The 42,190-nt window shown below is 36.3% G+C and carries 36 protein-coding genes, 3 tRNA genes and 1 pseudogene; 22 read left to right on the top strand and 18 right to left on the bottom strand.

From position 1 onward, the window contains the following. The first annotated feature begins 68 nt into the window (after window positions 1-68). Window positions 69-443, top strand: a complete 375-nt coding sequence (locus tag ACFIQE_RS05675) for a helix-turn-helix domain-containing protein (RefSeq protein WP_375707368.1) — start codon at window positions 69-71, stop codon at window positions 441-443. An 88-nt stretch (window positions 444-531) separates the two neighbouring features. Here ACFIQE_RS05675 and ACFIQE_RS05670 read toward each other — a convergent pair. From ACFIQE_RS05670 to ACFIQE_RS05660, 3 genes are all read right to left on the bottom strand, one after another. Further along, window positions 532-606: transfer RNA gene (locus ACFIQE_RS05670), tRNA-Val, on the bottom strand. A 97-nt stretch (window positions 607-703) separates the two neighbouring features. Further along, window positions 704-1,066, bottom strand: coding sequence for a cell cycle two-component system response regulator CpdR (cpdR, locus tag ACFIQE_RS05665; protein ID WP_005773448.1), 363 nt, complete (start codon window positions 1,064-1,066; stop codon window positions 704-706). An 839-nt stretch (window positions 1,067-1,905) separates the two neighbouring features. Further along, window positions 1,906-2,823 (bottom strand): serine aminopeptidase domain-containing protein, encoded by a 918-nt coding sequence (locus ACFIQE_RS05660; protein WP_375621311.1) that lies wholly within the window; start codon window positions 2,821-2,823, stop codon window positions 1,906-1,908. A 258-nt stretch (window positions 2,824-3,081) separates the two neighbouring features. Between ACFIQE_RS05660 and ACFIQE_RS05655 the strand changes: the two genes are divergently transcribed. Further along, complete coding sequence (locus ACFIQE_RS05655) at window positions 3,082-3,549, top strand: Hsp20 family protein (protein ID WP_375611558.1); 468 nt, start codon at window positions 3,082-3,084, stop codon at window positions 3,547-3,549. Window positions 3,550-3,801: 252 nt separating this feature from the next. On the opposite strand, the gene ACFIQE_RS05650 is transcribed toward ACFIQE_RS05655, so the two are convergent. Further along, window positions 3,802-3,878 (bottom strand) — tRNA-Pro (locus tag ACFIQE_RS05650). A 608-nt stretch (window positions 3,879-4,486) separates the two neighbouring features. On the opposite strand from ACFIQE_RS05650, the gene ACFIQE_RS05645 reads away from it, so the two are divergent. After that, window positions 4,487-4,852, top strand: a complete 366-nt coding sequence (locus ACFIQE_RS05645) for an iron-sulfur cluster assembly accessory protein (RefSeq protein WP_375618518.1) — start codon at window positions 4,487-4,489, stop codon at window positions 4,850-4,852. Between the two features lie 70 nt (window positions 4,853-4,922). Here ACFIQE_RS05645 and mazG read toward each other — a convergent pair whose 3' ends face one another. The 8 genes from mazG to ACFIQE_RS05605 form a co-directional block, all read right to left on the bottom strand. Beyond that, window positions 4,923-5,738 (bottom strand): nucleoside triphosphate pyrophosphohydrolase, encoded by an 816-nt coding sequence (gene mazG / locus ACFIQE_RS05640; protein ID WP_375621309.1) that lies wholly within the window; start codon window positions 5,736-5,738, stop codon window positions 4,923-4,925. Between the two features lie 33 nt (window positions 5,739-5,771). Continuing rightward, window positions 5,772-6,701 carry a lipid A biosynthesis lauroyl acyltransferase gene (locus ACFIQE_RS05635; RefSeq protein WP_273791402.1) on the bottom strand — a complete coding sequence of 310 codons (930 nt, stop codon included), beginning with the start codon at window positions 6,699-6,701 and terminating at the stop codon, window positions 5,772-5,774. A gap of 6 nt (window positions 6,702-6,707) precedes the next feature. Then, on the bottom strand, window positions 6,708-7,736 hold the full coding sequence (locus tag ACFIQE_RS05630) for a zinc-binding dehydrogenase (protein WP_375613072.1): 1,029 nt from the start codon (window positions 7,734-7,736) through the stop codon (window positions 6,708-6,710). A gap of 57 nt (window positions 7,737-7,793) precedes the next feature. After that, the gene (locus ACFIQE_RS05625; protein WP_375611561.1) at window positions 7,794-9,068 is read right to left on the bottom strand and encodes a beta-ketoacyl-ACP synthase; all 1,275 of its coding nucleotides are present in this window, start codon (window positions 9,066-9,068) and stop codon (window positions 7,794-7,796) included. A gap of 15 nt (window positions 9,069-9,083) precedes the next feature. Beyond that, window positions 9,084-10,259 carry a beta-ketoacyl-ACP synthase gene (locus ACFIQE_RS05620; protein WP_375640382.1) on the bottom strand — a complete coding sequence of 392 codons (1,176 nt, stop codon included), beginning with the start codon at window positions 10,257-10,259 and terminating at the stop codon, window positions 9,084-9,086. Between the two features lie 10 nt (window positions 10,260-10,269). Next, on the bottom strand, window positions 10,270-10,554 hold the full coding sequence (locus tag ACFIQE_RS05615; RefSeq protein ID WP_005773457.1) for an acyl carrier protein: 285 nt from the start codon (window positions 10,552-10,554) through the stop codon (window positions 10,270-10,272). A 189-nt stretch (window positions 10,555-10,743) separates the two neighbouring features. After that, a complete protein-coding gene (locus ACFIQE_RS05610; protein WP_375611563.1) occupies window positions 10,744-13,062 on the bottom strand; it encodes an NADP-dependent malic enzyme in 2,319 nt (772 codons plus the stop codon). Window positions 13,063-14,064: 1,002 nt separating this feature from the next. Continuing rightward, window positions 14,065-18,624, bottom strand: a complete 4,560-nt coding sequence (locus tag ACFIQE_RS05605) for a hypothetical protein (protein WP_375707367.1) — start codon at window positions 18,622-18,624, stop codon at window positions 14,065-14,067. 655 nt (window positions 18,625-19,279) lie between these two features. On the opposite strand from ACFIQE_RS05605, the gene hfq reads away from it, so the two are divergent. The 4 genes from hfq (at window position 19,280) to ACFIQE_RS05585 (ending at window position 24,110) form a co-directional block, all read left to right on the top strand. Continuing rightward, complete coding sequence (gene hfq / locus ACFIQE_RS05600) at window positions 19,280-19,519, top strand: RNA chaperone Hfq (protein WP_005773461.1); 240 nt, start codon at window positions 19,280-19,282, stop codon at window positions 19,517-19,519. A gap of 53 nt (window positions 19,520-19,572) precedes the next feature. Next, window positions 19,573-20,916: a GTPase HflX gene (gene hflX, locus ACFIQE_RS05595; RefSeq protein WP_375611565.1), complete on the top strand. Its 1,344-nt coding sequence runs from the start codon at window positions 19,573-19,575 to the stop codon at window positions 20,914-20,916. Between the two features lie 144 nt (window positions 20,917-21,060). Further along, the gene (locus ACFIQE_RS05590) at window positions 21,061-22,887 is read left to right on the top strand and encodes a hypothetical protein (protein ID WP_375707366.1); all 1,827 of its coding nucleotides are present in this window, start codon (window positions 21,061-21,063) and stop codon (window positions 22,885-22,887) included. A 146-nt stretch (window positions 22,888-23,033) separates the two neighbouring features. Continuing rightward, window positions 23,034-24,110 (top strand): COX15/CtaA family protein, encoded by a 1,077-nt coding sequence (locus ACFIQE_RS05585; protein WP_375707369.1) that lies wholly within the window; start codon window positions 23,034-23,036, stop codon window positions 24,108-24,110. Between the two features lie 20 nt (window positions 24,111-24,130). Here ACFIQE_RS05585 and argC read toward each other — a convergent pair whose 3' ends face one another. Then, a complete protein-coding gene (gene argC / locus ACFIQE_RS05580) occupies window positions 24,131-25,063 on the bottom strand; it encodes an N-acetyl-gamma-glutamyl-phosphate reductase (protein ID WP_375613064.1) in 933 nt (310 codons plus the stop codon). Between the two features lie 322 nt (window positions 25,064-25,385). Here argC and glyA point away from each other — a divergent pair, with 322 nt between their 5' ends. The 6 genes from glyA (at window position 25,386) to nusB (ending at window position 29,925) form a co-directional block, all read left to right on the top strand. Next, complete coding sequence (gene glyA / locus ACFIQE_RS05575; RefSeq protein ID WP_375611569.1) at window positions 25,386-26,699, top strand: serine hydroxymethyltransferase; 1,314 nt, start codon at window positions 25,386-25,388, stop codon at window positions 26,697-26,699. An 11-nt stretch (window positions 26,700-26,710) separates the two neighbouring features. Then, window positions 26,711-27,193 (top strand): transcriptional regulator NrdR, encoded by a 483-nt coding sequence (gene nrdR, locus ACFIQE_RS05570; RefSeq protein WP_375613063.1) that lies wholly within the window; start codon window positions 26,711-26,713, stop codon window positions 27,191-27,193. Next, a complete protein-coding gene (ribD, locus tag ACFIQE_RS05565) occupies window positions 27,186-28,316 on the top strand; it encodes a bifunctional diaminohydroxyphosphoribosylaminopyrimidine deaminase/5-amino-6-(5-phosphoribosylamino)uracil reductase RibD (protein WP_375613062.1) in 1,131 nt (376 codons plus the stop codon). Before nrdR ends, ribD begins: the two co-directional genes overlap by 8 nt. Further along, window positions 28,298-28,915, top strand: a complete 618-nt coding sequence (locus ACFIQE_RS05560) for a riboflavin synthase (RefSeq protein ID WP_375707365.1) — start codon at window positions 28,298-28,300, stop codon at window positions 28,913-28,915. Before ribD ends, ACFIQE_RS05560 begins: the two co-directional genes overlap by 19 nt. An 81-nt stretch (window positions 28,916-28,996) precedes the next feature. Then, complete coding sequence (locus tag ACFIQE_RS05555; protein ID WP_375621300.1) at window positions 28,997-29,452, top strand: 6,7-dimethyl-8-ribityllumazine synthase; 456 nt, start codon at window positions 28,997-28,999, stop codon at window positions 29,450-29,452. A 2-nt stretch (window positions 29,453-29,454) separates the two neighbouring features. After that, complete coding sequence (gene nusB / locus ACFIQE_RS05550; RefSeq protein ID WP_375621299.1) at window positions 29,455-29,925, top strand: transcription antitermination factor NusB; 471 nt, start codon at window positions 29,455-29,457, stop codon at window positions 29,923-29,925. Window positions 29,926-30,000: 75 nt separating this feature from the next. On the opposite strand, the gene ACFIQE_RS05545 is transcribed toward nusB, so the two are convergent. Further along, window positions 30,001-30,480: an outer membrane protein assembly factor BamE gene (locus tag ACFIQE_RS05545; protein ID WP_375607172.1), complete on the bottom strand. Its 480-nt coding sequence runs from the start codon at window positions 30,478-30,480 to the stop codon at window positions 30,001-30,003. A 221-nt stretch (window positions 30,481-30,701) separates the two neighbouring features. On the opposite strand from ACFIQE_RS05545, the gene ACFIQE_RS05540 reads away from it, so the two are divergent. From ACFIQE_RS05540 to ACFIQE_RS05520, 5 genes are all read left to right on the top strand, one after another. Next, on the top strand, window positions 30,702-31,259 hold the full coding sequence (locus tag ACFIQE_RS05540) for a DUF177 domain-containing protein (protein ID WP_375707364.1): 558 nt from the start codon (window positions 30,702-30,704) through the stop codon (window positions 31,257-31,259). A gap of 149 nt (window positions 31,260-31,408) precedes the next feature. Next, window positions 31,409-32,479, top strand: coding sequence for a phosphate acyltransferase PlsX (gene plsX / locus ACFIQE_RS05535; RefSeq protein ID WP_375707363.1), 1,071 nt, complete (start codon window positions 31,409-31,411; stop codon window positions 32,477-32,479). Window positions 32,480-32,528: 49 nt separating this feature from the next. Beyond that, window positions 32,529-33,503 (top strand): beta-ketoacyl-ACP synthase III, encoded by a 975-nt coding sequence (locus ACFIQE_RS05530; protein WP_375611575.1) that lies wholly within the window; start codon window positions 32,529-32,531, stop codon window positions 33,501-33,503. A gap of 77 nt (window positions 33,504-33,580) precedes the next feature. Next, window positions 33,581-33,895: an integration host factor subunit alpha gene (locus tag ACFIQE_RS05525; RefSeq protein WP_273791377.1), complete on the top strand. Its 315-nt coding sequence runs from the start codon at window positions 33,581-33,583 to the stop codon at window positions 33,893-33,895. A 196-nt stretch (window positions 33,896-34,091) separates the two neighbouring features. Beyond that, the gene (locus tag ACFIQE_RS05520) at window positions 34,092-34,595 is read left to right on the top strand and encodes a MerR family transcriptional regulator (RefSeq protein WP_375621298.1); all 504 of its coding nucleotides are present in this window, start codon (window positions 34,092-34,094) and stop codon (window positions 34,593-34,595) included. 1,048 nt (window positions 34,596-35,643) lie between these two features. Here the strand turns inward: ACFIQE_RS05520 and thrS are convergent. From thrS to ACFIQE_RS05505, 3 genes are all read right to left on the bottom strand, one after another. Further along, entirely contained in the window at window positions 35,644-37,620 is a 1,977-nt protein-coding gene (gene thrS, locus ACFIQE_RS05515; protein WP_375707362.1) for a threonine--tRNA ligase, read from the bottom strand. Window positions 37,621-37,731: 111 nt separating this feature from the next. After that, window positions 37,732-38,082, bottom strand: a complete 351-nt coding sequence (yidD, locus tag ACFIQE_RS05510) for a membrane protein insertion efficiency factor YidD (RefSeq protein ID WP_375607118.1) — start codon at window positions 38,080-38,082, stop codon at window positions 37,732-37,734. Continuing rightward, window positions 38,083-38,511 (bottom strand): iron-sulfur cluster assembly scaffold protein, encoded by a 429-nt coding sequence (locus ACFIQE_RS05505; RefSeq protein ID WP_375621296.1) that lies wholly within the window; start codon window positions 38,509-38,511, stop codon window positions 38,083-38,085. It lies immediately after the preceding gene. A 125-nt stretch (window positions 38,512-38,636) separates the two neighbouring features. Here ACFIQE_RS05505 and folE point away from each other — a divergent pair, with 125 nt between their 5' ends. The 4 genes from folE (at window position 38,637) to ACFIQE_RS05485 (ending at window position 41,479) form a co-directional block, all read left to right on the top strand. Then, window positions 38,637-39,248, top strand: a complete 612-nt coding sequence (gene folE / locus ACFIQE_RS05500; protein ID WP_375621295.1) for a GTP cyclohydrolase I FolE — start codon at window positions 38,637-38,639, stop codon at window positions 39,246-39,248. Between the two features lie 137 nt (window positions 39,249-39,385). Then, window positions 39,386-39,470 (top strand) — tRNA-Leu (locus ACFIQE_RS05495). A 192-nt stretch (window positions 39,471-39,662) separates the two neighbouring features. Then, the gene (locus tag ACFIQE_RS05490; RefSeq protein ID WP_375607121.1) at window positions 39,663-40,835 is read left to right on the top strand and encodes an alpha/beta hydrolase; all 1,173 of its coding nucleotides are present in this window, start codon (window positions 39,663-39,665) and stop codon (window positions 40,833-40,835) included. A gap of 137 nt (window positions 40,836-40,972) precedes the next feature. After that, window positions 40,973-41,479 carry a hypothetical protein gene (locus tag ACFIQE_RS05485; protein WP_015856440.1) on the top strand — a complete coding sequence of 169 codons (507 nt, stop codon included), beginning with the start codon at window positions 40,973-40,975 and terminating at the stop codon, window positions 41,477-41,479. Between the two features lie 352 nt (window positions 41,480-41,831). On the opposite strand, the pseudogene ACFIQE_RS05480 reads toward ACFIQE_RS05485, so the two are convergent. Beyond that, window positions 41,832-42,190: pseudogene (locus ACFIQE_RS05480) on the bottom strand (tyrosine-type recombinase/integrase); the annotation flags it as partial.

Raw genomic sequence — 42,190 nt, 5'->3', positions numbered from 1 at the left:
TGAAGAAAATCATAAAAAGATTTGTTAGAATCAGAAGAAAATATTTCTTCTCTAATAGGACTTTTTATATGGTTACATCTTTTGGTAAAATTTTACGGAAACTTCGCATTGATCACTCAGAACGCCTCTTAGATATGGCTAAGAAATTAGACATATCTGTAGCATTTTTATCTTCTGTCGAGATTGGCAAAAAATCTGTTCCTGTAGGACTGGAGGAAAAGATCATAGAGCTTTATGGTTTAGATAAAGCAATGGCTTCTCTCTTAAAAAAAGAAGCCTATTCTTATCGAAAAAGCATCATCATAAAGCCTTCTACTCCGTTGCAACGTGAAATTGTTGTTGCGTTTATGAGATTTTTAGATGGCTTACATCAAGAAGCGTTAGTAGACTTCAAAGAAATATTAGAAACATTGTGCGAAGCGTGCTTTATAGAGAAATGTTAAAAATCCTATTCCCTTAACTTTATTAAGGTATCCCTCACTTAAAAAAACATATGTAAAATCAATAAATTATTGTTGATATAAAATGCAATGGTGGGCGTGACAGGGATTGAACCTGTGACCCCTACGATGTCAACGTAGTGCTCTCCCGCTGAGCTACACGCCCATTCATTGATGTTGCATACACCATATAGAATGCCAAACGTCAATGCCTAATTTAATTTTCTCTTTCAACAGATGCAAATAACTTTAAAAAATACTTTTTAAGCAGCGATAAGGATCTTTTCAACTTCATTGACGAGTTCACGTAAGTGAAATGGCTTAGAGAGAACCTTTGCATCAGGAGGGGCATCACTATTTGAATTGAGTGCTACCGCTGCAAAACCTGTAATGAACATTACTCGTAAATCAGGGTCAATCTCAGTAGCACGTCGTGCGAGTTCGATTCCGTCCATCTCTGGCATCACAATATCAGTCAGGAGAAGGGAAAATGGTTCTTCTTGTAAACGTTCATATGCGCTAATACCATTATCGAAGTCGGCGACTTCGTAGCCTGCACGTTCTAGGGCTTTTACGAGAAAGCGACGCATATCGTTATCATCTTCTGCGAGCAGGATTCGTTTCATGATTATATTCCAATGGCTCCATTTGTCAGAGTTTTGCCGCATCAATTATACAATATAGAGTATTTATAAAAAAGATGGTAAAATGCTCATAATTGAAATGAATGGCAAAATGGTTAATTCTTACATTCTGATTCAAAATACAGCATATTCGTTGTGAGTTGGTTAAATTCGAAATATATGTGATTTTGAAAAAAGAAGGGGGTCTCTAAAACTACTAAGATGATTCTTTACTATCTTTTCTTTAAAGTTACTGATTATTATCAGAATTCCATTAAAAAACTTATGAAAACCGTTATTGTAGGGTTTTCATATATCGAGAAATTAGAAGAATATTATGTTAATTTATTGTTTTTAAAAAGTTCTCCTAAGAAATAGAAATTTTATAGTTATTTGTTTTTATAGAGATTTGTAATAAATATTATAAATGTGCTTTATTTCCAGTTTTTTCCTTAAATAGATGAAAAATATTTTTTTCTAGAATAATATTAAATTATCACTTAATAACAGATCAAAAATAGTATTTTGATGCTTTATTTGTAAATATGTATCATGTTATATTAAGATAGATTTATTATTTTTATTTATATAAATAGTTTTTTTATTAAGTTATTTTTTATGATGTAAAATAATATTGTTTAATGTAATGATATACTTTGTATATTAGTTTTTTAGTAGAATGCGTGGTGAATATTTAGGTTATGGCTTGCCTGTAAAGGCTAGAAAACAAATCATATGAGTGGTTGGAAAGAAAAATCTATTATATTTAAAAGTGTTTGTAGATCCAATGCTCGTAGAAACTTTCTTTTTTGATGGGGCGGAGCGGAAATTAAGGTTTAATGTTATTTTACAGATACATTATCGGGAATAAAGGCATCAAATGCAGCCCAAAATTGTTTTTTATAATCTTCGTTAATCATAATTGTATCCAGTTCAGCGCCTGTAATAGTAATACTTTCTGTTAGACGTGTGTGTTGGCATAATTGCCGCACTTCAATGTTGTTTGCAATATTGTTTTGATTGGCAAGAATAAAGAGTGTTGGGATTCGTAAATCTCCATGAAGTACATTTCTCTTCATAGAATCAATCGCATTAAATACTGAAGCCATCCATTGGGATGTTGGGGGCTTAATGGAAGGGAGCGGCACTTTATGTATGTGTCCCAATTGTATATTTTTTTGTTTTGTCTTGTTTAATTTTTTACTATCTTTCGCTGGTATAAAGCCAAGACCTATATCAGAAAGAAATTGTGTTAACTTATGTTGAAAACCATTCGTTTTATTGCCGAATGGAGCAAAAAGGGGAGAAACACAGAGCAATCTATTAAACTGATGATTAATGAGATCTAATCCGCTAAGTGCTATCAATCCACCTATGCCATAGGCGAGCATAGAGTAAGGCGGCGGACAATTAGGATAAACAATACTTTTAAGAAATTTATATAAGTCATTAATATCATTATTTATATCAAAACAATGATGTCGGCTTTGTTTTCTTATCTTGAAGGATGTTTTTTCTTGATCAAAGCAGTCAAATATTGCTGTATGAAAACCGCGTTTAGAAATTTCATTTATTAATAAAAAATATTTTTCTAAAGTATTTGCGTAGCTTTTGAGAATAACAATTGTTCCCTTAGATTTTTCCACCTCAGGATATGTTATAGCAAAACGAATTTCGTGATCTATTGCTATTTTAAGAGTATCATGATGGATATTAAGAGAAGTGGAACCCCAGTCTATGGGATAAAGAGGTGTTTCCAATTGAAATCCTTTACAGTGTATTTGCCACTTAGTACTTTGACATTTATGTAATAAAGAAAGAGGATTAAAAAAGGGGTATATTGCTTTTTAGATAGTTTTTATCAATTTAGGTCCCAAAGAGTTGAAATAAAGAAAAACGATTACTAGATAATATAGTGCGGTTGCCATGATGGGGCTGCAGGTTCGCAAGTAAGTTTGCCATATGGGAACTTTGTGAATTAGTTATAAATTATAGTCGCTCTAGAGGAGGGCAATATTATGCGTCAAGTAGATTTTTCACCATTTTATCGTTCCACAGTAGGTTTTGATCATCTTTTTAACTGGTTTGATTCTAGAACACAACCAGAGGAAGTTTCTTCTTATCCCCCTTATAATATCGAGCGTTTAACTGAAGATTCTTATAGAATTTCTATGGCTGTTGCTGGTTTTTCTCAAGATGAAATTGATATTGAAACGCATTGTAACCAGCTGATCGTTAAGGGAGACAGAAAGTCTAAAAATGATGATGAAGAGCGAGAATTCCTTTATCGAGGTATTGCTTCGCGTGCTTTTGAACGGCGTTTTCATTTGGCTGATCATGTTAAGGTTATTGGGGCAGAACTTGGAGATGGGCTTCTTCATATTCAGCTTAAAAGGGAAATGCCAGCTGAATTAAAACCCAAAAAGATAACCGTACAGATGTCACCATCCATTACAAAAAATGATAACAGCGACGTTATCGTGTAAAGAAAATTTAGAAAATATGAGATCGGATAATTATAAATTTTTCTGAAGAATAAAAAACGCGAGGCAAAAGGTCTCGCGTTTCGTATGTGTTTTCCTAAGAACGAAGCGCATTTTAATAAAACAGCTTATCTCGAATTTTTGATAAAATATCATTGCACATTATTCTACGTTGAAGAAGAAGTTCATGTGTGTGCAATTGAAATGCATAATAATTCACTTTTTAAGTAAGCTTATTTTATAGCATTTTAAAAATGGTCGGAGCGGCGGGATTTGAACCCACGACCCCTTGACCCCCAGTCAAGTGCGCTACCAAGCTGCGCTACGCTCCGAGTTCGTGTAAAACGATTAAATGACTGTTTCTTTAAAGGCAAGAGAAAAAATAAACAGAATAAAATCTAAAATGCTCTTGCACTTAGAGCTTTTGAAAGTAAAAATTTTGGACATCAATATTTTGTTGTTAATTCAAGATAAATAACGAATTTGTAAAATTCTTTGTGATCATTAAATTTTTAGCTCTATAGTTAATAGATGTATGCATTTAATTACTTTTGAGATTGTGAGGAGGGGGTAAGATTGGTGAATTTAGGGGTATGAATTGGAGCAAATGAGTGCTGAAGGTATATTTTTTTCTTACCTAATCGTTACTTTTCTAAAAAGATAAAGATTTTCAAAAGAAGAGGAGTGAATGTATGGTTTTGAAAAGTTTTCGTTTTTTAGAGTCTTATAGACGAGGTATTTTCATTTTATATGGATAAAAAATTGTAAGTTCTGGATTGTATAATCACAAATCTCATTTTACGGGTATGTATTTTTACCGAAATATGCAAGATCAGAATGCTTTAATTCATGTTTTGTTGTTTTTTTTCTAAAATATCAGATAAAATATTGTAGAGGAAAAACTTTCAAAGTGTCTATTGAACTAAGAAAAGAGTAAAGGATGAGCCGTTTTTCGGTAATAAATTTGACGCAAGCAGCAGTGGATCGTGTTAAAGCGATTATGGATGCAAAAGATGCACAGGGTATTCTTGTTGGTATCAAAAAAGGTGGTTGTGCAGGGATGGAGTATACAATTACTCTTGTCAAAGAAAAGGGGATAGATGCGGATGTTGTTGAAGTGAATGGTGCCCGTGTTTTTGTAGCACATGATGCGGTATTATTTTTATTAGGGACGCAGATGGATTATGAAGTGACAACGCTTCGGTCTGGTTTTGTCTTTAAAAATCCTAATCAAGTATCAGCATGCGGGTGTGGCGAATCGGTGGAACTTCGTCCTGCTACGCAGGATCAATATAAAACAAATTGAGCTGAGCTAAATTATAATTTAGTAATTTTAGAGGGGCTTGTTCTTTTAGGTAGAAGAAATCTACTATTTTTTATCGTTCATTTTTAGCTTGCTTCCAAAGTGCTTCCATTTCATTCAAGGATGCGTCAGTGAGCGTTTTAGATTGAGTGGATAGCTTTTCTTCAATATAGGCGAAACGATTTCGAAATTTTATATTCGTTTTTTTTAATGCTTTTTGTGAATCAATCGCTAAGTGGCGCGCGAGATTAAGAAGTATAAAGTAGAGATCTCCAAACTCTGCTTCTATCTCTGAGTTTTGTTTATTTTTGATGGCTTCTTTGAGCTCTTCCAGTTCTTCTTCTATTTTTTCAAAAACTTTATCACTTTTTTGCCAATCAAAACCTACTTTAGCTGCTGTTTCTTGTAAAGCAAGTGCCTCTTGGTTTGCTGGCTGGATTTGTTTTACTGTTGCGAGTATGCTTATGGAGGAATTGTTGTTTTTTTCTTCGCACATTCTTTTTTGTTCAACCTGTTCTCTTTTTTTTATATATTCCCACTCCTCTTTTATAAATCCTCGTTTTTTTTGCTCGGCATTTCCAAAAACATGAGGATGGCGTCGAATCATTTTTTCCGTGATTGCATAAACAACATCTTCAAAAGTAAAGCTGCCTTCTTCTTGTGCTATGGTAGCATGATAGGCAACTTGTAAAAGAAGATCCCCAAGTTCTTCACAGAGATCCTTTCGATTTTTTCGTTCAATGGCATCAATGACTTCGTAAACTTCTTCGAGCATATAGGGTATGAGGGATTCAAAAGTTTGTTTTTTATGCCAGATACAACCATTATCAGAGTTTCGTAATGCAGTGATAATTGCAGTGAGATCTTTGATATCTTTTGAGGCCAACATTTTGCACTTCCTTTGTAAGCAATAGAGCTTATGTTAGATGTCCCAACGTCTATGTAACCACATCCATTGTCCAGGATATTCACGGACCCAAGATTCAACAATATCATTTAATTTTTGTGTAGAAGCAGCTATATCGATATCATTTTTTTCATCACGTGGAAGTTCTACATGTTCATATAACTCTAAACGATGACGTCCACTAGGCAAACGAATACAACGTGCTGGATAAATATCACAGTCATATTGTCGAGCAAGTTTTATAATTAAGGGGTTTGTTTTAAGAGGTCTGTTAAAAAATGTTCCCATGATACCGCGGCGAAATTTTTGATCAACGAGCATACCAACATTTTCACCTTCTTCTAATTTGGCTGCTAATGCCCATGCTGCACCGGCCTTGGAGGGAACAAGATGTCCCATAGAAGTTTGTCGTGCTTTAAGGATTCGTTTGGCAACATAGGGATTATTGGGTGGTCTAAATAATACCGTAACATTAAGATCAAAACTTTGTGCACAAATAGGCAGAAGTTCAAAATTGCCAGTATGTGCGGTGAAAAAAATATGTGGTTTTTTTTCATTTTTTAATCGCTCAAATATTTCAATGCCTTTAACCTCAATGAAACCTGGCTCGTCTGCATGAGGATCAAAATCAAAAATTTTATCAAGAAAAATATATTCAGCTAGGAAACGTCCTATATTTTCCCACATTTCTATTGCAATCGCACGGAGTTCTTGCTCTGTTTTTTCTGGATATGCACTCCTAAGGTTTGCAAGTGTGATTTGATGACGATGTACAAGGGGACCAATTTTTTTTGCTAACCAAGCAAAAAAAGAAATTCCCATTTTGGCTGGAAAACATTTTAGAATAAATAAAGAACCAAAGAGTAGATATGCCCATAACAAGTAGGATATTTTTTTAGCTATAATTTTAATACGATATATGAGATTTTTAAGAGAAAGCTTCATCATGATTTAATCGATTTTAAGGATAATTTTACCAAAAACATCACGACTCTCCATTCGTTTTAAAGCTGTATCAATTTCATCCAGCCCAACAATTGTATCAATGACAGGGTGTACGGCTTTTTGTGCCATTTTTTGCATGGCATTTTTCATATTTTCCATACGGCAGCCAAATGAACCGAATATCTTAAGCTGTTGCTGGAATAATTGCATGAGATTTATTGGTGCTGAAACACCAGAGGTAGAACCGCAAGTCACTAAGCGTGCTCCTTTTTTCATACATAACAGAGAACCGTTCCATGTATCGACACCAACATGCTCAAAAACAACGTCAACACCTTTTTTTTGGGTTAATTTACGCACTACACCTTCAAAACGATCTTTACGATAATTAATCACATGATCTGCCCCAAGAGAGTGTGCTTTTGCAATTTTTTCATCTGAACCTACAGTTGTGATAACTGTACAGCCCATGTGTTTTGCAAGTTGAATGGCTGCAGAACCAATACCTGAGCCACCAGCCTGTACTAGGATTGTTTCTCCTGCTTGTAGTTTTGCGTTATCGAAAAGCATATGTTCTACGGTACCAAAAGTAATTGGAGCAACTGCTGCTTGCAATTCATCACATTGGGGAGGTGATGGAACTAATAAACGTGCTGGCAAATTGACAAGCTCACACGCAAATCCATCAAGGTGAAAACCATAGACTCCCTTTACATTACTGCAAAGATTATCCCGTCCTTCATGACAAGCTTGGCATACTCCGCAGGTTTGTGCACCATAAATTGAGACAATCTGTCCAAGTTGGAGATGTTCAACGCCATCTCCTATTTGTATAACCTCACCAGAGGCTTCTGCACCAATGATGAGTGGCATTTTTCTTTTCGCAAAAGCCATGCCACGCCATCCCCATACATCAATATGATTAAGAGCAACGGCTTTTATCCGCACAGTTACTTCACCTATACTAGGTGAAGATGGCGGGGAAATATTGGTGATTTCAAGCCGACGATCATCGAAGAGTTGCAGTGCACGCATTATCATCCCCCTTAAATATATTATTGGTTAGCGTTATAAAATTTTATTATTACAGGATTATCCTTTATATGCAGTGATAACAAGACTCATATTTTGACCACCAAATCCAAATGAGTTTGACAAAACCGCATTGACACAGGACTTACGGCTATGATGAGGAACAACATCTAAGGGGATAGTAGGGTCAGGATTATCATAATTTATTGTTGGTGGGAGTATTCCCGATTGAATGGTTAAAAGCGAAAAAACCGCTTCTATTGCACCAGCAGCAGTTAATGTATGCCCAATCATTGATTTATTAGAAGAGACAGGAATATGCTCTAAAAGATCACCGAATACTGTTGATAATGCAAGATATTCCATTTTCTCATTTTCAGGTGTTGAAGTTCCGTGGGCATTAATATAGTCAATTTCATTGATGGTTATTTTTGCATCGTTTAAAGCTTTGCGAACGGATTCAATTGCTGGTGATGCATCGGGTTTTGAACGTGTACGGTGAAAGTCATCGGCGGTTTCTCCACAGCCAGCTAAAATTCCTAAAACTGTAGCATTACGGTTTAATGCGCTTTGAAGAGATTCAAGAACAAGAGCGCCTGAGCCTTCTGCCATAACAAAACCATCTCGATCACGGCTAAAGGGTTTTGCTGCTTTTTCTGGAGGCTCATTCTGAGTTGAAAGAGCAGATAGTAACGAAAAACGGATGAGAGATTCTGCTGAAACTGATCCATCTGTCGCAATTATGAGAGCTCGATTTGTTTCTCCCCGTCTAATAGACTCAACACCTAATTGAATTGCTGTTGCACCAGATGCACAGGCAGTGGAAAGTGTAACAGGAAGTCCTTTTGTGCCAAATGTTTTTTGAAGTTTTTCTGCAATTGCACCAAATTGTGTGGCTTCAAAAAGCGTCTCATGGAGTTTATCCTTACAGACTTTAAGAAGATGTGCATAAGAAGGCTCATTATTGAATTCCTCCTCTTGATCAAGACTAAAACGTGCTTTCCATTCAAGTTCAACAGGAGGAGCAGCTAGAAAGAGTGGTCCATTAAATTTTTTTTTATCAATAGCAGCTTGTTCTAAAGCTTCTTCAGCAGAAAGATATGCAAGCTTCTCAGAGAGAGCTGAAGCACCAAGTGTACTTTCTTTAAGAAAATCAATTGTTCCAGCAATATATGTATTTAATCCCTCAACGGGAAAACGTGTTATTTTGTGGATACCACTTACACCACTTGTTAATTTTTGCCAATTTTCATGTTTCCCTTGTCCCAGTGATGTGACAATGCCTGCACCAGTTATTGCTACAAGTGGACGCCCAAAATGATCATGATATTTCACTATAGAAATTCCCCTTCAAACAGCTGTAAGACGCACAATACCTTCAGCTCTTTTTATACCAATAGTTGTAACAAATATTTCACGTACTTCTTTAGAAAAAGGTTTTTCATGAGGACTTAACGCTGGAAAACAATGTTTTTTTTCAATTGAAAGTGCTGCAAGAGCTAGAGCTAGAGGAAATTGTGCTTCCCGCATATAACCAAATAATGTTGTAATGCCACGGTAAGATAGATCAGCATTATCAAGAGCATTTTGTTCTGCTTTTGTTGCTTCGTGAGCTCCTGAGGCTGCTGAAATGGCTAAGGCAGATTTAGCGCCCGCAGTTTTTAATATTGTTGCAATTGAATCTCTAAGTGGAATTTTGGTTCTATCTGTTTGGTCTGTAATAATTTGGCTAATTTCAGCATAAGCACGTGCATTGCGTTTTTTGGCATGTTCTCCACTTTCAATAACTAGGAAGATCCCACCAGAACCTGCTATGACACCGCCGCCTGGATAGATTCCACGATCCCACACTGGGCTCCATCCATTATGGGTTAAAAGACCACCAAGCTCATGCGCCAACAACATATCATAACTTTGTGCATTATAGGAACTTCCTACAAGAGCATGGGTGCTTTGACCTGATTTAATACGAGCTACAGCAATTTGAAGTGCAGAAAGACCACTGCCTTCTTCTCCCATAAATGTACGAGATGATCCAGTGACTTTATGAACAATTGAAATGTTTCCTGCCAAAAGGTTTGAAAGTTGTGCCAAAAATAATGTTGGACGAAGTTCAGTTGAAAGAGCAACATTTAACATAGAAGCATGATCGGCAACAGCGCGCGCTTTAGAAAGAATCTGTGTATCAACAGTAATATCACGTTCTCCCCCACTTGCCGCTACGATCATATCCATTGTTGAAGTGAGTTGTTCATTATTTTTCATGCCGGCATCATCAAGAGCAAGACCAGCCGCATAGGTACCAAGACGCTGCCATGTTCCCATTTGCCGTTGATCACTTTTTTTAGGAATTTGTAAACTCCAATCAATTTCGGGCAATTTATGAACCGTGTAAGGTGAAAAAGTTGTATAATCTAGGTTTGGTGTACGGATTGGATCATTTAAGAGATTCCAATGTTGATCAGTTCCTTCCCCCAGAGAGCTTATGAGACCTATACCAGTGATGAATACAGATTGATCATGCATGGCGAAAAAACTACTCTGCCTGTTTTAAGGCAACGAGATCATCAATTTTTGCACAAAGGTTTTTAAGAACAAAGTATTCTTCTGTTGCAACGGTACCTTCGTTGACTTCTTGTGTCCATTGTTCTAGAGGGACTTTTATTCCGAAAGCTTTATCAATAGCGAAAACAATATCAAGAAAATCAAGACTGTCGATTCCTAAATCGTCAATTGTATGACTCTCAGGTGTAATTGTATTGCGATCAATTTCACTGATTTCTGCAATGATATCAGCAACTTTATCAAACGTGGAAGGCAATGTACGGATTCCTTATTATAGAGTTAGTAAATTCAAAATACATTTAATATTGTTCTTCTAGCCTTTTTTCTCTTTAAAAAAAAGACTTAATCCAGAATATAGCTGTCTTTATCTATAGAGAAAAGAGGTTTACAGTACATGAAATACTATATCTCAATATTTAAAAAACTTTGAAATTTTATTGCGCATTTATTTTACAAGACTATTTTTTCTATTGGCAGCAAGGACAGCAAGGGCTGTTATATTAACAACTCCCCGAGAAGTTACTGAAGGCGTTAAGATATGGGCGGGACGTGCTGCCCCGATTAGAATAGGACCAACATGGAGTGCATTTGTGAGGCTTTTAACAGTGTTGAGCGTGATATTGGCTGAATCAAGTGTTGGAAAGACAAGCAAATTAGCTTCACTTTTAAGACGAGAATTAGGAAAAACACGATCACGAAAAACTTTGGAAAGGGCAGCATCAGCATGCATTTCACCATCTGCTTCTAAATCAGGGTGTAATTTGGCAAGAATTTCTGTTGCACGTCGCATTTTACGCGCACTTTCTGTGTTTTTAGAACCAAAGTTTGAGTGTGATAATAAGGCTGCTTTTGGTGTTATTCCAAATGCTTCAACTTCTTGAGCTGCCAACACAGTCATTTCAGCGATTTCTTCTGCAGAAGGATTTTCATTGACGTAAGTATCTGTGAGGAAAAGAGTACGTTGTTGAGAGATAAGCAAACTCATAGCAGAAAAACGGTGAACATGAGGATCAAGACCGATAATTTGTTCAATCAATTCAAGTTGACGTTCAAAGCGTCCTTCTAAGCCGCAAATCATTGCATCTGCTTCTTCACGCATAACGGCAAGGGCAGCAATAGCCGTTGTTGATGTTCTCACTACTGTTTTTGCCATTTCAGGCGTAACACCACGCCTCCCTGTATAATGAAAAAATAAATTAACATAATCACGAAAACGTGGATCATCTTCAGGGTTTGTTAATTCAAAATCTATACCAGGACGAATTCTTAAACCAAAGCGTTTCAATCTTGCTTCTACGACATGTGGACGGCCGATAAGGAGGGGCGTTGCTGTTTGTTCTTCAATGACAACTTGTGCTGCACGAAGGACGCGTTCATCTTCACCATTGGCATAGATGACGCGTTTACGTTTTGCTGTTTTTGCTGCAGCAAAAACAGGTTTCATTGTTAAACCAGAAAGAAAGACAAATCGATTGAGGATATCGTAGTAGGCCTCCATATCTTCAATGGGACGAATGGCAACACCAGTTGTCATTGCTGCTTTAGCAACAGCGGGGGCAATACGCAGTATTAAACGCGGATCAAAAGGAGAGGGGATTAGATAGTCTGGTCCAAAATTGGGTGGTTCTTTTGAGTATGCACGTGCTACAACATCTGAAGTTTCTTCACGTGCAAGGGCAGCAATCGCATGAACAGCGGCCATTTTCATTTCTTCATTAATTGCACTAGCACCTACGTCTAATGCACCACGGAAGATATAGGGAAAACAAAGGACATTATTAACTTGATTGGGATAATCAGAGCGTCCTGTGCAGATCATTGCATCTGGTCGTATAGAGCGTGCTTCTTCAGGCATAATTTCTGGTACTGGATTAGCCAGTGCTAAAATGAGTGGATTTTGAGCCATTCTTTTAAGATATTCAGGCTTTAAAACACCACCTGCAGATAGGCCTAGAAAAATATCCGCATCATCAATAATATCAGATAAAGTTCGTGCGTCCGTTTTTTGTGCGTAATTGATTTTCCAACGATCCATAAGGGTCTTGCGACCTTCATAAACAACTCCCTCTAAGTCACTAAGCCAAATATTTTCAACTTTTGCCCCAAGACGAACCAAAAGATTAAGGCAAGCGAGGGCAGCAGCACCTGCACCTGAGGTAACTATTTTTGCATTTTCAATTTTTTTTCCTGAAAGATTTAAGGCATTTAATACAGCCGCAGAAACAATAATGGCAGTTCCATGTTGGTCATCATGAAAAACTGGAATTTTCATTTTAGCACGAAGCTTTTCTTCGATGTCAAAACATTCAGGAGCCTTAATGTCTTCAAGATTAATACCACCAAATGTAGGTTCTAAAGTCGATACCGTTTGTACCATTTGTTCTATATCGGATGCATCAATTTCAATATCAAAGACATCAATATTCGCAAATTTTTTGAATAAAACGGCTTTACCTTCCATAACTGGCTTTGAAGCAAGAGGACCAATATTTCCTAAACCAAGAACAGCAGTTCCATTGGATATAACAGCGACTAAATTAGAACGGGAGGTATATTGAGCAGCAAGATTAGGATCTTCATGAATTGCAAGACATGGTGCAGCAACACCTGGAGAATAAGCAAGAGCTAAATCACGTTGATTATCAAGAGGTTTTGTTGCTTGTATTTCCAATTTTCCAGGTTTAGGGTACTGGTGATAAAAAAGTGCGGCACTGTCAAGTTCAGCTTTTGGTGAACTGAAATCACTATTTCGTTCTCTAGACATTTTTATGATATCCAAGTTAGCGTATGTGTATATGAGATGTTCCATCTACGATAAGGTTTTGTCCACTAATAAATCCTCATTTCTCTGAATATCAAAATGCATGAGTATGAGAAAATTCTTCTGGATCGTAAAACCAGTTTGATGATTCTTTTTGTTTGTGTGCATGAATAATTTCATTAATAGCAGCACGATTAGTTTTTTCTTTCCTTAATAAAACCCGTAAAAATTGATTAGTCTACAAACGAATAAAATATTACTAATAATTACATTACCAAGCCATTATTTTTTTTGCAATGCTTACAACTTAAGGAAAGAAAAGAAGAGTGTTTTCTATTAACTTCATCTTCTTTATTTAAATTTCTATAGGGAGGTAGAAGAAATTTTAAATAACAATTTGCAATTTATAAATTATTTTTGCAGCTATTTAAAAGGAAATTGGAACTTTAAAAATGGGAGTTGTTTTGTTTATTATTCAATTGAACTCTTAATAATGCAAACTTTATAATTTATAATGAAACATCTCGTATGTTGAATGAGAAATTTGAATACAATAAGATTCTTTTAGCTCAAATTCATCTAATATAATAAAAAATATTTACTTACATAATTCAAACGAGAGTAATATGTGGATAAAAAACATTAAAAAAATAAATAGAAGTGTTTCTATGAGCTATTTTAATACAAAAGCATGAATTTTTTTCACAATTAATAAAAATAATTATTACCGATTTTGTACCTTTATGAAACTATGAAAAATAAAGGAGTTAAGAAAAAGATAAGGAAATAGAAAACATGCTTTATCATTCTTAGAATGATACGTTGTTTGATAAGCCATTACGCTTCTTTAGGGTTATTGCTTAGGATATCAAAGAAAACCGCATGCCAATTATCCCAACCTTTGAAGTACAAAGCTACAGTTGAAAAAAAAGCATTCTATGATGAGCCATTAAAACAACTGGAGAGAGAAAGTGGAAAAAATATCTTTTTCCACTTTCTTATTTGTTATTGGATTCGACCACTTGCATGAGCAAGCATAGTATAAACTTTTCCGGTATCTGATATCAAGTACTTGCGAACTGAGTTGGAAGAGCCAGAACTGCGCGATATATCACGTAAGAGCTTTTCGAAATCTGTAACATATTGATTCACTGAACGTTTAAACCCAAAATCGCTCATATATTTTTTCTTAATCATTTCAAATATTTTTTGTCCATTTAAGGTATAAAGGCGTTCTGTTACGATGTTTTTTTGTCCACGTTGATAATGATCCCATAGCTCAATAATGGCATTGTGATTAATAGCTTGCACTATACCAGAAGCTAATGAATTAAGAGAGCAGTTTGCAGGAGATGGTTTTGTTTGCACTGATGTTAAAACATCATCACTAGGGGGAGCATCATAAAATGTTTCTTCACGTGAAGCTCTTTCTAAGAGATTTGATACCCATTTATTTGGTCTTTTTTTGCTTTGATCTTGTTGCAAAATAGGCTTAGGTGGCACAATCTTTTTAACAGACTCAGTGGAACTGTCACTTTTTTGATTAAACATTGATGATGTAGGAAATGCTGATATTAGCTGTTTTTGTGCGCTCTTTTGATCATTTTGTATAACACTGACTAAATCTTGTAACGCTGTAATCTGTTCATTCAAAGCTGTGCGAATTGTTTGCGTTGTTTCTTTTGTTTTTTCTGGAAGTTTTTTTACATTTTCATTGATATCATTATTAATCTTTGAAAGCTCTAAACGAACTTCATCAGCGGAGCGACGTATATCTTCTGCTGCTTCTGAAAAACGCGTTGATGCTTCACTAACAAGCTTATTAAGTGATTGTTGGAATGAATTTGTGGAGTTACGCGCATTCTTATCAGAGCGTTCAAGTGCTAAGTTGAAGATTTTTTCATAATGCCCAATCATTTGATTAATTTCATGAGACTTTGAAACAAGAGCATCGCTTAATACAGAAAGCGTATTATGTTTTTCTTCAAGTGTTGCACTAAGTGAATTTTCAGACTGTTCAAGAACATGAATAGTTTGGGAAAGTGTCTTTGCATGTTCACCAAAACTGCTCGTTATATGATTAATTTGTTCAAAGGTACTCTTTGAAAGTCCTTGCAGAATTTCAACATTAGTATTGAGCGCTTGATTTGAAGCTGACAAACGCTCTGCTACTTGGTCCGTGTTGCGGAAAAAATTATTCGTACTCTCATTAAACTGCCCATCAATATTTTGAACAGCCGATAATAAAACATTACTATTTTCCTGAAAATTGTAAATTGATTGATTCAACTGTGTTAAGATGGATGAGACATTATTAACAAGCTCTTCCTTCATAATCGTTATTGTTTGAAGTGTTTCAGAGTTAGCTTTGGTTAAGCTATTCACTAAAGATTCATTATGCGCATAAATTCTTTGTTCAGCATCTTGTGTGGAAAGAGAGAGTTGTTCACCGATATGCTGTGTTAAAGAATCAATTGATTCTGTCGTATTTTGCGCTGCTTGATTTAAGTGATTTGTAAGCTCTGTTATTTTTCCAACATGTTGTGAAATTTGTGTTGTTGTTTGATTTCCAGCATCTTCCAGACGGCTCGTTACATCAGAGAGCTGATATCCTAAATTATTTTTAAGATTTTGCATAGAGTGATGAAGAACATCACAGCGTTCATTAAGAACTTGTTCTATTGCTGTTGTTGATGTGTGAATAGTTTCATTCAATAATGCTTGTGCATTATGGCTGGCTGTTGCGAAAGCTTCGACAGTATGCGCTGTTTGTTCAGACAGAACTGACAGAACTTTTTCACTGGTATCATAAACAGTTTTTTTGACATTTGATACAATGCGATTGCCTGATTCTGAGAGAATATTTTCTGCTTGTGCAGTAACATTTGTAACAGATGAAAGAATTTGTTCACTCGTAGAAGAAAGAATATCAGAAGCTTTTATAATCTTATTATGCAGGTTAGCTGTCACTGTATTAACAGAGTCTTCTAAGGTTATACGCATATTGTCAACACTGCTTTCCAGCGCTTGTTGAATTATCTGACTTTGCTCATTACTAATCATGAGAGACGTTTTTAATGTGTCAGAACGCTCCTCAATAACAGATGTTTGCATATCAATGGCTTCACAGATTTGGCTAAATTTTTCAGATAATGTTTCCTCTAGCGTTGTTGTCCGTTCAAAAATTTTGTGTGCACGATCTTCTAGATCTGTATCGAATGATTCCATACGTGTTTCAAGGGTTTCAAAGAAAACACCACTCGATTGAGAGAGCGTATTTTTTAAAATTTCGGCATGGCTTTCAAGGTTTTTGATATGATCTTGAACCGTTTCAGTAATGTTTTTATTATTGGCGACAATTGCACTCTCAACTAAATCTATTTGTTGTTTCAATGCAACATCGACACGTATATCACTTTTTGCAATGAGATTATGGATTGTTTCCATGCGTTGTTCAAGTGTGCGTGCTTGATCGGCAAGAACTTCATTGAGAGAAAAACTATTAATCGCTAAAGAATCGCGCAGAGCATCGGCACGGATATCAATATTTCTCGCTTGTGCTTCTAAAGCATCTTGGGTTGTATTACAACTTTGTACAATGACATCTTGTAACTTTTCAGTGCATTGGATGATGTTTGTAATATGATTTTCAGCTTGTTTATCAACGACTTGAACATTATCAGCCAAAACTTTTTCAATATGAGAAGTATTTTGGGACAAAACATCAATTTGATTTCTTAATGTATCCGCAATTTTATTTTTCTCGTTATCGAGCATGTCTGCCATAAGAGCTCGTTGATCAGAAAGTTGTACTTTAAAATCTTGTGAACGTTCTTGTATGATATCAACAATGGCATTGTCGACATATTGAATTTCTTCTCTCAGACTTTCTTTACTTTTATCAATTGCAGAAAGAATAGCTTCACGTCCATTTGTAAATGCATGGGTAATGTCTGCTGTTTTTTCTTGGAGGTTCTCATTTATTTTCAAGACATGAGCTTCCAAGAAGTTACCAAGTTTTTCAGCATTATCCTCTAAAGCCTGACTGCGTTCTATAAAGGAATCAATGATGGAATCACTATGTTCTTTAAGAGAAAGATCAACAGTTGCTAAACGTTGTTCAAAGGCTCCAATTGCTTGCGAGGTTACGTTATCAAATTTAGAAGAGAGTTTATGTGCTTGGTCGTCGAGCTTTAAGATCTTCTCATCAAAATTCTGTAGAGATTGATTATTACGATCAATAAGAGCTTTATCCAAGGCTTTAAACTTTTCATCAACAGCGTGCAAAGTTTGATCTGTTACTGCTTGTATATGTGTTGCAATTTTAGCAACATGTACTTCTGCTTTTTCAGCTGTTTCATTAAAAGTTTTTTCTATTTGTTTTTCATTATGATCAAATCGTTTTGCAAAGCCATCGAAGTTTTTTGCTAATTCATGAAAAAATTCCGTGTTTTTCTGCTGAATTTGTGTTGTTGTTTTGTTAAATTTTTCAACAAGCTGATTTGTTACGCCATCACCAGCATAGGAAAGTTTTTCAACGAGGTCTTCGCCTTGTTTTTGTAAAGTTTGAGAAAGGGTTTGTGCAAGCTTTTCAACATTGGTTACAATGTTAGAGGTAACCAAACCAAATTCATCACTCAGTTGTTCTTGGGTTCCTTTAATTGTTGATTGTACGCGATCTGCATGATTCAAAATGGCTATACGTTCGTTACTTAATTCTTTGATTAATGTGTGAATGCGTGATTCATTCTCAGCATAGGCTTGTTCTAGATTGTGAACTTCACCTTGTATGATTGCTTCAAGTTCAACAGCACGTCCGAGAGTACGTTCAATACCTTCGTTCATTGCCGCTACTTCTTCACGAATGGTTTGCCCTATAGCAATAGCTTGTTTTTCAGATAGATGTTGTGGTTCACTAAGGCGCTGTGCAGCATTGGTCATAAGAAGCGCAATATTATGCAAGTCGTTTGAACGTTTTGTTAATTGAGCAACGCCCCAAGATATAAGGATAGGAATTGCTGTTCCGGCTGCTACAGCAAGTCCTGTTGGGGAGGTAACAAAAGTGCTGATATTGGATAAGGAGCTGAGTCCGGTAGGTGCGAGCTTATGCGCAATAAAAGCTCCTCCCGTTGCCCATAAAGCACTAAGCGCTGTTGTGTACCAGTAGACTCGAGAGGAAGAACGCTGCTTGAATGGTCCAAAATTTACAGGGGTTGTTATATCATCATTTGCGGGAAGAAGTTTTGTAGGCAATAATGTATTATGAACAGTTCCACCTGAAATATCAGGTGAAGGTTTTGGAGCAAAAAGCTGTTCAACAACGGATTTATCAATAACAGCTTCATCATGAATATTAGAAACAAAAGTTGACGTACCGTTTTCAGCAAAAAATTCTTCTTCTGCCATTGCAATTTTTTGAATCAGATCATCGACATTAACAACATTTTCAGAATTATTGGATGATATCGTTTCAAATCCTGTGTCATCGAAATCAAAGTTCATAGCTTTTGTGAGGGCTTCTTCAACTTCAACTTCAAATGTTTGCAATTTTGTTCTGCGTGCCATACTCGCCTCGTACTCTTACAGCCGGAAAAGGGATACGTCCTCTTCCACATAATTTCTACATACTAGCTGTTAATTATTTAGAAAGGAATATGCTTAGGGAAAAATTTTAAAAACTTATCAAGATAAAGTTAACGCGGTTTCTTGTACCCTGTTTAAAAATATTATAAAATATAGTAAAAACAATTTATTATTTAAATCTAACTAAAACAAAAATACTGTTTACAACTTGTGTTTATAGAAAGCTTTATAAGCCGGCAGTCTTTGAAATAAGGACAATTTAATAGCGGTTATATATACAGTAAGGTGCGAATGCCTTTCTTTAATATCGATAATCGTTAATAAATGTTGTTGTCCGCTTACTTTTATTGATTCTAAACGAAGCAGATTCATCATCACATATAGTCCGTAATAGCTTAGGATGTATAAAAGTATGCCTTTGAATTGTAAGCTCATAAAAAAGTAAACGTAGAAAAATTTTTAATTTAATATAGCTTTTCGTAAGTTGTACTTTATTATTGTCTTAAAGAGCCGTTTTTTCTCTAATTTCAGTTGTTTGTTGCTGAATTTTTAAGCTTCTACGTTGACAATTGGATATTTTTCAGTCGATATGCATGCACGAATATTTTTATGCAATCTAGATAAAGGTGTAAGAATAATGGCAGAGCGATCACAACACCTGCAAGATGTGTTTTTAAATACGGTGCGTAAGCAAAAAATTTCCCTTACAATTTTTCTTGTCAATGGCGTTAAACTCACGGGTATTGTAACTTCATTTGATAATTTTTGTGTTCTTTTGCGCCGAGATGGACACGCGCAATTGGTTTATAAGCATGCTATTTCTACGATTATGCCTGGACAGCCTGTACAGATGTTTGAGGGTGAAAGTCCTGAGTAAACATATCATTTTAAGATAGACCTCTTATCCCATTTAAAAGTACTTAGATTGCTATGATAAATGAAAATGAGAGATTAGGAGGGGTATTTTCGCAGAATACAGAACAGGTGCGCGCACTTGTTCTGATACCGATTTTTCAAGAAAATAGAAGTGAAAGCTCTTTGAGAGAGTGTTCTATATCTTCTCGTGTTAAAGAATCATTGGGGTTAGCGCGTGCTATAAGGTTAGAAGTTGTTAATTATGAAACGATTAATATTGCAACGCCTCGCTCTGCGACTCTCTTTGGAAAAGGTAAAGTAGATGCGTTAACCTGTTATATAGATGAATATTCTATTGAGCTTGCGATTGTAGATCACTTTTTAACGCCAGTACAGCAGCGTAATTTAGAAAAATTATGGAATTGCAAAGTTATCGATAGAACGGCTTTGATTCTTGAAATTTTTGGGGATCGTGCACGAACAAAAGAAGGAGTTTTGCAAGTAGAGTTAGCGCGTTTGTCCTATCAAAAAGGGAGGCTTGTGCGGAGTTGGACGCACTTGGAAAGGCAACGGGGGGGGCGTGGCTTCCTAGGTGGACCTGGTGAGACGCAAATTGAAGCAGATAGGCGTCTTTTACAAGAGAAAATTATTCGTATTCGCCGCGAATTGCAAACGGTTATTAAAACACGTGCACTTCATAGAGCAAAAAGGAAAAAAACATCTTATCCTGTTGTAGCAATGGTAGGATATACGAATACAGGAAAGTCAACTCTTTTTAACCGTTTAAGCGGTGCAGATGTTTTAGCAAAGAATATGTTATTTGCAACGCTTGATCCGACTTTGCGCAAAGTTGTGCTTCCCCATGGAAAAACTGTTCTTTTGTCTGATACTGTAGGGTTTATTTCTAACTTGCCAACGAATTTGATTGCAGCTTTTAGAGCAACCCTTGAAGAAGTGGTTGAAGCAGATCTCATTCTTCATGTAAGAGATATGTCAGATCTTGATCATCGAGCACATGCCCAAGATGTTTTAGAAGTGCTTTCAAGTCTTGATATCGATATTGATGATATGGAGCATATCATAGAAGTTTGGAATAAGATTGATATGTTAGATGAGCAAGCATTGAATGTTTTACAAACAAGCGCAAAGACGCGATTAAATCCTGCTCTCATGGTATCAGCACTTAAGGGGGATGGACTCGATCAATTATTAAGAGCCATTGAAAAGCGAATTTTTGGAGAGGTGCAAAGCATTGAATATCTTTTACAACCTCATGAAATGTCGCTTATTGATTGGTTTTATGAAAACTCTGCGGAAATAGTGCAAGAAGGGCATGATGATGGGTCTATTACCATTAGAGCGGTTGTTACTTCTGAAGCAAAAAAACAACTAGAGAGCCTCAAAAAAAATATGAATTAAGTTCTTTAAAGCTATTGTTGAACATTTGTGCTTAAATTTTATATTTTTATTATCTCAAAATAATATGACAGCAAGTTAAGAGGATAGTTACTACTTTCTCTTAATAAAACAATATGAAGAAGTATTTTGCTGGTTAAAATAAAGATGAGTCTTACATGTAATAAAAGACTATTCGTACGTACCGTATGGCGAAGCATTTTGATTGTTTTGCTATTACAAATGCTATGTGTATCTTTGATTTGGTTGTATTATTTTGTCCAGCCCCGTGGTTACCAAGCAACTTTAACATTTTCATTATCTGATTCTGTAGGAAAGCCATTACCAATTAAAAAGCAAGACAATGTTATCGCCTTTTTGTTTTCACAGCCTATGTTCTTCAATGATTCGAATTTTTCTTTAAGTGCTTCTTATAAGAAAAAAAATCATGAAAATATCCGTTTATCGCGTCATGGTGATTTTATCGATCTTACTTTTGAAGCCGAGACACTTGAAGCAGCTCAACGTGGGTTGGAAACTTGGTTTTCCGCATTTTCACAAGCAATCATAAAACAGAAACAATTCTTGTTAAATGATAAATTAGAAGACAAACAATATGATAATATTGCAATCCTTAATATCGTGCAGGAATTTCGTAAATCTATTGATTCTTTTATTCAGCGTGGTGTAAAACAAACAGAGCTTCATGATCTTTCGATGCAATTAACGCAAGCAACTTTAAAGCGTATTCATTTAACAAGTTTGAATTCAACGATTAACATGATGCGTGAAAATGGGCAGTCTTTACTGTCTTTATCGTTTATTGCAGGCAATTCAGCAATTGCTGCTCTGGAATCTAAACGTGATCTCTTGGAAACACAAAGAGCACATATGGCTGTGCAATTAGGATGGACACATCCTCAAATTAAAGCGATGACTGCAGAATTAGAGACAGTTTCTCATCAATTAAAAAATAAAATTTTACAAATCGTTTATCAAGTTCATTCAGATGAGGTTATTGCAACGGAATTAGAAAAACAGCTCAAAAAAAGAATGAACTTTTTTGTAAAAGATCAATCCCAATCTTTGAATGAAATATTTAACGAGTTTGAAAATAAAATAAAAGTAGCAGTCGATGCCCAAAATGAAGCGATGAGCAAGTCTGCTCAACGAAGAGAAAAAATTATTGATTCATATCGGAGATTGAGTGATGATCCTCTTCTCTTACAAAATACAAATATCTACGTGGTCACGCCAACAACGTTAGCACCAATTTCTTTTATGGCTCTTTATGGAAAAAATATTCTTGTGAGTGCATTGGCCAGTTTCCTTACTCTTTTGCTAGGAATATTGTTATTCTATCCGTGCTTTAAAAGGAAAAAAGACCAAATCTCAGAAGAGGATTTGAGATCAAAAGAAAATGATCTTAAGAAGAATGAGAGTATTTTAGTCTCTCAAGAAATGAAAAATTTTGAAGCTTTTATTACGATAGAGGGATTATCTGATGTTTTGAAATGGCGTGCTTCAACCATTATTTCAATCATTGGACCAGAAGCTGCACGGACAGCGGCAAAGCTTTCACTTCATCTCACAAAAGAGAACAAAACAATTTTGTTGGTCGATATTTCTGGTCAACAAATAGAGAAAGTCATTGGCCCACATCGCGGACTGAGTGATATTTTAACGGGCAATGCCAAGTTGCATGATGTTATTTACCGTGATTATGATACGGGGGTTGATATTCTTCCTCAGGGGTTAACAAGTGCTATTTCTGCACAAGATTTTTCAAATGATATTTCTCATATATTACAAGAATTTAAAAAAGAATATGATTTTATCATCCTAGAGATGGCAAGTGAACCAAAATATGGATTTGAGCAATTTGCAGAGCTAACAGACTATTATATTTGTAATACTGTTCTTAATGAACAAGAATGGATGATGCGGATGGTAGACAGCTTTCCAAAGACTGTTTATCGCGTTGTAGCATCATAAGTTTCGTAAAAAAGAAATATGTATCGCATGTTATAGTGGTACGCTTGTTTTTTGCTAAAGTTGTAGTACATACTAAAATAGACAAAGAGTTAATGTTTAAATTTTAAAATGCATTTTAGTTGGAGAGAAGCGTGGGGCAATCAGAGATGGCAGTAAAGAGATTAAACAATAGCGTTTTAACGCCTGTGCAAAAGGAAAATAGAAAACATATACAGGTGTGGCTTTACTCTATTTTATTGCTTTGTTTGGCAATTGTCTTAGTGGGTGGTGCTACTCGTTTGACGGGATCAGGATTATCTATAACGGAATGGAAGCCAATACACGGCGTTATTCCACCGATTGGTGAGGATCAATGGCAAGAGGAATTTTTAAAATATCAACAAATAGCACAATATAAGCTGCTTAATCCTGATATGACCTTAAGTGCTTTTAAGATTATTTTTTGGTGGGAATGGGCGCATCGTGTTCTTGGGCGTCTTGTTGGTCTTGTCGCTTTATTGGGGCTCATTTGGTTTTGGGCGACTAAGCGTGTTGAAAAAAATATCTTACTCCCGCTTATTGTTGTACCTATTCTTATCGCCTTTCAAGGCTTTATTGGTTGGTGGATGGTTGCTTCAGGGATTGGGCAAAGTAATTTAACAAGTGTGAGCCAATATCGTTTGGCATTTCATCTTATAACGGCATGTTTTGTTATTGTTTTTGTTACTTATTTATCTCGAGGGCTTGCAGAATATTCAGAAAAACCAGCAAATAAAAAGGTGCAATATTTTGCGGCATGGCTTGTTATTCTCGTCTTGATAGAGATTTATTTCGGAGCTTTGGTTGCAGGGCTTCATGCTGGAAAAGTCTATAATACATGGCCCCTTATGGATGGGCAGATTATTCCTGATGGATTGTTGCAGCATCGTCCTGTTTGGCTCAATTTATTCGAAAATTCCTTAATGGTTCAATTTATTCATCGATTTTTTGCTTATTTTTTATTGATTGCCTCGGCTATTCATGCTTTCTATGTACAAAAAAATGCTCCACATTCAACTCATTCTCGTCGTGCATTTCTTATCTGTGTTATGATTATTATCCAAGCAGTCTTGGGTATCTTAACACTGTTACATGAGGTTCCGATAAGTTTGGGGCTCATTCATCAAAGTATGGCATTAGTCGTGTTGTGTTTTGTTGTTGCACATTGGCGAGCAACAAAAGGGGCTTATCGCGTTGTTGAATAAAAGTTTGTGGGTAGGGAGGTTTAGTCGCTTGAAAGCATTAAATCGAGGTTTTGGATAGCTGCAGCTGATGCGCCTTTTCCTAAATTATCGAATATGGCGCTGAGATTAAAAATACCTTCACGATCATTTCCAAATACGAACAGTTTCATACCATCTTTATTGGCTAAACACTCTGGATTAAGTCTTTGAAGTGAAGCAGTTTCTTCTTGTGATGCAACTAAAATGGTATTTTGTCCATCGTAATGGTTTGCGAGAATTTCGCGCAAATCAGAACAGTTTGCTGATTTTGTGAATAAATGGCGATGCAGAGGAAGATTCACAATCATTCCTTGGGGAAAACGACCCACACTTGGTATAAAAACTGGGGGTTGATTGATTTGTCCATAGATTTTAATTTCTGGCACATGTTTGTGTTCAAGATTAAGACCATAGATAAAATAATTGTCCTGAATATTTTGTTGAGATTGATTTTCCATTTGTAAAATCAACTGTTTTCCACCACCGGTATAGCCGGAGATTGCATTAATCGAGATGGGATAATCGGCGTCTAGCAGTCCTGCTTCACGGAGTGGGCGAATCAAACTAATGGCACCGGTAGGATAGCATCCGGGATTGGTTATATAATGTGCTGCTTGGATGCGCTTTCTTTGTCCTGCTGTCATTTCAGGAAAACCGTAAACCCAGTCTGGTGCAACACGGTGGGCTGTCGAGCTATCAATAATCCTAATGTTTTTATTTTTTTGAAGCCAATGAACCGTTTCGCGTGCAGCATCATCTGGAAGACACAAAATAGCAATATCGGCTTGATTAAGATAGTCTTGTCGCAGATGAACATTATGGCGATCTTTATGAGCAAGAGAGAGTAGTTTTAAATCTGTACGCCTTTCTAAGCGTTTTTGTATTTGTAGTCCGGTTGTGCCATGTTCACCATCAATAAAAACTTTGGTTAGCATTCTTATTTGCCTTCGTATTAACTTTGCCTATTATATTCAGCTTTTCACATTATAAATTATTTTTAATCATTAAATTATTGAATTTCTTTAGATTATAGATATTTTTTGTAAAAGGTGTAAACAAATAAGAGTGTAAAAAAAGAAATGTAATCTCATTTTTTACTATTCTCGAGAGGAAAGTTTTTCGCTGTTTTTATAACAAAGAATAAGATAAATATTTGCCTCATTATTTTTGAGTGTAAGTAGTTTAAAATGTTTGGTTTGCATGGTTTGCTGTGTTATCGTTCCTTGACTTTATTTTTTTATGTTAGGAATGTGTTTTATGACTCAGCAAGAAAATGACGCACAAAAGCGCTTTTTTAATGATAATTTACAAACTGTTGATGGTGCAATTTTTGACGCAATTAGAGGGGAGTTTGAGCGTCAACAACATGAAATTGAGCTTATTGCTTCAGAGAATATTGTTTCAAGAGCGGTCCTTGAAGCGCAGGGGTCTGTTTTAACCAATAAGTATGCAGAAGGTTATCCAAGAAAGCGCTACTATGGTGGGTGTCAATTTGTTGATGTCGTTGAAGATTTAGCTATTGAAAGGGCAAAACAGCTTTTCGGTGCTGCGTTTGCGAATGTACAGCCTAATTCTGGTAGCCAAATGAATCAAGCTGTCTTTTTAGCTTTACTTCAGCCTGGTGACACATTTATGGGGTTGGATTTAAATGCTGGAGGTCACCTTACGCATGGTTCACCTGTTAATATGTCAGGAAAATGGTTTGATGTTGTTTCCTATGGTGTGCGTCAAGAAGATCAGATTATTGATATGGATGAGGTTGAGCAGCTTGCAAAAGAACGTAAGCCAAAACTTATTATAGCAGGGGGCTCATCTTATCCACGGCTATGGGATTGGGAAAGATTCCGTGAAATTGCAGATGAAATCGGTGCTCATTTACTCGTTGATATGTCTCATATTGCTGGTCTTGTTGCTGGTGGCGTGCATCCTTCACCTGTTCCACATGCGCATATTGTAACAACAACAACACATAAATCGCTTCGAGGTCCCCGGGGTGGTTTAATATTGACAAATGATGAGGCTTTATCCAGAAAAATTAATTCTGCAATTTTTCCTGGTCTTCAAGGTGGTCCTTTAATGCATGTGATTGCCGCAAAGGCTGTTGCGTTTGAGGAGGCTTTGCGTCCCTCTTTCAAGAGTTACAGTGCCAATGTTGTCGCTAATGCGAAAACTTTAGCAAAAACATTACAGGGTAATGGTTTTAATATTGTTTCTGGTGGTACAGATAATCATTTGTTGTTGGTTGATTTACGTTCCAAAAATCTAACAGGTAAACGTGCTGAATTGGCTTTGGGACGCGCTCATATTACCTGCAATAAAAATGGCATTCCTTTTGATTCTGAAACGCCATCTATAACATCGGGAATTCGTTTGGGATCACCTGCTGCCACGACGCGTGGTTTTTTAGAAAAAGAGTTTATTCAAGTTGGTCATCTGATTTCAGAAGTTCTTGATGGTCTTCGGAGTGCAAAAAGTGATGAAGATAATCATGCCGTTGAAATGGCTGTTGAGAAAAAGGTAAAAGATATAACGAATCAATTTCCTCTTTACTCTTATCTTACCACTCGTTAAGGATACAAAGGATGCGCTGTCCTTACTGCCAATATGAGGATACACAGGTCAAAGACTCACGTCCAGCAGAAGAGGGGGCAGTGATTCGCCGCCGCCGTGTGTGTTCTGTTTGTGGTGGTCGTTTTACAACTTTTGAACGTGTTCAGTTGCGGGAGCTCTTGGTTGCTAAAAAAAGTGGACGATGTGAACCCTTCGATCGTGATAAGTTAATGCGATCAGTTGATGTGGCTGTACGTAAGCGCAATATTGATCCTGATCATATTGAACGAGCAATTTCTGGCATTGTACGCCAGCTTGAAAGTTTGGGAGAACCAGAGATTTCTTCAAAAAAAATTGGGCATCTTGTGATGGAAGCATTGAAAAGAATTGATGATATTGCTTATATTCGTTTTGCTTCTGTGTATCGAGATTTTCGTAATGCAAGCGATTTTCACGATGTTATAGATGAATTGTCAAAGGGTATCGCGGATACAGAATCTCGTTTTGATGAATAAAAAAGTGCAAGATGAACGGTTTATGGCTGCAGCTATTCGTTTAGCAGAACGTCATGTCGGTCTTACAGGTGAGAATCCTTCCGTTGGTACGTTAATTGTGCGAAACGATAATGGTGCTGTGGGGGCTTTTATTGTTGGCTATGGCGTAACAGCTATTCATGGGAGTCCTCATGCGGAAGTGCAAGCTTTACACATGGCAGGTTCTTTGGCTCAAGGAGCGACTGCTTATGTTACTTTAGAACCTTGTGCGCATTATGGAAAAACTTCGCCGTGTGTGAATGCGCTTATTGATTCAGGTGTTTCTCGAGTTGTTGTTGCGCTGACTGATTGTGACAAGCGTGTTGATGGTCATGGTATTGCTCTTTTGCGAGCGGCGGGTATTGAAGTGGTTGAGGGCATTTTAGCTGAAGAGGCTTTTGAATCCTTATGGACGCATTGGTGCATAAGGAAGATACAACGCTGTGCGGTCACTTTTAAAATGGCAATTTCTGCCGATAATGGTGTTGGAAAAAGAGAGAAGGGCAGCGTAAAAATTAGTGGAACACTTTCTCATGCCCATACGCATATTCTACGTGCTCAAAATAATGCTATCCTCGTTGGTATTGGTACTATATTAGCAGATGATCCACAACTCAATTGCCGCTTGCCAGGGATGGAGATGCGCTCACCAATTCGTATTATTTTGGATGCAGATTTATCTATCCCCCTTGATGCAAAAGTTGTCCAAACAGCCATAAAAATTCCTACATGGGTTATTTGTGATGTGGATATTTCAAAGAAAAGCAAAAAAAATGCATTGGAGCAATATGGTGTGTCTGTTTATTCGGTCGAGATGAATAATGGTTGTGTAGAACCCTTTGCTCTTTTACAGATGCTTTATAAACATGGGATTAATAGTGTTTTATTGGAAGGGGGTGTCAAGACAGGGGAAAAATTTTTGAATGCTGGTTGTGTTGATCATTTGATATGTTTTCATACCCCCATTGTTTTAGGCAAAAATCGTATTGAAGCCCCTCATTTTGGAAATTATCTCTCGCAGTTTCATGAGATTGAGACAAGAATGTTTGGAAATGACCGTTTTTATAAGTGGAGACGTAAGACATTATGTTCACAGGAATTATAACGGATATTGGTTGTGTTGAAGATGTTCAACCTTTAAAGCAGGGGATGCGTTTAAAGATTTCTACCCGCTATGCTATAGAAAGCTTAGCAATTGGGGCGTCAATTGCTTGTTCAGGAATTTGTCTGACAATTGTAGAGCGAGGATTAAAGCAAGAAGATTCCAATTGGTTTGTTGTCGAGGCGTGGGAAGAAACATTACGTTTAACGAATCTTGTACAATGGATAAAAGGAACTTTTGTTAATTTGGAACGTTCGCTTCGATTGGGTGATGAAATGGGAGGACATTTAGTTTCTGGTCATATTGATGGTTTGGCTGAAATCATTGATCAAAAAAATGAAGGGGATGCAATTCGCTTTTATTTAAAAGTTTCAAGACAATTTATGCCTTTCATTGTTAATAAGGGATCTATTGCTCTTAATGGGACATCTTTGACTGTTAATGGTGTTGAGGATTGTGTTTTTGATGTTCTTATTATTCGCCATACACTTGAAATGACAACGTGGGGACAAGCTAAAATTGGAGATCGGGTCAATTTGGAAATTGATCAACTTGCTCGTTATGCTGCAAAGCTTTTTACTTTAAAAAGAGAAGGTGAATAAGCCAACACTCTATTGATTGTTTTCAGAATTTTATGCTTTATAACCTTGATTTTTTTGATTCGTTTTTTGTGGAATTCCATTATGATGAAAGAGATACGTAAAAAGCCTCACGTATTGATTGTTGAAGCACGTTTTTATGAGGGGATTTCTGATGCGCTTTTGAGAGGTGCAGTGAATACTTTGCAAAAAGCTGAAGCAAGTTATGATGTTGTAACGGTTCCTGGAGCATTAGAAATACCAAGTGCAATAGCTTTTGCTGAACAAAACAAGATATCGTATGATGGTTATGTTGCTCTTGGTTGTGTTATTCGGGGTGAAACATATCACTTTGAAATTGTTGCTAATGATTCTTGTCGTGCATTGATGGATTTAACTGTTCATCAGCACTTGGCTATTGGAAATGGTATTTTGACTGTTGAAAATGAAGAACAAGCATGGGTGCGTGCAAAACTAGATGATAAAAATAAAGGTGGTTTTGCGGCTGAAGCTGCTTTATGTATGATCGCTCTAAAAAAGAGATTTGGAGATAATCGTTAAATATGGCTGATATAAAAAGCAGACATTTTTCGCGTTCAGCCAATAAACGTGGAGCAGCAAGACTCGCTGCAGTTCAAGCACTCTATCAAATGGATATCGTGGGTTCGGGGGTGATGGAAACGGCAGCTGAGTATGAGGCTTATCGTTTGGGAAAAGATATTGATGGAGACCAATATCTTGAAGCTGATTTTCAATGGTTTTTGGCTATTATAACGGGTGTTGTAAAAGATCAAAAGCAGCTTGATCCGCTGCTTCATCAACAGCTTTCTGCAGAGTGGTCTCTTTCACGTCTTGATTCTATATTGCGAGCAATTTTACGAGCAGGTTTATGGGAGTTGATCAACCGTAAAGATGTTCCCGTTGCAGTTGTCATGAATGAATATGTTGACATAGCAAAGGCGTTTTTTGAAGGTGATGAGCCAAAACTTGTTAATGCAGTTCTCGACAGTATGGCAAAAAAAGTCCGTCTCTAAGAGCTACAAATCCCCCTATTATAGATCTGATATTATCAGACCTATAATATTGAAACGGTATGCAGACTATATAATTTAGTTATGGGGTGGCAAATTCGCAGGGCCTTTTATAATTTGAATTAAGAAAGGATGTTCTTTCGTTACAGTTGGCGTTGTTTGTGTAATAAAATCAAACACTTGACCGTCTTGTAATCCGTAATTTGCAACTTTTGCAACCTGATTATTTTTATTGAAGTAAATGGCTAAAACTTTGCGATCAATAATCTTTGTTTTCATAAACTGCATCCCACGATAACGTGTCTGTGAGATGTAATAAAAAACTTCATTATCATATTTTGTTTTTAATGAAGGGGTCCCTAAAGTTAAAAGAACTTGCTCTTGACTTGAGCCAATAGAGATAGAACTTAGAGCATTTTTATCAAGAACATAGCCCTCTCTATAAATTTGGCTCGAACCTGAAGAATCAAGAAGGCTACACCCAGCAAGCATTCCTATGCTTGCTATTGATAGACCAATCAATAATTTACGTTTGATTAAGGCTATTATGTGAGGCATTTGAAACAATGGTATCTCCTTTTTATACTGAGATGTAGGACAAGAAGGCAACCTCAAGTTTTTTCTAATTTTAACTTAATCTACCGTAGCTTACACTGAGTTTCCCTGTTATAAAGTAAATTATGCCATATAGAATTTCTTTAGAAAAGAAAAAAATGCATAAATACTTGAGATAAATAAAAACATAGTGCTTTACGCGTTTTTATGTTTGGGAGTTGTCAATGAATGTTCAAAATGTTCCTCAAATGACATTTGCTTTGGCTTATCCAGTATCTGTACGTTCTCTACCTGCTAAAGGTATAAGGGTTCATTTTTGTGCAAACAAAAAAGAATGTACACATTTAGCCCAGAACCATGATTTAATTGAAGTAAAATCTTGTGAGGGAAAATTCCATATTTTCCCGTGGAAAAAACGCGGAGTGCGTATAAAAGGTCTGTTGCAAGCGCGTATACTACAGTTATGTGTTGTTACATTAGAACCATTAGAAAATATCCTTTGTGAAAATATTGAGGTTGTTTTTGTTCCTGAAGATTCAAATTTGATGAAGCCCCAAATATCAGAGGATACAGGGGAATTGTTTTTAGATGTGGAGGGGCTTGATACTCCTGAAGTGTTTTATGATGATAAAATTGATATTGGCGCAATCATGGAAGAGTTTTTTGAGTTGTCTATTAATCATTATCCACGTAAAGAAGGGATAAAGATGAATATGGTTGAAAATTTAGAAGAAGCAGAGCGAAAATTCTCTCCATTTTCTGTTTTGAAAAATTGGAAGTGATTGTAAAAACATACAAAAAATATCTATTGTATGCTAAACGGTATTTTCTGCGGAGCGATTTTCGCAAGATGTGCTGTGTGAGTATTCAGGAGCCAAAAATCATAATATGTATTTAAAGATGTAAATGAAAAGATGTGGGATATGCAAGCGTGATTAGAATTTCTGTGGATGTCATGGGCGGTGATTACGGTCCAGAAGCAGCTATTGCAGGAGCAGCAATTGTACAAAAATATTTATCAAATATTTATTTTCTATTTTATGGAGTAGAGGAGGCTGTTCGTCCGGTTTTAAGAAAATATCCCTGTTTGGATTCTGTATCGCGCTTTTGCCCTACAGAAAGTTATACACGCATGGATGAAAAGCCAAGCCAAGCACTTCGTAATGGACGTGGTAAATCATCAATGTGGTACGCCATTGAAGCGGTAAAAAATGGTGAAGCTGATGCTTGCATTTCTGCTGGTAATACGGGTGCACTCATGGCCATGTCTTATTTTTGTTTGAAAATGCTTGCAGAGGCTGAACGTCCTGGTATTGCGGGTATCTGGCCAACACTGCGCAGTGAGAGTATTGTTTTAGATATTGGAGCAACAATTGGTGCCTCTGCTAGTCAGTTGGTTGATTTGGCGGTTATGGGAGCAGGTATGTTTCGCGCTTTATATCACACTGAAAGACCAAGTGTTGGGCTTTTAAATGTGGGGGTGGAAGAGGTTAAAGGACTTTATGAAATAAAAAAAGCAGGAATGATATTGCGTGAAGTGCAATTAGAAGGATTGGAATATAAAGGATTTGTTGAGGGCAATGACATTGGAAAAGGAACAGTCGATGTTGTTGTGACAGAGGGGTTTTCTGGTAATATTGCTTTAAAAACCGCAGAAGGAACCGCGCGACAGATAGGAGAGATTTTAAACTCTGCAATGCGCAGTTCTTTTTTAACATCTCTTGGTTATTTTTTATCACGGGGTGCTTTTCGTATACTGAAACATAAAATGGATCCTGATAGGGTGAATGGAGGAGTGCTTTTAGGTTTGAATGGTGTTGTTATAAAAAGTCATGGCAGTGCTAACGCTAATGGCTTTGCTTCTGCTATCCGCGTTGGTTATAAAATGGTTAATAATGGACTTTTACAAAAAATAACGGCTGATTTACGGCGATTTCATGAAAATAAAGAAACACTTTTTGACCAAGAAGATGAAGTGGTGATGAATGGAGAGTCCTTATGATAAGCTCTTATAATAGAAATGAAAAATTTGAAGAAAAGGTAAGAGCTGAATGATTCGGTCAATTATACGTGGTGTAGGAAGTGCTTTGCCGAAAAGAAGTTTATCAAATGAAGAGATTGCAAAGTTTGTTGAAACGTCAGATTCATGGATTGTTCAGCGTACAGGAATACGCCAACGTTATATTGCCAGTGAAAATGAAACAACTGTTTCTTTAGGAGTTGAGGCTGCGCAAGCAGCACTTACAAATGCTGGTTTAACAATAAAAGACATCGATTGTATTATTTTAGCAACGTCCACCCCGAATCGTACTTTTCCTGCTTCTGCTGTTGAAATTCAACATGCTTTGGGAATGAGCCATGGATTTGCTTTTGATATTCAAGCTGTTTGCTCTGGTTTTATTTTTGCTTTAACAACAGGAGATTCTTATTTACGGTGTGGGGGAGCTAAAAGAATTTTAGTTATTGGATCCGATACATTTTCTCGAATTTTAGATTGGGAAGATCGTACGACATGTGTATTGTTTGGTGATGGTGCTGGTGCTGTTATTTTGGAAGCACTAGAAACTGAGGGGGGTATTGCTTTTGAGCGTGGTATATTGTCTGCGAAATTGCGTTCTAATGGTGCTTATATAGATAAGCTATATGTTGATGGTGGACCTTCAACAACACAAACGACAGGCTATTTGCGTATGGAAGGACGAGAAGTTTTTAAATATGCTGTTGGTATGATAACGGATGTGGTTGATGATTGTTTTGCAGCTGCAGGTATGGATTCTTCACAACTAGATTGGTTTGTACCTCATCAGGCTAATAAGCGCATTATTGAAGCATCTGCTAAAAAGCTGGGAATTTCACTAGATAAAGTTGTGATTACCGTTGATCAACATGGTAATACGTCTGCTGCATCAGTTCCGTTGGCTTTAACAACAGCTGTTTGCGATGGAAAAATAAAAGAAGGAGATCTTATCATGTTAGAAGCCATGGGAGGTGGATTTACATGGGGAGCAATTCTTATTCGTTGGTAAATTATGGCTACTTGACCATATTTCAAGAAAACGTATAAGTCATTTTGTAATTTTTAATATTTTAATAGGTGGTTATAATGACAAGTAAGACAGTAACGCGTGCAGATTTAGCGAGCGTAGTTTGTAAAAGAGTGGGCTTGTCACATACTGAATCAGCAGCTTTAGTCGAATTGGTTTTGGATGAGATTTGCAACTCACTTGTAAGAGGTGAAGCGGTTAAATTATCTTCTTTTGCAACTTTTCAGGTTCGCAGTAAAAATGAACGTGTTGGACGCAATCCAAAAACAGGTGTTGAAGCACCGATTCCGCCGCGACGTGTTGTGACGTTTAAGGCTGCCAATGTCCTTAAACAGAGAATTTTAGATTCGCATCGTGCAAAACAGAAAAAATGATATCTCATAAATAAATGCCATGGTATGTTTGGTATTTGTTAAAGAAATGTATAAAATAAGGGTCTTTATTTTTTAGAAAAAGACTGGTGAGTAAGGTATCAATGATGGTCTTATTTTTGACTAATCTTGTTGAGAAATTGAGACAGAATGAGTCAGTGTGAAGTAATTTATTTTGTTTTAAATAAGGTGTTACAAAATGGATAAAAGCTCTGATGCTTTTCGCACAATTAGCGAAGTAGCGGAGTTATTGGAGCTTCCGCAGCATGTCTTAAGATTTTGGGAAACACGTTTTAGGCAGATTAAACCAATGAAACGTGGGGGAGGAAGGCGCTATTATCGTCCGGTCGATGTTGATTTGCTCAATGGTATTAAGCAGTTACTATATGATCAGGGTTATACGATAAAAGGTGTGCAACGCCTTTTGAAAGAAAATGGTGTTGCTTTTGTGACTGCATTGGGTAATGGTGATCTTGATGCTATGAATGTGGTCATAGAGAAGAAACATGCAGTACAAACTTCTGAAAATGCTAGCAATAAGCCTAAGAAATCTTCTTTTGGGCTTTTGAGTTTCATGAGGAATGAGGGAGAAACATCTGTCGGTTCTGTGAATCTTTACAAAGATAAAACTGATAAAGCATTGTTACAAGAAATTCTGTTTGAACTCATTGAATGTAAGCGTGTTCTTGATAGAGCACGATAATAATATTTTTTTATTTTATATGTGTTTCGTAGATATTTAGATGTTTTATGGATGTGCCCAGAATTTTATATGTTCAACGAGTAGTCATATATCGTATGTGTATATTTAACGAGTTTTTTATAAGAGTTTTTCATTTGGTAAAATATGAAGAAGAGAAAGAATAAACGCTGAGTTTTGCCATTTTTTTTGATTTGGCTTTATAAAAATTAAGGTAATATCTCATCAGTGTAGATTGCGGGATGTAGAATGCCATTAGCTTACCAATTCATGTGCTTGTTTTAAAGAGATGTTTCTTCAGGCTTCTTAATCTTATTTTACCATAATGCCTCGTGAATGATTAATGGTAAATTCGTTGAGTACCGCTATTTTTATACTTATGAAGGTTCAAGTCGGCATCATCATTATAATTATAGCCTGTTCTCAATGACTGCAACAATTCTTAGCACTTTAGGCGGTTCATTGTAGGCATTTTAAAAGTCCTTTCTCAATAATTTTTATCCACACACTCATTCCGCTTGTTTCGTGCAAGCAAATGATTTTGATAGATTCAACATAAACATATTAAAAATAAGAGAAGCCTATGATATTCGAAACCTTATTTAATATGAATAACAATATATTATCATTATAAATCAATATCTTGTCCTTTTTATAAGGGCTTATCTTACGAATAAGAAATACCATTGTTCAGCTAATTTTACATATTTTTTATTAATAAATATAATCTTGTTTTCAGTTTTCTTGCTTGATGTTGCTATAATTATTGTAATGATCTATCCATGATAATAGCAGAATTTTTTTATTATAAAGGTAAAAGTTTAATGTTATTATTAATATTCAATTGTCTATGATTTTTGCATTTAAACAGCTCATAGCTTATATTCAACTTTTTCACCAATCCACCTTGTAGAGAGAGAGCACGTTATTCTTTCTGGTGACAGGTCATTGTGCATGAAACAAAAACACACTACAATATCAAATTATTTCATTTTGTACAAAAACTGAAGATTTATAGTAAAAAATTAACGTATTACCATCTTCCGTGATATTATGCATTTATTACACGTTGCAAATCTGGAGGTGTTGCTTCATTTGAGAGTTGTTTAATCACATCTTCTACAGATAAAAGAGTTTGATTTGTACTTCCTAAGCGGCGCATATTTACGCTGTTTGTTTCGGCTTCACGTTTGCCACATACCAAAATTACGGGGACTTTTTGTAAAGAATGTTCTCGTATTTTATAGTTAATTTTTTCATTGCGGAGATCTATTGTTGCGGAAAGCCCAACAGCTTTAAGTTTTGCTGTTATTTTTTTGGCATATTCATTTGCTTCGGATGTAATTGTTGCAACAACAATTTGTTCAGGAGCAAGCCAAAGTGGCATATGTCCAGCAAAATTTTCAATTAATATACCAAGAAAACGCTCCATTGATCCCAAAATAGCACGGTGGATCATAACAGGTTGACGTTTTTCTGAATCTTTATCAATATAGAATGCACCAAAACGTTCAGGGAGATTAAAGTCTATTTGTGTTGTTCCACATTGCCATTCACGACCGATAGCATCCTTTAATGTATATTCAAATTTTGGACCATAAAATGCTCCTTCACCTGGAAGGATGCTTGTTTTGATTTGTCCTGCAAATTTTGTTTCAATCGTTTTAAGGACAGATTCCATGATACTTTCTGCATGATCCCATAATGCATCAGATCCAACTCGTTTTTCTGGACGTGTTGAAAGCTTAAGACTAATTTCTTTAAAACCAAAATCAGCATAAGTTGATAAAATAAGATCATTAATACTGAGACATTCATCAGCTAATTGTTCATCAGTACAAAAAATATGCGCATCATCTTGTGTAAAACCACGCACACGCATAAGACCATGTAAAGAGCCTGAAGGCTCATAACGATGAACAAGTCCAAATTCAGCAAGTCTAATAGGCAAATCACGATAAGATTTTAAACCATGTTTAAAAATTTGCACATGACCAGGGCAATTCATTGGTTTAAGGGCATAAACATTCCCATGATCTGAATCTTCTGCTGCTGAAATTACTTTGAACATATTCTCCTTATACCAACCCCAATGGCCAGATATTTCCCAGAGTGACCTATCGAGAACTTGTGGTGCATTAACTTCAGCATATTGATGATTATCAAGGCGTCTACGCATATAGCTGATCAAATTTTGGAACATTTTCCAACCTTTTTTGTGCCAAAAAATCATTCCTGGCCCTTCTTCTTGAAAGTGAAATAAGTCCATTTCACGTCCCAAGCGGCGATGATCACGTTTTTCAGCTTCTTCTAGCATATGGAGGTAGGCTTTTAAGTCATTTTCATTTGCAAATGCTGTTCCATAAATTCTCGTGAGCATTGGATTATTGGCATCGCCACGCCAATAAGCTCCTGCAACTTTCATTAGTTTGAAAGCATTCCCAATTTGCCCTGTAGATTGCATGTGCGGTCCGCGACAAAGATCAAACCACTCCCCTTGATAATAGATTTTTAAATCTTGATTTTCAGGAATGCTATCAATAAGTTCAACTTTATAAAATTCCTTTTTCTCAGAAAAAACTTTTCTTGCTTTTTCACGAGACCAAATTTCTTTTCTAAAAGGTTTATTGTGTTGGATAATTTCACGCATTTTCTTTTCAATGACGGTGAGATCATCTAATGTGAAAGGTTTTTGGCGTGCAAAATCATAATAGAATCCATTCTCAATGACAGGACCTATTGTTACTTGCGTTTCAGGAAAGAGCTCTTGCACTGCTTCAGCAAGGACATGGGCGCAATCATGCCTTATGAGCTCAAGAGCGCGTGAATCTTCTCGGGTAATAATCTCTACTTGACCAGATTGTCCCAATGGATCCGATAAGTCTCGCGTGATACCATCAAGACTATAGGCGACTGCTTTTTTTGCAAGTGATTTAGAAATAGATTCTGCTAATTCCAAGCCTGTCATTTCGGCGGGGTAATTACGTTTTGAACCATCGGGAAAAAAAAGAGAAATAGAGCAAGACATAAAAACACCCTCTTAATCCAATTCCGCTAACGATTGCGGATGGTTTCGTGAAAATTGAGTAAAAAGCTTATAGACTAATTTTTTATCAATACATGTGAAAAAAGAAAAGGATTATTTGTTGTGTTTGTCAGAAATTTTCCAGTAACGCCAAGGTTTATAAAAACAGCAAGAATTTCCAAGCGATGGAGGGACTGGATCAAAGCCATCTGTTCCAAAGGGTCCACAACGCATGATACGAAAGAGTCCCATCCATGCACCAGCCCAAAGCCCATGGCGTGCTATCGCTTCATATGTATATTCTGAACAAGTCGGAGCATGGCGGCACTGATTACCTATAAGGCTCGAAAGTGTTATTTGATAGAAACGTATTAAGAAAATACCCAATAATCGTCCGGGTGTTTTTTGCCAAGTGCCTGTGTAATTCCGAGTCAACTTTTTTTGTCTAGATTGTGATTTGAACATTTATTTTTCTTCAATTTTTTGAATGCAGTCTATCATTGCATCAAAGGGTAGTAGTGTTGCTGCATGGCGCACTTTATAGTCTTTAATGGGCTGTAAGCAAGAAAAATCCTCAAATGGAGCTTGAGGAGAAGGACCATTTTGCGTTAGCATTTGGTAGATAACTTCACGCAATATTTTAAGATCTTGAGTTGTTTGTCCGATGATATGAGATGCTAAAAGTGAAGCTGAAGCTTGCCCTAGCACACATGCATGTATTTCGTGAGCAAAATCGGTAATAATACCATTTTCCACTTTTAAATCTACAGTGATTGTCGAACCACAAAGGTGTGCATGTTTTCTTGATGTTGCATCAGGATTATTAAGACGCCCAATTTTGCCTATATGTGCAGCATATTTAAGTATTTTATCATTATAGATAGTATCAATCATGCGCTATTGCCTGAAATTTTGAAAGTCGTGATTGTTTAAACTTTTAATTCGCTTATATAGAGATTATACAAAATGAGATAGGTATGGAGCAAATGCTTTGTATAGAGTAAGCTTGGAGTTTTTGAATGCGTAATGTTGTTAAAGAAGACACAAATTTATCTGAAGAAAAGCGTCCGAGTATTGAAAAGGTGGAAGAAGCGATTCGTACATTACTCTTATGGATAGGGGAAAATCCAAATAGAGAAGGGCTTTTAGATACTCCAAAACGTATAGCCAAGGCATATCGCGAGCTTTTTAATGGTTATAGTCAATCGGTTAAAGAAACCTTAGGTACAGTTTTTGAAGAGGTTTCAGGATACAATGAAGCCGTAATCGTAAAGAATATACCTTTTTATTCACACTGTGAGCATCACATGATCCCAATTATTGGGAAAGCACACATAGCATATCTTCCTAATGCAAAAATTGTTGGTCTTTCAAAAATTGTACGTGTTGTAGATATTTTTGCTCGTCGTTTACAAACTCAAGAAGCTATGACAGCGCAAGTGGCTCACGCGTTAAAAACGTATCTGAAGCCTCATGGTGTAGCAGTATTGATTGAGGCTGAGCACATGTGTATGGCTATGAGAGGAATCCAAAAACAGGGCTCTACAACAATTACAAAAAACTTTCATGGTTATTATGAAAAAGATCAAGCGGCACAAGCACATTTTATGATGATGGTTCAAAGGTCATAGTAAAGCCCACATTTCTCGTAATCCCTATTAAGTTATAAAGCATCCGGATAAAATAAATTATGAGAAAAAGAAAATTGGCTTGTACCTTTCTTTATGATTTGTTAAAGGCTAAAAACCAAGATTTTTTCTTTCCACGTGCGGTCGTGGCGGAATTGGTAGACGCGCAGCGTTGAGGTCGCTGTGGGGCAACCCGTGGAAGTTCGAGTCTTCTCGACCGCACCAGTTCGCAGTGAGTCTCTCCATAGTGAGATGAAGTTATGTTAGAGAGAGGGGATTTATAGGCATTATAGAAAAATCTTTTTGTATGTTATTTGTTGGTGTGTTGCCAATAATATTTCGTTTTTTATTACTTTATCTATGCATTTGAAATGTTATATTTTTATAAGGTGGGGTGAAGTTGCAGTGAGAAGTATAATGATTCTGAGATATTTAACACTTCTTATTTGTATTTCTTTATTATCAGCGTGTAGTGATTCACGTGCTGTACTTTGGCATGGGGTGCATGCAACACCTTCTATGACTGCCGTAGAAAGGGAAGTTGAAGGGAAACCAGTTTCTCCAAAAGCCATCGTTCCAGTGTATGTTGCAACGAGTCGTATGATGCAAAATAATTACGCTCAACCTTATGGTGCAGAGCGATCAAATAAAGTTCATTATAATCGTGTTGACGTAGGAATTCCTCAGCAACATGTAAAGGGAGTTGTTGAAATAAATGCCTATAAACCTACGCATGATAAGTATTTTGCAGCAGTAGCATTGCAAAAATACGATAATAAAGAACAGTTTAAACAGCAATTAAATGCTGCTTTAGCAAAAAAGCCAAAAGGAAAAAGAGAAATTTTTCTTTTTATCCATGGGTATAATAATAATTTTGCAGATGGTACATTTCGTACAGCACAGTTTACACACGATTATTCTTTAAATGTTGTCGCCGTGCATTATTCTTGGCCTTCGGCCGGATCAGTTCCTCTTTATATTTATGATCGTGACAGTGCTAATTTTGCCCGTGACGGATTGATAGAGCTTTTAACACTTATTAGTGAAACCAATGCTGATCAAATTTCGGTTATTGCACATTCTATGGGCAATTTTGTTATAATGGAAGCATTTAGAACGTTAGCGTTACAGGGAAAATATAGGCCTATTCGTCGTATTACAAGTTTATTAATGGCTGCACCAGATATTGATGTTGATGTATTTGAGCGCCAACTTAATGATATAAAAAAACTTCCGCAGCCAACCGCTATTTTAGTATCCAGAGCGGATAAAGCTCTTGCGGTTTCAGGACGTCTTACGGGTGGACATCATCGTGTGGGCGATGGCTCAGATATTGAAATGTTGCGTAAAAATGGAATAGCTGTTCTTGATTTTTCTCATGTGGATGGGGGAGCACACAATGTCTTTGCATCTTCGCCAACGTTGATGGCTCTTTCTCGAGAAGGTTCTTTGGCTTCCACAATTATGCAAGGTACAGAATTGTCACCTAGTCAAGCCCTTCTTGCTGATGGTAGTAGTGTGTTGGAAAAAACAACACATCTTATCCTTTATACACCTGTACGTTTTCTCTCTCCACGGATTCCACGTTGATCGTGAAAAGAGAGAAGGGGCTCCATCGAATAATGTATTGGAGGTAATATTTTTTAGCACTTTCTTTAGAATGGTCTTGTAAAATGAAAAATAAATAGCGGGATGAATGTAAAAAACAGTCATTAGGTGAGTTTGTGATGATTGCACGGAAACGCTATGTTAATACGCCTACAGTTGTTGATTATTTGTCTCATTCCGCAATTAAGTTATTAGACATTCATGCTATGCTTGTGAAGGTGAGAAAAGGTGATATGGGGGAAAAACCAAATTTATTGCGTCAAATTGATTCTACAAAAAAACAGTTAGATGAGATAAGCCATGCTCTTATTTTAGAATATCGTAAACGCCAAGAAAATGAGCGTTTTTTAAAACAAATTCTGCTATCCATTTCTGATCAACTTTTTGCACTTAATAATGGTTTTAAGGAAACAGGACGTCTTTTTTTTCAAGAAGTTAGAATACTTCAATCTCAGATGCAATGTTTATATGAGGGAAAGGAGAGGCTGCATTTGTTGAATAGCCAAGAATCTTTTTGTTCTCCGTCAAAGATTGATGAAGTCATTAAACAGTTACAAAAAGCACGAGAAAAGCTTATTCTTGAAAGCCCACATCTCTTTGAAAAAAGCACAAAAGCTAAACAATAAAAGTTCTTTAGTTGAGTAGATAGATAATTTGAATTTTACAGCAAAAACGCTGTTAGATAGAAGGCTATAACCTTTTTAAAGAAAAGAATTTGCTTTAATAAATGAAACACATGCCTTATATCTTTGCTAAAGTTAAGGCTGATTAATTAGGTGACTTTATTGAAAAAAATGTTTGTGGAAAGAATTTTACAAAAAAACTTTCTGATTCTTTTAATAATAGCCCGCCGGATAATTTTACCAATGTCATGAAGTTGTTAGTAATTCATTAGGCAAATAAAAAGCAAGTAAAATAAAATAGTTATGTCTAATATAAGGGAATAGGTGAATCTTGATTCTATTGAGTTTTTTGCCTCTATCCCTCATCTTTTTGAAGCTTTTTTATCGCCTCTATAGCGAACCTTTTGCGATCTGCGCTCTTTGTGTTAAAGAGATGCCATAGCATCATTTGTCCAGCCAAAAATTGCTTTGAGTTGTGATACTATTGCACCAGAGTTAGCTGCGCGTGTTGCTGCTAATTTTTTTAAGCCATGTGCTGATTTTTTGATTTCTGCTACTTTACAAGCCTCTCGAAAAAGGTTGCCAAAACTTTCTTTAACTAGTTTTTTACCTTCTTTACCACAAATGAATGTTTGTTCTCCAATAGGACCAGCTTCAAGCGTTTTGGCTAATTCCGGTAAAATAGGTAGAAAGACATCTGTTTGGAATTTACTT

Source organism: Bartonella sp. AA1HLJMS (genome assembly GCF_042197445.1).
Taxonomy (GTDB): Bacteria; Pseudomonadota; Alphaproteobacteria; order Rhizobiales; family Rhizobiaceae; genus Bartonella.
Note: the sequence above shows the minus strand (reverse complement) of the source record. Positions and strands in the feature narration are given on the sequence as shown.

Bases quoted from the DNA above. Each gene is read 5' to 3' on its own strand.
- glyA (WP_375611569.1), top strand. From the start codon at position 25,386: ATGACTCAGCAAGAAAATGACGCACAAAAGCGCTTTTTTAATGATAAT.
- ACFIQE_RS05505 (WP_375621296.1), bottom strand. From the start codon at position 38,511: ATGATTGATACTATCTATAATGATAAAATACTTAAATATGCTGCACAT.
- ACFIQE_RS05645 (WP_375618518.1), top strand. From the start codon at position 4,487: ATGAGCCGTTTTTCGGTAATAAATTTGACGCAAGCAGCAGTGGATCGT.
- ACFIQE_RS05605 (WP_375707367.1), bottom strand. From the start codon at position 18,624: ATGGCACGCAGAACAAAATTGCAAACATTTGAAGTTGAAGTTGAAGAA.
- ACFIQE_RS05530 (WP_375611575.1), top strand. From the start codon at position 32,529: ATGATTCGGTCAATTATACGTGGTGTAGGAAGTGCTTTGCCGAAAAGA.
- ACFIQE_RS05655 (WP_375611558.1), top strand. From the start codon at position 3,082: ATGCGTCAAGTAGATTTTTCACCATTTTATCGTTCCACAGTAGGTTTT.
- thrS (WP_375707362.1), bottom strand. From the start codon at position 37,620: ATGTCTTGCTCTATTTCTCTTTTTTTTCCCGATGGTTCAAAACGTAAT.
- mazG (WP_375621309.1), bottom strand. From the start codon at position 5,738: ATGTTGGCCTCAAAAGATATCAAAGATCTCACTGCAATTATCACTGCA.
- ACFIQE_RS05630 (WP_375613072.1), bottom strand. From the start codon at position 7,736: ATGCGTGCACTGCAACTCTTCGATGATCGTCGGCTTGAAATCACCAAT.
- ACFIQE_RS05590 (WP_375707366.1), top strand. From the start codon at position 21,061: ATGAGTCTTACATGTAATAAAAGACTATTCGTACGTACCGTATGGCGA.
- ACFIQE_RS05490 (WP_375607121.1), top strand. From the start codon at position 39,663: ATGATTCTGAGATATTTAACACTTCTTATTTGTATTTCTTTATTATCA.
- ACFIQE_RS05675 (WP_375707368.1), top strand. From the start codon at position 69: ATGGTTACATCTTTTGGTAAAATTTTACGGAAACTTCGCATTGATCAC.
- nrdR (WP_375613063.1), top strand. From the start codon at position 26,711: ATGCGCTGTCCTTACTGCCAATATGAGGATACACAGGTCAAAGACTCA.
- ACFIQE_RS05520 (WP_375621298.1), top strand. From the start codon at position 34,092: ATGGATAAAAGCTCTGATGCTTTTCGCACAATTAGCGAAGTAGCGGAG.
- ACFIQE_RS05620 (WP_375640382.1), bottom strand. From the start codon at position 10,259: ATGCATGATCAATCTGTATTCATCACTGGTATAGGTCTCATAAGCTCT.
- ACFIQE_RS05525 (WP_273791377.1), top strand. From the start codon at position 33,581: ATGACAAGTAAGACAGTAACGCGTGCAGATTTAGCGAGCGTAGTTTGT.
- ACFIQE_RS05540 (WP_375707364.1), top strand. From the start codon at position 30,702: ATGAATGTTCAAAATGTTCCTCAAATGACATTTGCTTTGGCTTATCCA.
- ACFIQE_RS05635 (WP_273791402.1), bottom strand. From the start codon at position 6,701: ATGAAGCTTTCTCTTAAAAATCTCATATATCGTATTAAAATTATAGCT.
- ACFIQE_RS05610 (WP_375611563.1), bottom strand. From the start codon at position 13,062: ATGTCTAGAGAACGAAATAGTGATTTCAGTTCACCAAAAGCTGAACTT.
- ACFIQE_RS05545 (WP_375607172.1), bottom strand. From the start codon at position 30,480: ATGCCTCACATAATAGCCTTAATCAAACGTAAATTATTGATTGGTCTA.
- ACFIQE_RS05555 (WP_375621300.1), top strand. From the start codon at position 28,997: ATGATGAAAGAGATACGTAAAAAGCCTCACGTATTGATTGTTGAAGCA.
- argC (WP_375613064.1), bottom strand. From the start codon at position 25,063: ATGCTAACCAAAGTTTTTATTGATGGTGAACATGGCACAACCGGACTA.
- ribD (WP_375613062.1), top strand. From the start codon at position 27,186: ATGAATAAAAAAGTGCAAGATGAACGGTTTATGGCTGCAGCTATTCGT.
- hfq (WP_005773461.1), top strand. From the start codon at position 19,280: ATGGCAGAGCGATCACAACACCTGCAAGATGTGTTTTTAAATACGGTG.
- hflX (WP_375611565.1), top strand. From the start codon at position 19,573: ATGATAAATGAAAATGAGAGATTAGGAGGGGTATTTTCGCAGAATACA.
- ACFIQE_RS05585 (WP_375707369.1), top strand. From the start codon at position 23,034: ATGGCAGTAAAGAGATTAAACAATAGCGTTTTAACGCCTGTGCAAAAG.
- cpdR (WP_005773448.1), bottom strand. From the start codon at position 1,066: ATGAAACGAATCCTGCTCGCAGAAGATGATAACGATATGCGTCGCTTT.
- folE (WP_375621295.1), top strand. From the start codon at position 38,637: ATGCGTAATGTTGTTAAAGAAGACACAAATTTATCTGAAGAAAAGCGT.
- ACFIQE_RS05485 (WP_015856440.1), top strand. From the start codon at position 40,973: ATGATTGCACGGAAACGCTATGTTAATACGCCTACAGTTGTTGATTAT.
- ACFIQE_RS05560 (WP_375707365.1), top strand. From the start codon at position 28,298: ATGTTCACAGGAATTATAACGGATATTGGTTGTGTTGAAGATGTTCAA.
- nusB (WP_375621299.1), top strand. From the start codon at position 29,455: ATGGCTGATATAAAAAGCAGACATTTTTCGCGTTCAGCCAATAAACGT.
- yidD (WP_375607118.1), bottom strand. From the start codon at position 38,082: ATGTTCAAATCACAATCTAGACAAAAAAAGTTGACTCGGAATTACACA.